Source organism: Gorillibacterium massiliense (assembly GCF_000455485.1).
Classification (GTDB): Bacteria; Bacillota; Bacilli; order Paenibacillales; family NBRC-103111; genus Gorillibacterium; species Gorillibacterium massiliense.
In genome coordinates this window covers 1-57,671 of sequence record NZ_CBQR020000071.1, presented here as the reverse complement: position 1 = coordinate 57,671, position 57,671 = coordinate 1, and the positions used below count along the sequence as shown (strand labels likewise).

Below are 57,671 nucleotides of genomic sequence, written 5' to 3'. Positions count from 1 at the left end.
ATCGCGGACACAAACTCTCCCGACCAGAGGAGAAGAAATCTGTTGAAGGATTTGCCCGCACTATTCATGGCCGTCACCCTCTCCGCCAGTGAACATTTGCATCACGAACATAAGACTGCCGCTTTCGGCGCCGAGCAGCCGTTCCACGTTGAAAACAAACGCCTGTATACGTGTTAACCGTTCCTCATCCGTCAACTCGACCATATCGCCGTCAAAAACGGCATTCGCATAAGCCACTACCATTTCCATGCACTCGTAGGGGAATGGCGTTTTAAACAACCCTTGTTCAATGCCCTCGCGGATGAGATCCGCCAGGATCGGGACAACGCCGTTCAGGATGGCCCGTTGGATTTTCTGATGCATGAGTGCGTTCTGCGGCTTATGGATGTGCTCCATAATCTCCTCTCCACTCCCGCCGCTCATATTAAGCGCCATGACAGCCCGAAGAATGCGTACATTTACAGGTACACTCTTCTCCGCCGCGATTTCCCGAGCTGCGTCTAATAAGCGGACATTATAACGCTCAATTAGAGCGTCCATAATATCCTCCTTCGACTTGAAATGATAGTAAAGCGTCCCTCTGGCAATTCCGACTTTTTCGAGAATATCGTTGGTACTCGTGCCGTCAAAGCCTTTTTGGCTAAAAAGCTCATCTGCTGCATCAAGGATCTCGTTCCGGCGTTCTTCCGCTTCTTTAACGATTCTCATATCTCCACTCCTTTTTTACCGACCGACTGTCTATCGGTAATAGTAATGTACCATTAATTGAATGTCAAGGATTATGTTCCAATTTTCACAAATTGATTGAAATCGTCTCTGACATTACTTTTGAAATTGTTGTACTATATATTTGTGTGAAACTTCGTTTCATCAAATGAAACAATATCAAGGCAATGAATGGAGGTCTTGCCCATGCCCATCAACTTTCACGATGCACGGAACCGAATGACCTACACAACGAGAACGGCAGACGAATCGTGGAGATCCTTCATGAGGGAAACCGTCGATGTACGGAATAAGCGGATTGCCGATATCGGCTGTGGTGGAGGCATTTACACAAAGGCACTGATCGAAATGGGCGCGGCTCATGTCATCGGCGTTGATTTTTCCAGTGAGATGTTAAAAGGGGCAGCCTCAACCTGCAAAGATATGCAGGACGTTTCCTTTTTGCAGGGAAACGCTTATGAGACAAAATTGCCCGCGAACATGACGGATATCGTATTGGAAAGAGGACTCATCCACCATTTGGATGACTTGGATGCTTGCTTCAAAGAAGCCTGCCGAATCTTGAAACCGGGCGGGGATTTTATCATTCAGGACCGAACACCAGAGGACTGTCTATTGCCTGGGAGCAAGCATAACATCCGGGGCCATTTTCCGGAAAAGTTCCCGCGGTTAATCGATTTTGAGATAGCCCGCAGGCATCACTCGGATCAAGTATCGCAGACGTTGGAGCGAAACGGTTTGCGGCTGTCCAAAGCATTTACCCTGTGGGAAACACGATGCATCTACACTGACTTCGATGAATTGGAAAACGAGCTGCTGAACAGATCCGGGCGCTCCATTCTTCATGAATTGACGGATACTGAGCTGCGGGAATTGATCGAATATATCAAAGAAAAACTCGATTCCGGCCAAGAACCGATCATCGAGAAAGATGCATGGACAGTATGGGCTGCCGTCAAAGCGTAACCGCTAAATACGGTAAATGCAGCAATTTTTGTCCTCTTTTCTTCCTACCAGTCTGCCATAATAAAGGGGAACATTTGTTGCTATAAATACTGCGAACAGCTGCCTCCTCCACTATAGCCGTGTTGGATGCTGCCAACGAATCGACTCGGAGGAATAGTAGATGAAGAAAGTGCCAGATGCCGTATTGAAAAAGTTATCCCTGCCTTACCAAGCCGATCCATCGGCATTATGTTACTTCAGCGGAGGCCACCCATGGTCGGACGGTGTGTTGTATGAATATGAAAAAGACGCAGTACCGCACATTTTGAAAGTGATGGAAATGCCTGCTGGTGAGGCTCAAGACAAGTTAACAGCCCTTGATGCCCGTCTCCAATTCGTCCGTTTTCTCGGTGACCGCGGAATCGCGATTGTCCATCCCGAACGGTCCGTGGAAGGGAAGCTTTTTACGGAAGAAAAAGAGGCGGACCGGTTGTATGTTTGCTACTCGTACCGCAAGCGGGAAGGCGTTCACATCTTTGAAACGCCCAGATCGGGACACGAAGCTTTATTCGCACGTTGGGGAGAAGCGATGGGCAGCATGCATGCCGCAGCCAAAGAGTATCCGGTATGGCGTCGGCTGCCGAATGATCCAGAAGGCAAAATTCTCGGATGGGAGCAGGAATGGAACGGGTTTCATGTCTGGTGTAAAGACGAAGCGGTGAAAGAAAGCTGGCGGAAGCTGAAAAACCGACTGGACAGCCTGCCTGTCGAACGAAACAGCTTTGGGTTTACTCACAATGATTTGCATATCGAGAACCTGCTCGCCCACGATGGAAACGTAACGGTTTTAGATTTCGATGTTTCCAACCCTCATTGGTTTGCCTGCGACCTGGCGACAGCCGTGAACAGCATTTTCACCTACGCCTCGGAGGGTAAATTCGAGCATCCTCCCATTGATCCCGAGCAGGTTAAACGTTTAGTTCGATCCTTTATTCGAGGCTACGAAAGCGCAAATCGCCTGGAACCCTTTTGGATGGAGCAGGTGAATACGTTTCTACAATATAGAAGAATCCTGCTCTTCATCGTCTTCTCGGAAGAGCTATCCCGCAACAATCCGGAGCATTACAAGGCTTGGCGGAAGCGCATTTTGGAAGACGCACCTTTCCCCGAGTATTTATAAGTATTGAGAAGTCGATTGAAAAAAGGGCTATCCCTAAGCCATATAATGGCTAGAGATGCCCTTTTTTGCACGCCTGCAGGCTGCTTATATTACGCCGTACTTCCTCAATAGATCTTTCAAAGTCAGGGCCCCCTCACTTCACTGCCGCTCTCCAAGCCTCCGAAAACTCTTTGAGTGTCGGGTACCGGCCCGCGCGACTTTCCTCCACCGCTTTTAGGGCAACTTGATAGAAAGGCGTGCTTATCTTCCATTTTGTGAACGTGCGATCCATCTCCCCTCCAAATAATGCAAAGGCAACAGCCCCCATTAGAAAAACGTTGGTGAGCTCGTCGATTGGCGCGCCAAGGGTGAACTCCTCCGGCGACATGAACCGGGATGATCCCCACATCCTCCCCATCGTATTGGTAACTGGGCGTTTCGCGTAAAAATCAATGTCGCATAGATAGGTACGGTTCGCGGCGAAATCATACAGGATACTGCCATCGTAAAAATCGATTGCCACATACCCCCGATTGATCACATGAAGGTGGAAAGCCAGGATGTCGTCGAAAATGCGCTCCATTGTACCGAGCGGCAGCTCCATGAATTTTGCCCGGGAAACGGGATACTGCTTTCCCATACACTCGGCATCCACCCAATCAAAAACGGCTGCGAATCCGCCTCCAACCTCCTCCGAAAACCGATATGCAATCAGATGAGGATGGGCTAAGTCCTGATAAACCGCTACAGCCCATTTAAGCCGTGCAATGGCGTCTGCCGGTTCTCCTTCATATTCCGCCGTTGGAGCGCCTGCGTATTTGACAAACAATTTTTTTCCGTCTCCTTCAGCGCCTTCAATACCTTCAATGCCTTCGACACCAAAGCAAATATTGCCGGAATCTTGATCATCAAACACCGTGAACACTTTTCCATACCGGCGCAAAAAGCCGAAGTCATAAGGGGTTTTCATTTTGAACGTGATGCCATCAATCGTTTGCGTTATCATCGCTTCCTCCAAATTGAACTTGAGGATTCATCCTTTTTCTTTCATCCCCATTATATCAACGGAATACGGCAACAGGATGCAATAGAATAAATAAGAATAAAAAGAACCGATCGGATCAGAGCAAATTGCTTCGATCCGGTCGGATCCCGTAAGTTCCTCTAGCAGAATCGTAACCTTACTTTCCGCTTTTTCCGTTGTTTTTCTTCCCGTTATTCTTCAAAACCACGTCGTAATTGTAAGGCACGCTGTTACTGGTGCCTTCTGGAGCAGCATACGTCGTCATCATGATGATGCGGTCGTATTTCGAGCTGTGGAGCAAGTCGCCAAGTTCAATGCGATCCGATTCCGACATATTGATAAGATCCGGTACGCGGATGACTTTTACCTGGTTATCGTGTCCTTTTGCTTTTTGCTTGTCATAGTTCTTCATGAGTCCGATGAATTCTACCTGATAATTCACATACTGGCCGGTAGCCTGCTCCAGGCTCGTAAAACCCGAGGTGTCGGTCATTGGATCGATCACGGTTCCATTTAACCTCAGATTGGACAAATACCACCCAGCTTCGTTATAGCCCCAGTCCGTCAAGTAGCGGAATCCAAGCAAAACCTTCTTCCCGGCATAGGCGGACAGATCGAACGTCTCCGTCTTCCAGCCGCCGGAGCTGCCCGTGAAGCCCGGCAGATTCGCCGCGATTTTCGGATAACCATTATCGGTTAAATCGCTGCGGGTATCTCCATTGGATAGCGAGGTCCAGGTCTTCCCGCCATCCGTGGACACTTGAACGACGCCGAAGTCCCACTGTTCCTCGATATTGTAGTTCGTATCGAAGCTGAGTTCGGGTGAGGTCTGACCGGTCAGATCCAATTCCTTGATCAAGAAATTGTCAGCCAAATCCCCTTGATTGCCCCAAAGCACCGTTCCGCGCTGGGGATCCGTCACCGGCGTCCAGTTGGTTCGCAGGAAGTCGAGCCCTTGGAAGATCAAATGATCAATCTTCGGATCCGGCGTGATCACTTTGAAATCAGTTCCCCAAGCGGGAGTGGTGTTGTCCGCCAAGACCGAAGTGGTAAAATCGGGAGTCAGGTCGATTGAGTTGAAATTGTAGGTGGAGGGATCGCCCTGATATCCGTTGTCCAGTACAACCGCCGTCATGTAATCGGCATATAGCTCGGCGAACGTTTTGCTGATACCGGCTTGCGCCAAAGCATCTTCAACGCCGCTGATGCCGGTGTGAGGATCATGGAACAGGGTCTTAATAAACGATTCGCCAAAATGATCGTACAAGTATAGCTCGAATAGATAAGCATTACCGTAATCAGAGAGAATTTGCAGATCCGTCTGGTCGCCCCATAGGGTAAGAGAGTTCCGAAGATGGGACATAAATGCATTCACATGGTCGATAGAGTGGCCATAACCGACCATGTACTGGGCGAAGTCGGATAAGCCTTCGTTGATGAAGCTTTCTTCGGCCGGATCGGTATCCCGGTGAAGCAAGTGCTGGAACTCGTGGGCGAATACGCCTTCGTAGAGATAAGGCTTTGCCGATTTCGGTCCGGTCCGGTTCAACCAATCGTAAGCGTCGACAGTCATGACGTTACGGTCGGCAAAATCGCTGATCGTTGGGGAGAAATAACCGGCAATGTAGCTTGGATAGTTCGGATTATAATAGCTTTGGTCCTTGATGTTGTCGATCAGAATGACGACGCGGCCGCTGTCATCCTTGTACAGGCCTTTATAGCCGTCTTCCCCTTTGCGTTCGGCAGGAGGTGCAAAATACTCGATTTCTTTAGGATAAATCCGGGTTTCGAATTCGTTCAGCAAATACTGAACCTGAGCGTCTGTGATTTGAACGAGGCCGTTTCGTGGATCCCCATTGGGAAAATTGAGATTGTTCGCCACCCACACTTCTCCGTAATTTCCTACGGCACGCAGGGTAAAATTAGTCAGTGAATACTGCCCCGTGTAATCGTTATTCGTCAACCATGGCTTGACAGTGCCGACATCCGCTTGCGTCAAACCCGCTGCGCCTAAGGAAGAGCCGGTCTTCGCCGAAACATTACTGTCAGTCAGGTCAAGCCGGCCTTCGGCTTTGACACTTTCAAGCGTGTCAGCCCTTAGCTTCGTACCGATATCCAGTACGCTGGGATTCGTGTTATAGCTTGCCTGCTTAGCCGACGCTGCAGATGTCGTAGCGGGTATTACCATGGCGCCGATCAGAATAAACGACGAAATCAGACTGAAAAGTTTGCGTTTAACCAAAAACATCTCCTCCTCTGATTGATGTGGCAAGCCCATAAAGGGCTATGTCACCTATCATAACAAGGAGGTAAATATTTGAAAGTGCCTCCACTACCAGACATTAACGTAATGTAACGACTTGAGCCTCACCACCTTTGACCCAGAAGCTGTCAAATTCCAGCATCTCAATTCGGCAAATAACTGCATTACATGCGCTGGGAAACTATCGATAGATAAAAAAGCCGCCCGGAATAACTGATCCGGGCAGCCTGATAGAAAAGACGGGTCGCTTCTCTTCTTCCTGCTGTAGACTCATGCTGACGTTTTTTGTCTATAACTATTTTAGTTTGAAATAAATGAAGCGGTCGTAGTAGTCCATATCGGAATCCGATTTTTGCAGAATGAAGTAGTTCGTTTCATTCTTGTATACGGTAATGATGATTTTCCCGCTTGCTTCGTAGGATTTGGATTCACCAGCAAGAACTTTGGAAGAAGGCAGGCTGTAGACAACATCGCTGATGTTATCGCTCAAAGAGCCGTCAAACCCATAATCTCTAACCCCGATGATGGATTTACCGGAGTCATTCGTTCTTACGCCCCAGTAAGAAGGCTCGAAACTGGCGAGATAGCCTTGACCAGTAGCACTCGAAGAGGTGCCTTTCGTTACCTTGGCATTATTGACCTTGAGGCTAACCGTCAACATCCGGTACTCAATCTCAGGATCGCTTTCCGGTTTCTTGAAGCCCAACTTAACGATATCATCTGCGGTGATAGTCTCCACTTTGTTGATCGTGAACGTGTAATCCACGTTCGTTGAATCTTCTTGTTTATAATGATAATAGTCATGATAGGTAAACGCAGTCCCCAGGCTTACGGGATCGCTCAAGGTGCCTTTGTTCTTGCTGGAAGCGCCGGTATTGGCTGTTTGAGACGGAGTGGTGCTCGGCGTCGGCTGCGGCGTATTGGACGGTTCAACCGTACTTCCCGGATCAGAATCACCGATGCTATTATCCTGAGTGCCCTTACCTGTGCTGATGATTACGGAATTGGTGGATCCATCCCACGTTACTGCGCCACCCATCGCTTCAGCCACGGACTTCGCCGGCACATAGGTATGTCCATTGTACATGATGGGATCCATCGCTCCCGTACTGTCCGCCAGCACCAGCGTTTTGCCGTCCACTTTAATCTTCACTGTCGGATCTTGAATCGCGCTGATTTTCTTCGACAGACTAGCCCCATATGCCCCGGAGGCCGCCCCAATTCCAATTGCCCCAATCAACAAACCAACTAGCAACTTCTTTGACTTCACGTTAACCCCTCCAATAACAGTAATGGCCATTTGCCAAAATTAAACAATACAATATTAGTTTATATTACAGAAAAGGATATAGCCACTCATAATTTGACAAATTTTTCACAATTCTAAGAGTTTTAATATCGAATGAAGTAGAGATACAGTTAGTAAAACCTATATGGTTACCAGCAAAAAGAGCAGGTGAGATCACCTGCTCTTTCTTTTATCCGATTCATTCCATTCCAAAATAATATCACGGACAAGCTCCGCCGCTTTTCGTTCTTCTTCCTCACATTGGGTTACTATTTCGCACATTTCTTTACGTATGGTTTCGTCATTCAATTTCACTTTATTGATACTTTCGCAACCTGCGCCCGGTGTTAAATCTACTTTATCAATATACTCGTACATCAAGCTATTGATTTTCCTTCCAAATATTTCCCATAATTCATTCAACGTTGTTTCGTATTGCGGATGGAACGCTTTTAATTGCAGCATAAATTGTCCGGCATAGAATCTTTTTTCGGCATAATCACACCACATGGGATCAATTAATGAAACATCATTATTGATTAACGGTTCGTTCTCCATCAATCGGTTTCTCCAGTCCAGAAAAAACTTCTCCGTCTTAAGCCTTTTTGCATTTCCCAAATATTCGCTTGCCTTTTTCAAACCGTTTATATAAATCTGTTTCAGATCGACAGGAATATTTGAACCAGAGCCTTCATCAATAAATATTACTTTTTGCGTTTTCCCGTACCAATCTCTGCATTTCGTTAGTACTGGCTGTGGATTATCGGAGAAATCAAAGGGAAAATAACCCCAATTCAATAAACACTCGCCATCATCTTCATATCCGACAATAGCCCCTCCAAAACAGCAATCCACAACATTTACGGCTATAACAGGCCTTTTGTTTCCTGCAATTTCATTTAGGATGCGTTCTCTCAATTCCACTTCCGGACAATAATTTTTGTCGCTTTGCCGCGTGGAATAGATTTTACACTTATACCCGAACTGATCAACAGCAAACTGAATACCATAATCTTCCGTGAGGGCTAGTCCCGCATTATATGTATCTCCGCACAGGTTTGCTAGTAAGGTGTAGGTTTGCATGGTATTCGAATTATGTCCTACATACTCCATATACGACCACATAGAGACCGGAAAATTCAACGTTATCGGACTCGGGGGCTTATTTTTCAATCGTTCCCCTGTCGGTTTTTTCTCCAAAAAATAGCTTCGTGCTTGAATGTTCATAGGCTTGCTGCTCTCCTTAAACATAAGTGTTGCTTTAGGACAAACATTAAGCGTAACAATAGCATTTCTCGCCTGTTTAGGAGTTGCTCCATGAAATTTCATAAACGCTCTGGAAAAGGCTTCTTGTGAGTCATAACCATACTTCACGGCAAGGTCCAGGATCCTTATATCAGAAGTACGGATCTCGTCAGCCGCTGCGCTCATTCTTCTGTTTCGAATATACTCAGCCAGTGGAATCTCCATACAGAATGAAAATACTCTCTGAAAATTGTAATTCGAGCAGCAAGCCAGTTTCGCTATTTCATCAAAGTCGATTGCTTCAGTTAAATGCTCTTCTATATAGTCAAGAATCTTTTCCATTCGTTTCATCCATGTCACTACTGTTCTGCTCCTTTCTACAGGGAGTCCTGCATTTTTTTGTCCATCGTACAGCTTAACTATAAATCACAGCAAAAGTGGATTTATGACTAATCTAGCCGGATATAATCAAATGTAAGTCCGATCAAAGTTCGCGAATCCTTGTGCTTTTCCCCTTAATCTTTTCGATTATTGCTAAGCTTAATCCTCTGCGATCAAATAACGCTGGAAAAAACAAAGTTCCTAACGGTGAAAACCGTATAGGAACTTTGCTTGTTTTTTCTGCATTTATTCCAATCTGCTTAGCATCTTACATATTTGCGTTTAAAGCCGAGTTGCCCTTTGTCGATGGCCTTTTGAATATTATCAGAGGCATTAATGAACTTGCTTTTGGGCTTGTCCTTATGAACTTCAACTGGCCCTACGGCCTTGGCGGTCTCAACCGCCAAATCGTGCAGCGGCACATAGGAGACGGCCACCGTGTAGATAAATTGATTCATCGCGAATTTGGCCCGTTCGGGTGCGTCGTGAATCGTGCGTTTCGCAAGTTCTAGCATCTCGGCCAGCTTGCTTGCGGCAAATTCGCTGTCCTTGCGATTGCCGAGCAGCCAGCAATAACAGCTCCAGCCCGCCGACATTTTTAGTTCCTCACCACTTGCGATCCATCGGTCGGCGACTTGCTGCGCGATATCCGTCTCCGCCAAAGTTACGGCGACCACGAAGTCGGACAGCATGTAAAAATAGGCCCCATCGATCCAACGTTCGAAATCCGCTTCGGTCATCGCTTTCGGGTCGGCAATGACTCCAGCAAAATACATAGCATCATAGTTCCCCGTAGCATATAACTGCTCAGCCAACGGTTGATCGTGCTTGTTCTTCTTGGCTATGGGCTTCATCTCACCCGTCGCCACGCCGAATAACGGTTCCCGCGCGCCATTGGAGATATAGATTTTCTTGGTGCGTTCCTTGCCGAGGGCTTCAAGCGCTTGCATAACCGTTTCGAAATCCATGGCTTTTTTCGCTCCCTTCCGTTCGGAGCCCGACTTCATGCAAATCCAGGCCGACTCGCCTTACTGCAAGTCTCAGCACCAGTTTAACGCAAATCAAATCTTTTTTGAAATTAGCATTCTGAAATGATCAACTTCATTCGTAAACTCTCCAAGAACCCATGCATACTGGTTCTTATCTTCATAATTCCGGTAGCCGCGCTCCACTATCATACCCAGGCGCTGCCAAATTTTATATATCGAGATGCGGATTAACTCATTATGCGTAAATTCTGTTTTCCCGTAGCCTTCAAGAAAAGCCTCGCAGGGATCGCCAAAATCGTGAAAATCATGATTCATTAGCGGATCTCCGTACAGAACGGCCGCATAATCAATAAGTCCCTGTAGCCTGTTCTCTTTCACCATGAGATTGCCATCCCATGTATCCGTATGGATATAGCATGGCACTTTTACTTCATTCAACCCGTCGCGCTCTGCCTCTATCAAAGCAAGGAGTTCATCATGACTTATGCCCGGTACTTCTATCTCTTTGTCTGAAGCATCCTGCAAAAGCATACGAAATAGAGTAAGAATGAAGTCGCAGTTATTGTCTCGATACGTCTCAGGCATGACCGGAATTCCAAAGGATTCCGCTTGAAGTGAACTGATCTTTCTGCAAATGAGACCGATCTGCCTTTTTAGTTCGAATATGAATTCCTTTGGAGGCTTCTCCGCCATGGTCATGAGAGGAGTCCCTTCCATGAAACTCATAAAAAAATAAGGCGCACCGCAAACGTCATCGGAAGTATCGAGATAGATCAACTTAGGAGCGGGAATATCGATTTTTTCTTCAAAAATCTTAAGCATGTTTGCTTCATTCAAAATACTATCTTTCTCGTGTCTCATCGTGATCACAGATGGATCTGGGGCAATTTTCAGAACCAACTTTAGGACATCCGCTTCCACCAGATAGACGGCATTACACATCCCGCCGCCAAGTTCTTTCGAACGAAAACTCCTAACAGACTTCCCCAACGCCCGTTCCGCCATAATCCTCAGTATTTCCTCTGTCTGCTGAAACTTTGATGACGACCGTACAACTGTTTCATTTGTGCCAGACGCCTTCATGTTATCGTTTTGCATATGACCGCCTCCTCCATATTAATACCATTTTACAATGGGATTAGGAGAAAGAATTGCTGATTCCTTGCATAAAATTACCAAATATGCTCATATCAGAGTCATCTACAGAAAGGGATTTTTGTCGTCGAATACCTCTTGCAAAATGACGATAGGATCTGAAATCAGGCCGTATTTCTCGTCCTCCGGATAGGTAACGGCAATGGTTGGGTTGGGACCGGCATATGCAAGGACACTCTCCATCGAATCCCACTTCGTACATAGAAAAAAATGGGCATATTCTCCTTGCTCCACAATTTTCAAATAGGCTCCCTTGTTTCCCTTAATTGCCGAGGTATCTTTTACACCCGTTTCCATTTCATACTTTTCAAATGCATCCTTCATTTCAATCGGAACTAACCCATGCCACGTTCTTGCTATCATTTTTCATCCACCTCTTCAATTCTACCCCTCAGATTCACTGGGCTTCATTCGGTGCTAATGGAACAGATCTACTCATATTCTTAAAGGAAATCAAATAGAAAGGAGGTATAAGCAGTTGCAAAACGTTAAAGTAAATTTACGCCCCATTGTGAGTAAAATCAACTTGCCCACTGTTTTAAAAACGACGTTCCTCCCAGGCGACACCACTGAACGGCTATTTATTGCAACCCAGCCGGGAGAAATCTTTTACATAGGAAACGGAGTAATCCGAACGTTTCTGGACATCCGCGCCAGAATCTTGAAACTGGGCACTCCCGGCGGCAGATATGATGAGCGCGGTTTGCTAGGACTTGCGTTCCACCCTGCATTTTATTATAACGGCTTATTTTATATCCATTATTCAGTAGCCGGTACAGAGGGTCCAAGCGCTCTAACCGGACCGTTTAAGCCTAACCCCTGTGATCCTGAAACACTGAACTTAACGTGGACAAATCGGGAAACCCAATATAACCATATTGATACTGTGGAGGAATGGAGTTTACAAACGAATGGCCAACCGCGAAAAAGGCGCACCCTACTCAATTTAAGAAGACCTTTTTTAAATCATAATGGCGTGAACAGCCTGAACATTTCACCGGAGACAGGAAAACTCGTTTTAACAACCGGAGATGGCGGAGCAGGCTATGATCCCTTCAATTTGAGCCAGGATGATATGGAGATTGCCGGTAAAATAATCGAAATAGACGTAAATAAATATCCATTTATCGAGAATCCGCCCGTCGTTACCCGTTTTCACGAACTCCCTGCATCCGTTCAAGGAGCATTGGCGGTTATAGCCAAAGGGATCCGCAATATATCCGGCATTTCCTTTCAAAGGATTTCTCCCAATCAATACGTCAAATATGTAGGGAATGTCGGGCAGGAACAGGTGGAGTCGATTTTCTCATTCGTCACGTACAAGCCAATACCGGTTACTCAGCTTGTTCAAGCTTCATTATCGCATTCTAGTGCGGAACACAAAGATATGATCAACTTTGGCTGGCGGGGGTGGGAGGGCGTCTTCCCTACTTCAATAAAAAAGGGCTGCTCTGCAAATCCGGCTTTGGACGAGAGAACCCTTGCTTATTACAATGAAACCGTAGCAACATCCATTCATCGAATGCCGCCATTATTAAGTTATTTTCACGACGATTCCCGCCCAGGAAAATTTGGAGGTACCGCACTGACAAGAGTCATGCCCTATATGGGGAATGAGCTCCCCGAATTGGCGGGATGCGTTGTGTTTAGCGATCTTCTTCGAAAAGGCTCAACTCCGGCTAAGGGTGTGTTAGCTTATACCAGAACGAGGTCCGATTGTAAATTGAACGATTATGATGTAATCGAGACCGATTATCCCTTCGGTTCTCAATCCGCTCTTTTCGTGAGCTTGGGAGCGAATCTCAATCAAACCAAACTCTATTTAGGGGTTTACGGCTCTATGAATGTGACCGATTTTAACCAAGGCACTGTTTTTGAAGTGGTCCCGTGAATTCGTTCTAGAATCATACCAACCAGTATAGATTTTCTTCATTCTCATCAAAAACGTTCATCCCGCATTTCGCTGCAACTCTCTGAGATGGGAGATTAACCTTTTCAATTTCCGCCATAACGGTAGAAACGCCTTCTTGCTGTTTTGCCCATTCTATAATCGTTCTGATTGCTTCTGTTGCATATCCTTTATTCTGATACTCATCAGAAATTCCGTATCCGATTTCAACCTGTCCCTTATCGTTGGCAGGCCCTTTAAAGCATATTCCGCCAATTGGTATAGAATCAGTTATCTGCACGATGTCCCATAAACGAAACCACAGTAAATCTTTTTCATGAAACTTGCCAGTTTGGATAAGCGCTTTATGATAATCGTATGCGTTAACAAAATCCTGTGCCAGTTCATTTCCATTTTCTTTTGACTGACACATGTCTTCGTATGTCAGGCACACGAGTTTTAATCTGTTCGTTTTCAAAATGTCCATATCAAATACCCCTTCCGATTTACATCTGGATGTCTTCAGTGACCTAATGGTCATACTAATCCACCCTGTCTTCCAATATTTGTACCTTCGACCATATTATCAATAAAACCATTTCCTCATAAGTCTCTGTTTGATTATAGCCAAAATTTCCTTTTCCATTTTTTTAGGTGTGACCTATTTGATTGATGATCTTCCGTTTCTGCTGCTATCCTACTTCAGGAAGTAAAATGATATCCTGTGCAATATTTTTGTACGAATCAAATGGAAAAGGAGTTAGATGTATGAAAAGAATCGTAACACTGAGCACCCGCAACCTGACAGATACCGCAAAACACGGTGGTTGCGGCGCATGCCAAACCTCTTGCCAATCCGCTTGCAAAACATCCTGCGGCGTTGCAAACCAGCATTGTGAAAATGCAATGAACAAATAGGTTGGAGTTTTCACTGCCCATTGCTTTGTCGATGGGCTTCTATTTTTTAATTACCGTTTGACCATATAGATTAAAGGAGCTTGATTCGCAAGTATGATTCATCAATATCGACTGAACGGCTACAACATCGTACTCGACACCTATAGCGGCTCGGTGCATGTTGTGGATGACCTGGCCTATGAAATCATCGAGCTCTTTGAGCAAAATTCTCAGGAAAAAATATTGGCGATGCTGCAGGAAAAATACGAGGGTGATTCGGACATTACCGCAGAGGACATTCGCGAAACGATCGTTCAAGTGGAAGAGCTTAAAAACACGGGGCAGCTTTTTACAAACGATGCGTATGAGAATCTCTCCATGGATTTGAAAAACCGGAAAACGTACATTAAAGCCCTCTGCCTCAATGTCGCGCATACCTGCAATCTATCCTGCGACTATTGCTTTGCCAGCCAGGGAAAATATAACGGTGACCGTGCTCTCATGAGTTATGAGGTTGGACAAAAAGCTATCGATTTCCTGCTGGAGCATTCGGGTCATCACCGCAACCTGGACATCGACTTTTTCGGCGGAGAACCGCTTATGGCCTGGAACGTGGTCAAACAGATTGTGGCGTATGCAAGAAGCAAGGAGAAAGAATACAAAAAAACGTTCCGCTTTACCTTCACCACAAACGGCATGCTGTTGAACGATGAGGTTACCGAGTTTTTGAATCAAGAAATGTACAACGTCGTACTGAGCTTGGACGGTAGAAAAGAAATTCATGACCGGCTGCGCACAACCCTTACCGGCAAAGGCAGCTATGATCATATCGTTCCGAAGTTCCAGGAGTTTGTCCAAAAGCGCGGCGACCGGGAATATTATGTACGGGGAACCTACACCCGCAACAACGTCGACTTCACCAACGACATTCTCCACATCGCAGACCTCGGTTTTGACAAGCTCTCGATGGAACCGGTCATCGGCGACAAAACGGAACCCTATGCACTGACCGAGCGGGAACTTCCGGACATTTTCAACCAGTACGAAATTCTCGCAAAAGAAATGATTGAGCGCGGGGAGCAAGGCAAAGGGTTTACTTTTTATCATTACATGCTAGACCTCTCGGAAGGCCCTTGCATTCAAAAACGGATCACCGGCTGTGGTTCGGGAACGGAATATCTCGCGGTTACGCCTTGGGGCGAACTTTTCCCTTGTCACCAATTCGTCGGAGATGAAGCATTCAGCATGGGGAACATCTGGGATGGGATTACAAGATCTGACTTGCAATGCCAGTTCAAAGAGAGCAACTGCTACTCTAAGCCGGAATGCAAAGATTGCTGGGCCAAACTCTACTGCAGCGGCGGCTGCCCCGCCAACAACCTGCATGCCACGGGTTCCATCAACGGAGTTGATCGCTTCAGCTGTGATATCTTCCGCAAACGGGTGGAATGCTCCATGATGGCAAAGGTTGCCGAGTCGATCCGGGCGATGGAAAACAGTTAATCAAAAGGCCCCTCGTCATAGACGAAGGGGCCTTATTTTTAAGCGAACTTCAATCTATGTTTTCCATTTCTGCAAGTCCACCGTTCTATCGCTTTTTGATGGGATGCCGGATGACCGTCTTCATCTTTTCAGGGCTGCACTTGCGGGGATCGCTTAAATAAATTTCATGATGGTACCGTTTATCGGAAATATCCGTTTCATAGCCATTCATCACGATAAAGTCATCCATCTTTCGTACCGTTTCTGGTTCATCATCAAAGAGACCGATATGCATGCATTGAACGCATAAGCCCTCCTCATAGGTCAAAAACTCAACTTTTGAATAATCTTCTTTCTTCTTTCGGGTTGCTTCCGCAATGGCCCAGTCAAAATCTTCCTTCATTACGAAATCGGGAAGCCGGATGATGGAAATCCACTGAAATTCATTTTTTCGGCCGTAATCGACACCTTGAACGTCTTCCATCCACCAGAACCCTTCCAATGGCGGAACGACATATTCATAGTAACCATCTATTTTATATGCGCCTTTATAGCTCATCTTAATGGTGTAAGCTATTCCATAGAGAAGATTCGCGGCCTTTTTATATTCGCCCTCATCATCATTAGGATCCCCTTTGCCACGAACGGCAATGAAATTCATCAGCGGGATTTCAATGATTTCCGGCTTATCTTTTGGGAGATAAAATTCTTTATACTCTTTTTTGTAGTCAAACGCCATTGCTATCACCTCAACGAAGGAATTCAATTATATGGTTAGTTAGGCCCGGTTTATGAGCTCGGCAATGCTCTCAAGCGTCGGAGGATTCAAGGCGAGCGGAAAGCGGCTGCACACTGACGCTGCCGTCGCTGCCGCGAATTTCACGATATCCTCATCAGGCATTTTCTTGAAAACACCGTAAATGGCACCGGCCTTGAAGCTGTCTCCTGCTCCCAGCGTGCTTTCCACCTTTACCTTGTAGGGCGTGATGCGACGAATGGGTTCGTTTTTTCGGCCGTACATAATTTTTCTTGAACCGAAGGTGAAGATAACAAGCCCGTCGGTGCTGTCTGTATAAGTTTTGAACACATCATCCGCATTCTGATCAGGATATGATCTCCTCAGAAACTCGCTCGACACGACATTTACCTCGCAGTACCGATGCATAACGGTTTCGGGGCGGCAGTCGATGGTAACATATTTCTTCTTAAGCTCATGGCAGATTCGGGCGGCAAGTTCGGATTGCTCCATGAAAAAGGGGTCAAGCCCCACGACATCCGCATTCGCGATATCTTCTCTAACAGGAGTATTCCACCTTTTTACGGGGGCGGAAAAATAGGAGTTAAATGCACCAAAGCTGTTTCTTGTATGCCCGGCGATGATCACCATATCCTCTACGCCATCGAACGTCGGATCATCATAAACCGGCGTCATATCCACCTGGAATCGTCCAACGAGATGCTTTTGCAACAATTCTGTCGTTTTCCTCCCCTGATAGTTGCCGTCCACCTTGACGGAACACCCCAGAGATGCCAACACGATCGAGCAGCTCCCGGTTTCGCCTCCAGGTAAAACGTGACTCTCCCTGATCTCGCGGTAATCATCCGCTTCCGGAAAATCGTCCTTCAGCAAGTACATGGTCGTGACCAGCGTCATTCCATACAGATAAACATCATGCTTCTGCATCCCTACCCCACCTCAATCGGATTTTCATTTTTCCACGAATGCTGCTCCCACATGGATCTCTTTTCAATTTATCCCAATCGAGCAACTGGTACAAGGTTTGAGTTAGGGCTCCGTATCCGGTTTTAATATTGTTCGGTTTGTTCTTACGAATCTTGATAGCGATGCAGCTTTAACATGACTAGCCGGGCGATAGGTTGTGCAATCCAAGCTTCCACGAAGAAAGAAATAGCGAAGTTACGCGGCCATTTGTAAAAAAACAAATGAATCGGCTCCATGCTGATATGACGGCTCCCAATCCAGGTGCCGATAACCGTCAAAAGAATGGACATGAGCAATACCGAAAAAACGACGTTAACCATCATATGAGCACCGAAGCTATCCCCCTTTTTCGCAACCCGGGAAGTCAACCATTCGGCAGGTTTATAGGTAATCAATACAATCGCTACAACGGCAAACCAAATAGACGGAATCACCTTCATCGTGTCACCCCAAGTATCCATGGAAAAGCCCACTTCAAAAGCGGTAATTAGCGGGGCAATCATGTTGACGGAAATGACTGAGATGACAGCCATAAATAGCGCAAATTCCTTTTTGTTACGCGGCAGCTTCATGTAAAAATCCATATTTCTCTCCTCCTGATTTTGGTATTTGGAGCAAAAAAATAAGCACGAGACTTTAAAGAAAAGTCCCGTGCTTATCCATTATACGCACCAAATATTCAAGTTTATCTACGTATTATAAGCGAAAAAAATTGAAAAAGCCAATGTCTCTATTAATCCTTATACGGATCGATCTCGTCCGCTCCCGCCATGCAAACTCCGATCGGCTTCAATACATGCAGCACCTCAATCGTTTCCGCATGGGCATCCAACACGTCTTGGAGCTTCCGGTATACAAACGGACTTTCATCGGTTCCCGCACCACGCAATTCAACGACGAAATCACGGACGGCTTGGGTCATTTGCTTCATGGAGATCTGTCCGCCGGAACGGGTACGGGTTTTCCAGTTCATCTTCCCAGCCGCTTGGGTACGGCTCATGATCCGTCCGGCTCCATGCACAGTGCTGTAGAAAGAATCGCGGTTCTCAGCCGTATTCTTACCTCGCACGATGACAGAAATATCCCCCATGCTCCCTCCGATGAAACCCAGTTGGCCCGGTGCCGATGGTGTCGCTCCTTTCCGGACGACAATAGCATCTTTCCCGTTATGCGACTCCTGCCAGGCAAAGTTGTGGTGATTATGTACTTCGAAGGTGCACTCTGCTCCGATGATCGATAATACTTGTTCGATAACATAATCCCGGCCGGCATAAGCGTAACGTCCCGCTAGCTTCATGGCACGGTAGTACATGTCGCCAAGCTCACTATGCAAATCGAGCAGCACTGGCGGCTGATCCATGCTTTCTCCCGGTGCATTGGCGAGAAAGTCGCGTCCGGCAGTCAAGTTGAGGAATCCGCTGGCCGTTTTGTGGCCGAATCCCCGGCTTCCGAAATGATTCCCGATCCATAGCTGGCCCGTCCCCGCTTCCTCGAACAAATCGACGAAGTGATTGCCGCTGCCGACTGTACCCAACTGATCCCGGGCCAATGCCTTCAGCTTGTTATGAACATCTTTTCCAACAGCGGCGTATACGGTCCAATCCGGATCATCGAATAAATCGTGATCCACTTTATCACTGTTTATGCGCCCAACGCCGAAAGAAATGTCTCGTGCAATTCGATCCATTATGGCGGACAAGCGCGGTTTAATATCTGCCGCGTAGAGATTCGTCCGAACCGCTTTATTGCCGCAAGCGATATCGTAGCCGACACCAGACGGTGATATCTGCCCGTCATATACGATGACACCACCGATTGGCTGACTATACCCTTTGTGATGATCTGCCATGAGCAGAGCTTGCACCACATTTCCATGCTCCGCGCATGTTTTGGCCTGGGACAGCGCATCCGGTTGCGGGGTTCCCCAAACCCGAACGCCTTGTATGGTTTGATAAGCCATTTTACTTGTTTCACTCCTTACATTACTTTCGTTACCCTCCGAACATCAACCCCAAACCTCCCGCAGGGTTGCCCGGAATAAAGAGTCGAGATGTCCATCCATCTTCCGATCGGTCGATTTCATAGCTGCTGCGATTTTCTCCAGTTTTTGAAGACGATCTTCTAAATAATCATTGATGGGATTCAACCTGGGCTCGTAGTCCAACTCATCGCCTGCTTTCTTCCGGGCAAGCAATTGCTGGATGATGTGCCATAGCTCTTCGTCTTTTGGAATCAGCCTATCGACTAGAACATCAAATTCCATCGGAGGCATTTCGTTGAATCTCTCGATCCACTCACAGGCCAGAACTGGCCGCAGCACGTAAAAATACTTCTTGATCTTGACCCGATCTCCCTGCAAATACATCCGGTAGTTGCCTCGAGCCATGTTGAGATAGTGATACATACACGACTTTGGTGAAAAAGTCAGCGGAGAAATTTCCCGAAGCTGCTTGGCTGCACCGTGTTTTTCGGCGTAACGAATCGGCGACTGCAACCACTCCAGCAAAGGCGGGTTGGATTTGCGGTAAAGGTTCAGCGCTTTTCTCAAATCCCAACCGCTGATATCGAGTTTTTCACTGATGGGCCGTTCGATAACATCCCGCTTATCAAAGATGGACAGATACCAGTCCGGTTGCCTGATATAAATGAAACGAACATCGTAATCACTGTCCTGCGAGGGAAATCCCCACGCCCGACTTCCCGATTCGCATGCATAAAGGATACGGATCTGCTCTTGCTGCTCCAAGAAATCCAGTTGTTCCGTTATTACTTTTTGTATAGCTTGCATCTATTTTCACCTCAACTTCCGTAAAACGAGGGCCTCGGCCAATCTCTTATTTTCTCAGCTTTAAACCTCAGCCCCCAAATCCATATCTTCAATTTGTTGCACCATCGACTCATAGCCCTTCGCTGACTGCGCGATGTAACTCAGCACCGTATCACTCCAACCATATATGTAGAACGTGTTAGGATCTTGCGGAGGAACCATGGCGCTACGGTAAGGCGCAATATCAATGATGAAGGCTTTGACGGCAGGGTTCACTTTGTCACGGTATTTTTGCAACGCCACATAAAACGGGCTCCCGCTGTTTTGTTGTTCGTCCGTGATGATGACGATTTGATCGACCTTGCGCCCCTCGGCTAACAGCTTCCGTACCGGAGCTCCGGTATCCGTGCCGCCCCGGGCTTGAATCCGGTCCGCTTGCGTCAAAATACTGTCCCGGCGGGAAGGCTTGGCATCCTCTACCGCGGTATCAAACAGCCAGAACAAGGAGTTGCCCCGCGTTTTTTTATACAAGGCAAGCGCGAAAACCGATCCGATCTGCAAGTATTCACCGTTCATCGATCCCGAGATATCAAGAAAGATGGCCGTCCGATCTTCAAGTTCAGGTAGGTTTGAAAATGTATACTCAACCGCATCCCGAAGCGCATCCTGTAACACCGGGTGCTGAACCTGGCGGAATGCTTTGGCGAAGCGGAAGGGCAAAATTTTCGCTTTTTGCAGCGCGCGCTGGTCAGTTATCCGGGAAACGACTTTCTCGAGATGATAACGATTCTCCAGTACTCCAGACCTTTCAAGAGCGTTCAAGTGACGTAAGAGCGCAAAAGTCGGCATCTGGTCGATCAAAGCTTCCCATACTGCTTTGGTCGGTTTCACTGCACCGGTTACAACCTCATGGGGCAGTCTGCCGGATTCGATCCAATGCAGTTGTTCCGCCTCGGTAGGTGCCTTTTTCATTTCTTCGAACGCCATAACTTGAGGGAGCAGCGACAGGTTTGCTTCATGACCGCGTAAATAACGAAACAGCGCTTGTTGTTTCAAATCAGTGGGCTTCGGGTGAGCCGTCGCAATGGCATCGCCCAGATTGTAGCCCCTGCCGCGACCATTGTACTTGATTGCCCAGTACTCGGACATACCGCTCAAGAACCGGTTCACTTGCCGTTTCACCGCCCGGCCGCCTTCTCCTCTTCCCATTCCTTGCAGGATCGTCAAGAAGTCAGTTAAATCCGAAGGGGTCCGTACAACCTGCAAGAAAATTTTAGCGAACAAATCCGGACGAACCATCGACAAAATCGCTAAGCCGTACAACGGCTGCAGCCTCATGTATCCTTCATTTCTTGCATAGACAAGCGCTTTGGCCATGAACTGCGGATTGCTTTGCACCATTTCGTGGTGCAACCCATCCGCTTCCGACAACAGCTCTTGCTGGTCTGCATAGAACGTATTCCCGAATGTATTGGTTACCAGCGTTTGCACGTATTGCTCTTCCGCAGAGCGAGCATATGCTGGATAGCCGTCTCTGTTCTTGATTGTCGGCCTTATAGCCGAAAATAGTTTCTTTGCGTAACTCATCGGTATTGCCTCCTTAATTGGAAGAGCGAGGAAAAAGAACTGAGAAGGCATGCGGTAGGCCGGTTATCCGCCCATACCACCCCTATACTTTTTGACGAAGTAGCCCTCTCATTCGCCTCGCTCTGAAACCTTTATGGGATTCGTTGAGGAAAAAGCCGGAAAGGTACGTGCTGCTCTACCATCTGAGCTATCCCACCTAGCGGCGGGAGTTGGACTCGAACCAACGACAAGCCGATTAAAAGTCGAAGTAACCCTTCCATGCGCCTCAACAATCCGTTTTTCTTTTCATTCGTAACGCTTATCTCTGTTTCATGCTCCTATCATCGCTCATCCTCGGTTTTCCGAACATGGCGGAAGTATGCCGACGGGAAAATTTTATCCGAAAACCGGAGATGCGGTTTTTACCCCAGCACCTCGATATGGAGTCTTGGTAAAACGGTTGGAAACGGATGATGCCACGATTGCTTCCGGTTTGACTCTAGCCGATAGTCCCATTGCTTCAATTCTTCCTACCAAATCCGCTACTAACGCCGAAGTCCGGTTTCGTTTCGCATCCGTACCTGCATCGATATCAATAAACAGCTGCAAACCTGCTTGCTGATAAACGTACGGCATGACGATGTCTTCGAGACGAGCCCGTTTTTCATGGTCAAAATACATCGCGATTTCCTGGCTGAACGTCGTTTCCAGACTGAGTTTTTCTTGAAGGGATTTGATCTCGCGGGGAATGATGACTTGACGATAGCAGAACCATGCTCCCCGGCCAGGCCGAATAATAACTATGGAAGTAATGAACTTCGTATGTCCTGTATGCACCTGAGCATCCGTTCCAATCACCAATTGGTAAGACGCGCGCGGATCGATTTCCATAAAGCTCCGAATTCGGTAAAACACTTCGTTCAGCGTCAGTTCTCGTTCCATAACGTTGCGGAATAAGGTTTCGTGAATCATGGGGAGTTGTCGTCTTTTCATAAGTGTCACCTGTGACGCAAGGTTGGCTTCTTCCTTTCATAATAGAGTTTGACAGGATACAACCCTATAAAGATTTGGAGGCGTGGACGGGGCTCGAACCCGCAAATCCGGACTTGAAAGGCCCGTGTGTTCAACCAGTTTCACCACCACGCCAAGTGTTGGTGGGTCCAGAAGGAGTCGAACCTTCGGCCGACCGCTTAAAAGACGGTTGCTCTTCCATCTGAGCTATGGACCCATATGTTGGCAGCCCGGGCAGGATTCGAACCTGCGTTGGATGAGTCAAAGTCATCTGCCTTGCCTCTTGGCTACCGGGCTTAAGTTTGGGGAGGCCAACCAGAATCGAACTGGTAGTCGCGGAGTCACAATCCGCTGCGTTAGCCATTTCGCCATGGCCTCCGAATCATGATGAGCTACCCTATTTCCGTTCAACTCCTACAAGACTGCAGGAAATCAGCTGACGCGGCTGCTGGATAGCCCGACTTTGGTAAGAAAAAAGACCCCTGTTGCCTCAGATCCTTTCCCATGGCATTTTGACCATAGAAAAAGACCGCTCGGCACCAAGCAGTCTTTACGTGAACGCATATGCAACTCTATCACGGAAGGAGTTAGCCTGAAGAATAAAACCGACTAACCGAACCGGATTTGCGTTTGTAAAGATTGCCTCTATAAGATTGGGTGAAGAAGTCATGTAAATCGTTTCTCTCTAGCTGATTTTTAATGGACTGTTCTTCGTAAACGAACTCTTTTATCATTGGAAATCGATTCATTTCATGCATGCTTCTGCACTCCTTTCTTGGAAAATTTAAAGTAGTAAACGGAGGAAAAGGGGTTGGAAAGGCTTTTGCACGCTTCATTCCCTTTGATGGGAACGGAGCGGATTGGATTCGAACCAGTTTATGCCACCGAAGTATCCCTTCCAGGCGCCTCCGTGATTTTCGTGAAATCTGCGCCTCACGGCCTCAGCTTCATAACATGATTATCGTCGAAACGATAACCCGCGAACAGGGCGAAAGTATGGCGAAGAAAAAGAATGTCTAAAAAAATACCATTTCCACCAGTTCCTACGATTGATAAAATGAAGAGGATCCGGATTCAAAACCGTTTGGAGGAACGCAAGTGGCTCGGGAAAGCTTTGATAAAGAAATTCAATTTCTTCGCATGCTGGCATTAGCTGGTGGCGCCTATAACCGGCAGCAATTCGCCGAAAGGCTCGGCATCTCCATACATACGTATGACAAAACGGTGCGAAATCTCAAAGAGATGTTCAACACCTTGCATCATAATCTCTCGAAAAAGCAGGGAACGGAGCTGTCCGAAGGCTTGCGCTACAATTATTATGAGTCCGCCGATCCACTGCTGCTCTTTCTATATCGGGCGAAATCCCTGAAAGAAACGGAAAGCACACGCCTAACCTTACTATTGACAGCGCTCCAAACTCAGGAGATGACAGCCAAAGACTTGCAGGACCTATGTGTCGAGGAAATGCCCGTAGACTATCCGCTTCCCGATGAGAAAACGGTGCGTGGAGACTTGAAGTATTTAGAAGAAGTCGGCGTTATCGTTCGCTTGGATGATAAACGGCCGTATAAATACAAAGCCGCAAATGATTTAATCAACCTTTTATCCGATGATGAGCTCTTGGATCTTTTCGATTATGTGGATGTCATGGCCAACACGCAAGTACCGTCGGTACAAGGCTATTTGTTGCGCGACACCTTAAAAAAGGCACTGCGTAAAAAAAGCGTTCATCCGGATGCAACGGAAACCCACCGGTATAAATACCATTACCATTCGCGTATTCTTGATGAAGCGCACCTGTACACCATTTTCAAAGCCATTCAGCAGCGAAAAAGGTTGAGCTTTCTTTATCTGTCTCCGAAAAAAGGCAAGAACTATGCTTCCCAAAATACAAATCCTCTTTTTGAACGGGAAACGGAAGGCCATGTTCAGTCGATCCTTCCCCTTCGGGTTGTGTATGACCATCAGTATGGGCGCTGGTATCTAACCGGACATAATGCGCGGCTTGGTGTCGTGAAGTTCCGGATGGAAGGCTTGACTCAAATGGAAGAAGGCGAGGCCGTTACAGAAGAAGAATTCGCCCAAAGACTGAGTGTTCTTGAAGATCAGCTAAAATACAGCTGGGTCATCGATACGTTGCGTGCCGTAAAAGTTGTAGCGCGTTTCTACAACCCCGACCGATCCAAAGCCAATTTCGTTCGCGAGCGGGTAGAGGCGCAAGGGCAGTGGGGAACGATTTCGGAGGAATCCGATTCGTCATTTCTCTATGAAATAACCGTTAACGGGATCTATGAAATCAAGCCTTGGCTGCGAAGCTTCGGGTCAAGCTGCGAAGTGCTGGAACCCGCTTGGTTGCGGAAGGAATTTATCGCGGAGTGGAAGGAGATTCAGAATTACTATGAACCTGTTCGAGAAAATCTTTAATTACCAAATTATCTCGCGCCTCGACGAAGCAGGCTCCTTTGCGCTCACATCCCAGGAACGGACATGGCTAAAGACGATGCTGAATCACCCGGCATCGCTGGAGGCCTTTACGCCGGAAACCCTGAGCAAGCTATATCAGCTCCTTCAAGCCGAACCGTCTACCGAAATCCGCGGTATCATTATTGAAAAAGCCAAAAGCCAAGAACGGCAGGTTTACCATCCGTTGCTCCGTTCCATTCGCAAAATGATCATGCAGAACCGGGGAATTCGGCTCACCTATAAAATCAAGCATGGCGGCGTGAAGGCCAACCAGTCCGGTTTTCCCTATATGCTGGAATATAACATGGTCAAAAGGGAGTGGTACCTGCAGTGGTACTGCACCCGTAACCGCTCCCTGATGTCCACCAAGCTGCAAAATATCGTTTCCGTCGAAGAAACCATCTTGACCGAGGATCGAATCACGGAGCTTAAAGCTTTAATGGAGCACTTGCTTCAACAGCGTCGAGAACTGGCCGTCATTCAAGTGGTTCAATCCTACAATACGGAATTATCCCGCATTCTTTATGCCTTCTCCTGTTTTGAAAAAACGGTGACTTACGATGAAGCGTCCGATATCTACAGGGTCCATGTCACCTACCCCGCCGACGAAAGTGAGTTTCTTTTATCGAAAATCCGCTTTCTTGGTTTGCGGGTGAAAATCGAAGAAGGCGAACGCCTGAAGTCGCGCATGATGGAGTCGGCAACAAAGGCGTTGGCACGGTATGAGTCGTCATCCTCCTAGCCGTAGCTGATATAGACCATTGGAGACTTCGTCCAATCGATCTTTAATCAAAAGCACCTGCGAATAAGTCGACGGAATCGCGCGATACCCGTAATAAACACCCGCAAGACCTCCGGCAATCGCGCCGATTGTGTCGGAGTCATTGCCTAAATTGGCCGCTCGCTGCACGACTTCGCTGAAATCAGATGAGCTGAGGAGAATGTGCAGAACCCACCTAAAGGTATGGATGACAAAGCCGCTTGATTCACAATCCGGCGCTTCTTCAACTAACGACTCGTATTCCGATCCCTTTATCTCGCTCAAGATCGCCCTTTTTAGTTCTTCACCATGAAGAAGGCGAAAAGCTATCCGATTATAGATCACACATGCGTCATTGCACCGCTCATCGTAGTGGGTCATCTTGGACTGTATCCTGGACACCTGTTCTATATCAGAAAGACTTCGATAGGCTAATGCCACAGGAAGGCATCTCATTAACGACCCATTTCCGGCACTTTGACCCAGATCCAGATCCGTCAGGAAAGCCGCCTCAAACCAATTCCCTGTGTAGCTTTTAAAAACGTGGCGAATCGTGTTGCCGATATCTTTCGGTTTGGAACGATACCAATCCAAAAAAACGGCGTCCGATCGGCTCCATCGGATCAGCCGGATTTTCCAGGATGCCCTCTGCTATGCAAAGCGTCATCATGGTGTCATCGGTCACTTCCCCAGGCTCCAACTTCCAGACCCCGCCGCCGATGATATCTTTTAGGTATCCATATTGGGAACGAATCTCCGGGATAGTCAAAAATTCCGTCGTTCCTCCCAATGCATCCCCAACGACAACCCCATACATTACGCCTTTGATTCTATCGAGCAAATGTTCATCATTCATGTTGTCATCCCCCCTTCCTCTTTGTTTACCTCTATTTCCAGAATCGATTTATAATAATGGTCCAAATCCGCATGACTTGGAAGCCCTGAAACCTGCCCATCCCCTATTTCGATAACCGTCCATTCTCCACTAGTGGTCTTGGCAATATCCATTGTAAAAAACTGACTCGATATTCCCTTTGCTAACTCTATAAACGAATCCAGCTCTGGAATCCCTTGTTGATAAACCGCTTCATCCCAATACCCCATACACTGAACCAGCTTATGATGAAGGAAAAATAGCCGATACTCGTTCGATAACGGCATACCGCTTTTGGGATGCTTGGATAGTTGCTCCAGTTGAATATACTCGCGAATCACAATACCGCCATTTAACTCCGTGGCTTGACGATCAATGAAGGTTTGGATAACCTTTTGAACTCTTTGCTTGTCTGAGGCATCAGGTATGTAACATGCGTCTTCCCACTCGTGTTTTCTGGACTTTACGTAATCCTTGACAATGACTGGTTTGTTTTCAAATATACGAATCTTTTCAAACAGATCGTCAAACCCGTTTGCTAGTTCTCCTATTTCAAACCAAATGCTATGTGGAGTTACCTTTTTAATTACCTCATATGAATAAGGAAAATAGTGTCCATTTCTATATTCGGAGGGAGAGTTGATCAAGACGGCGTTTTTCCGCTCTAATGCGAGATATAACTGGTCGTAATCATGCGGCTTTATCATCCATCCCCTGTAGATGAATCTTTCAGGTATTTCGAATGTTGGAACCTGCTTAACTGCTTGGGCTAGCTCCCCCACTAAAACGGACTCCAGTGAGATCAGATAGACATCCATCCCTAACTTTCGAGCATATTTGTATTCTTGCTCATATTCTTGGTCAACAGCCTTGTTATTCAAAGGATCAGAGCAAAATAAGACCTTCATCCCAGTATCCTCCATGCCATTAAAAATATCATCCATCTCGTGTTTTCACTTCGACATCATTAAATACCGAAAAACTCCCTTGCTGTCTCCGTCGTAGCCTTCGCAACCTCATCCACCGATTTTTCGACGCATCGGGCCACAGTTTGCAGGATGTGCGGCAGGAATGCAGGTTCGTTCCGTCCATCTACCGGCTTTTCCTTCAAATCTCGCGGAGTCAAAAACGGTGCATCTGTCTCGATCATAAGGCGGTTCAACGGAATCCTTCGGACTAGTTCCTTCAAATGATTGCCTCTACGTTCATCGCAAATCCAGCCGGTTATCCCAATATGGAAACCCAATTCAAGGTAAGTATTAAGCTCATGTACTGTTCCGGTAAAACAATGAACAACGGCCTTCTTGACCTCGTTTTCCTTTAGAATCGAAGCAAAATCTGAAAAAGCCTCCCGCTCATGCAGAAATAACGGCATGTTTAACTCAAGCGCCAACCCCACTTGCTCCGTAAACCATTTGCGCTGTACGTCCCGCGGCGAAAAATCACGATTATAATCCAGGCCGCATTCTCCGATCGCTACTACCTGCGGAAGTGCCGCCAGTTCTTTTATTTTCGTGATTGTCTCTTCGTTGCAGTTCTTCGCATCATGGGGATGAACTCCTGTTGTAGCATACAACTTTCCAGGGTATCGCCCGGCATAACGGGACGCTTCTATGCTGTTTCTCAGGCTCGTCCCTGTAATGATAAGGGGCGTGACGTGATTTTCAGTCGCTCGTGCGACAACTAACTCCCGATCTTGGTGAAAGGATCGATGCATCAAATTGACACCGATATCAATGATTGGATTGCTCATGGTTCGATTGCTCCCCTTCTTGTGATATCCATACCGTGCAGCATGAAGACGGCATACCGTCTGCCAACCACACTTCATTCCCTGCATAATAAAAAGTAACGCCCAATTGTTTCGCCTCTATCGTATCTACCTTGAGTATGACTAACTCACCTCTTCGGCTTCCCGCCAGCGTAGCGAAATGGGTGCCTTCCGACAAGTGAACATACTGCCGGTTCATTGGACTCAGCCCTTCCTTCAAAATCGACGGGAGAGCTTTTTTGTTCGTGCCGTGATAAAGAACAGCCGGAGGTTCGCCTGGTGAATACTGGATTTTATCATGACTGTGACCGTACCTTGCTTTTATTCGATCGTGGGCGATCTCAAACCGCTGCTTATCCGAATTTCGGACCACCTGCTCAATATCTTCTCTTTTCACCCATGACCAATTAGGTTGGTTCTGAACAGCCTCTAATAACAAGCTAACCGGGCACGAACCATCCTCAGGATCTAAAACAATGCCATATTCCTCTGGGGTATGCCGGAGCATTTTGCTCATCCATTTGCTCAAATTTTTCTCCATGGTTTGATTTAACATCACTTTTCTTCACTTCCCGTAACTTCAAACTAAATTCCATTTCCTGTATTATAACCCTTTGTAATAACTGCGGGATGGGAAGATTCATTTAAATCCAAATGTTCCTTCTCCCATATAAAAAGAGTGTCCGAATCCCTCGAAGGATTCAGACACTCTAAAAAACGCTATAACCGCGGATCGATCTCCCGCTCCTGAGCGACTTCGAACAGCAAATTAGCCGCTATTTCTTTATACGTTTCATGCTCAGGCGCTATCTCTTCAAACGGAATGGCCAACATGCGCATCCCAAGTTGATACTCGTTAAGCGAGGTGCGAAGCTTTTGCTTCACATTCTTTGATAGCGGACAAGGTAGCTATCAAAGGCAGAGGGGGCACCATCCTGCAGCCCGGTATTGATTTGTTGGAGCATGCGGAGGACTTTCCAAAGAAGGGACCGTTACTGATTATTACGGATGGTTTCTGCGATAGATTAAGTATCCGCCGCGAGCATGCTTTCCTTATTCCGAAAGGACAGCATCTGCCGTTCGTACCAAGGGGCAAGGTTTTTCGGATGGAGTAGCCAGCGTTTTAATAGTCGTCTTCATTCAGCATCATCATCTATAATTAGAATTTTGCCTTTCATCTAGTTCACCAATCCTTTCACTGCTCATAGCATAAAACACAACCGATGGATTCATGCCTTCCGGCTCTACATTCGGTTAGGAGTCGGTAAACCAAGAACCGTGAGAGCATCTCCGATTGTTTCTTTGAATTTTAGGGTAAGCCAAAGTCTTAAAGGTATCTTATCGCTATCAGCTTTAAGGATTGGGCAAGTTGCATAAAAGTTATTGAACAATGTTGCGAGCTCATATGCGTAATTACATATCATGTTCGGGGAAAGTTCGTTACATGCAATAAATAGAGTATCTTGCCAAGTTGAAATGTGCCTAAGTAATGCATATTCTGCCTTTTCAATCTGCGCTATTTCATTAGGCAGACTAGGTTTCATGTTCATTTCAACTTCTGCTTTGCTTAGGATACTTACGGCACGTGCATAGGAATACATTAAATATACTCCTGTATTTCCTGTTACTTCTGTTGCCTGTTGGATATCAAAAACGACCTCTGTTAATAAACTAAAGCGAAGAAGATAGTAGCGAATAGCTGCAGCTGCAATGATTCGGCTAGACATACCATTTTTATCGGAACGTTTGTTTTCAATAATCACCTCCATGTGGTCAAGTAGATCGGATATCTTTATCCCTATTCCTTGTCTTCCGGACATTGCATATGATGCTCGGCCATCTGATGTATCAATCCCAAGTTCTCTTGCAGCCCCAGGACTTAACGATACCACTCCATAACTGACATGACGAAGCTTTTCGGCTTGATCTTCATACCCCAAGATTTCAAGCGCTTGTTTAACCATTGCTTGCGGGTATTCTTGCCTATGATCGATTACATTAATAACAATATCCGCCTTACCAAAAGATGAGTTGGTTCCATTTGCACTCGTAGTCCAAAGACCTTCTGAAAAACGTTTATACAAAAAGTCCTTTTTAAGTAATCCAAATTTCCAAAGATGATAAGCGATATCTTTAGCGGTATAGGTTAAAATGCCATTTGATCGAACTAATACTTTATCGATACTATGTTCTGATTCATTATCATCTACCTCAGTTGAAGCCTGTTTTAATACCCAGCACCCTTCCAACTTTCCTGAAGTTTCCCTATAAAATTGCGTCGTTTCTTTCAGTAAGTTAAATGCCGATGCCCAAAATCCTTCCCTTACAATATTGCTCTCCCACACTAAGAGGTCATAATGTATACCGAACTCATTCATTTCTTCGAGATGTTCACGCACAATTCGCTCGGCAACAAGTAAGCCAACCCATGATAAGTTTTCATTCCCTTCCTCCAGTGAATGTAGAACTTTTGTTCTTTGTTCAATTAACTGAGGATTACTTTCGTACTCCTTATTAACCCTAGAGTAAATGTCCCAGCAGAAATCACCAAAACGTAAGTGGTCTTTTTTATGGGAAGTGTTCAAGAGCCCTACAACCGTATCCGCAAGCTGATTGCCCAAGTCATCAATATAATTATGCACTTCGACATTATATCCTGACCTTTTTAAGAGTCGAACGATTGCATCACCAATACATGAGTTTCTCAGATGTCCGATATGGGCTGATTTGTTCGGATTGATGGAAGTATGTTCTACAACAGCCTTTTCACCTCTATTTGAAGGCAAAGTGAATTCCTTCAGAGCCCATTGACTCCAATCGATATACATATTTATAAAACCTGGATGTGCAACTTCGATCCTACTCATCATGTTCTCGATGTTTCCATCTTGCTCCAGCTTTGTTTTAAGCATAGTCGCTATTTGAAATGGCGGCTTTCTTAAAGCTTTGGCAAGTTGCATTGCAACATTCGTTGAATAATCGCCATGTTCAATGTGTGCAGGTTGTTCGAGATAGACTTTTATGTCATCACCATGGTTGATTCCTAGATCGTCAAACAGATTTTCCACAGACTTCTTGATATTGTTAATGATCAACTGGCTTATCATCTGAATAAACCTCCCCTAAAAAAATAAAGCCTCCATCTCAATAAAGAGACGAAGGCTTTTGCGTTCGCGGTACCACTCTTGTTGTTAAACATACGTTTAACCACTCGAAAAGATAACGGTCTTTGCCGTGACTTCCTACTACAGAATTCAGAAGTCATTCTCATGGGTCCGTTTCACTGTTCATCCAGTACCGGCTTTCACCAATCCCGGCTCGCTTTGACTTGAAATAACAGATACTCTCCCAATCCTCGAATTTGGAGTATTTTGTAAACATTATATCCAACAATACAACAAAGTCAACCTTAAGATTTAAGCGCATTAGGTTTATTTCAATGCAATATAAATATCAATGTCTGCATTTTCCAAATCACTATTGAGATATTCCTCGAAATCCCCAGTAAAGCTTCTGTTCAAATCCAATTCCCAGATTTGAGCCCATGCAGCTGCAACAGCAGTAACCACGTTACCGTGTACGGGAAACTTTGCATATTTTCCTCCAGGAATGATCTTTACAGTCAGCTCCTCGTTCTCTAGTTTTGAAACCTCACAGCCGGCAGTAACACAGTATTGATCATTTGAGTAATCAGAATAAAGCCCTATTGAATGCTCGTTAGTCTTGTTTTTGATTGCAGCATGTACTCCACCTAGATATAACCTTTCCCAAAGCCCACCAATAACCTCACCCATTTTAGGATCAGCATTTCCTGTAATTGCACTAACACCTACCACTGTTTTTTGCTCTAGATTTACGATCTCATAATTCATTATAAATAACCTCCATCTATTTGATATTGGCTATTATATTTTGTCTAATGCGACAGCTGCGTGTCATATTAAAGATATTGTTTCAAAGTGTTTTGGAGCTCATCTTTCACAGCATTCCTCACATCCAGTGGTTCTAAGACTTCACAATGACTGCCGAATGTGGCAATGTAGTAAAATATCCATTCACCCTTTGGATAGTTGATATCTACAATAAAACTTCCGTCCTCTTGCTGCTTATAGCTATCAAATTCATCATATACTCTATAAGCTACTTCAATAGATAACTTTAGTCTCAGTTTCACATACTCTTCCTGAAACACATTCTCCTCAGAAAAAATTGAATTTGAAACCTTCCTTTGAAAATTCTGCTCAGATATACAGAGCTTCCTGATTCGCCTTAACTTAAAGAAACGAAAATCACACCTCGACTTACAATATCCATATAAATACCATGCACTACTTTTGAAGCAAAGTTTTAATGGCTCTACTTCTCGTGCTGTCTGCTGCCCTTTTGAACTGGCATAGGCAAAATGAATGACTCGCTTTCCTAATATAGCAGACTTAATTGTATTGAATATCTCAGTCTCGTTCTGTTCGTCAGCCCAAGAAGAAAAATCCACTTCAATCCAGTCTGTATTGGATTCGCCAAATATGCTGTTAAGTTTATGAAGTGCAGTATTTGCTTTACTGAGATTAACAGCATTCATAGCTTTTAACGAAGATAGAATGTCTTCTTTTTCTTCAACTGTTATTACAGCCTTATTCAGTACAAAATCGGGTAACAGTGAAATGCCGCCACCCTTACCCTTGCTCATATAAACAGGGATTCCCGCAGCGGATAGCGTTTCAACATCACGATAAATCGTTCTTGATGAAACCTCAAACCGCTCTGCAAGCTCTTTAGATGTTACTGTTTTTTTGTTCAGCAGTATATATACGATTTCAAATAATCGGTTAATTTGCATTTCATCACCTTGTTTCAGTATATACTCATAATATGACATCATTAAGTCATATTTTCATAAGCAAAAGTCCCCTACATGTTACCCAATGGCTCTTTGACCCCAAAAAGCGCACAGAAGCCCGATTGATAGTGCCATTCCGCCGAACGTGACCTATCCAAAACAATGACATAGAAAAAGCTCACGTTATCTCAGCGTGAACTCTTTCGGATTCGATAAATAGTTAGTTATTTATAATAGGGTTTAGGCGTTCCCGTGTGTAATATCGATGCCGATGAAGCCACTGATTTCTCAATCGCATACTGTTAAAATTACTCAATTTCAATTCAACGTATGCTCGATGTGTGTTCTTATGGTTTTGTAAGGGCTACTCTAAATCCAAGGTCATCTATTTTGAAATCAGGCCATACTTTTCCGTCTAATCGTAGAACCGCAATTGTTTTCCACTTCAGCCCAACTGCCTCCCCGGAAGACTCTGTAGTTCCCGTATCTTTCGTAATCGTACATATCCCAGCACCATTCCCAAACATTTCCTATCATATCGTAAAGTCCCCATGCATTTGGAAGCAATTTTCCGACTTGTTGAGCTGCTCCATTGGAGTTCTCTTGATACCATGCAATCTTATCAATGCTTTCATACCGATATCCCTTGGTTCCCGCTTTACACGCATACTGCCATTCAGCGTCCGAAAGTAATCGAAAGCCATTCGCTTTTTTGTTATATATAGTGTTCTCACTTTCATTTGTGATTGTGTAGCATTCAGTCCTGCCAAGTATTCTGGACAATTCGTTGCAAAAGACAAGAGAATCTAACCACGAAGCTTCCGTAATTGGCAGGTTATTCACATTCGGTTCTACTTCTGCTCCATGCATGACAACATGATACAAATGTTGTGTTACCGGATACTTCATAACGTAGAAAGGTTCGATCATTTCAGTCCATGTAATAACCTTTCTATCACTTCCTCTACCAGGGTCTGATAAAGTGTAATCAGAACTAAGCCATTTATTCTCATTCACATAATCGCGCAATTCAACGGTCCCACCTTCTATTGGTACCATTAAATTCATTATATCTTTTAGAAAACGCGCGCTCTCACTTCCGTACTTTCCGATTGTCATTTTGACCCCCTGACTACTTCAATATTTACCTACGAACCATCAATATTACGCACTTCAGATGTACCATTTGTGGGAAGTGACCTCTTTGCCGTGGAATCGGTTATAAGAAATGCTTAAAATATAACTAAATTCGCTCTTTGTCCCATTGTTCCCACTCCGTTCAATAGCTTCACCTATAAGGTTTAATATTCCATCTCTAAAAAGAAAAACCCTTCCAAAGTAGGAAGGGTCAATACCGATACATCTTGTTTTTAGTCGTTCCTTACGAGTAGTGAACAGCACTCCACTTGCGTGGAATATGCAGAATCAGAATCTATTCTATTGGAGCATTGTCTTCGGAATAATCGAGGACAATGCTTGGCCACAACTAAATGACCGTCACTTTTTGCCAATATAATAAGACTCCGTCGGACCCAAATAGCTCTCTGCTGGCTTCTTACCTGCTGGATAGATAACCAACTTTTCGAGTACGAATCCGGGACTCACGGCAAAGATCTTTACTTGATTCAGCCCACTATTGCAGATTACCTCACTGCTGTGGCACCGAATATTATCCAATACGCTAGCAGCCCATTCGAGATTGGACTCCTTTCCAACTTTTAACCCTTTAGGAATGGTATTCATCACATCAATCTTTCCATCATTGACTTGAATACCGTAGGATAATGTATTGTCCGTGGTTACCGGATTAGAAGGCTGCATGTACAATTCGACTTCATAGGCTCCGGCTTCATGAACAACGAATTGGTATTCCAAATAGGGAGCATCTTGACCGGCCGTAAAATACTGCGTCGTCGGAAACACCTTCATGCCGGATATAGTCTTGCCATATCCGTCGATCACCTGAAAACCGGCTAGCCCGCTGTCAGATTTGGCATAATAGTGCTCGGCTTCGATGGCTACATAACCATGGGTATCCACAAACGTTTTTTCCGGCAATCCGCTTTGTTCCGGCTGTTTGGCATCCACAATGATTGTACATGTTCCGCTAGGGATCTTCACCACGATACTCGCTTCGGTTTCCTGATTCATTTTACTGCGGTCAATTTGCACCTTAATCCTTTCCGATGCTTTGGTTTTGCCGTCTAACATGCCGTTATAGCTGGAACAGATTAACCATGGCACTTCGCACGTAATCTCATAGGGTGCATCGAGGTCGCTGACGCTGCTAATGGTAAAGGAGGCTTCCGTCATATCCGGCCGCTTGAAGTCCCGCATATAAAGTTTATTGACGTGCCAACTGCTGCCCTCCGAATGCTGATCCGTACCATCTACCGAGACCATTAATCTTGGCTTTCCGGCAGGCATGACTTGCATGAGAACCGGATACTTGCATTCATCCTCATTCCATTTCGTGAAGCCGATATGCTCCGACAATCCCATGCCATACCATTTTCCATTATCGATGGTGTGGTACTCCTCCACAAGCTCCCGATCCCGCTGCATGCAAGCTCTGATTTGCTCGGCCAAATGATTTGCTTCCATAAGATTAAGCTTCGCTGCATAATGATTTTTGCCAGTCAGCAGCTGCATCTTCTGTAGATTCAGGTTTCCCATCGCCGGATAATACACCAAGGAAAAGAAGCCGGGCATCGCCTCGTCATCCATTTTCGCATAGAGTTCTTTTGTTTCGTCCATGAGCTTCTCGATCTCTGCCAGCAGTCTGTCCGTCTCCTGATAATGAACCGGATGGTAGACGTCCGCATTCATAGCCTCCGGTCTGCGGTTATGAGCGATTTTGGTATACCCGTCGAGAATCCGATGGATTTTCTCCCGGTCTTTTTCATCGCATACAGCCTCGAATTGCTTGTCCACCCACAACTGGGTATATTCATGCGTTTTATTGATGGCACTTGTTCCCCATTGGTCGAAATCATAGGCTAAATCCAGAAAATAAGCCAAAGGGAATTCCTGCGTGCAAATATCGCCTACATTGACCACCCACAAGTCGCGGACGCCAAAATCATAAGCCGTGCTCATCTGCTCCCATATTTTCGGCAAATAGCTGCTATTGATCCATTCAAACGAAATCGGCCCGCCATGATAGTCAAAATGGTAGTACATCCCATAGCCGCCCTTGTGAGCACGCATTTCCTCCGTGGGCAAGGTACGCAGATTACCGAAATTGTCGTCGCAAAGCATGAGAATGACATCCTCTAAATCCTCTGAGCCGATCAAGCCAGGCGTCTGTTCATCCCCATAGAAAAAGGGCTCCACCTCTTTATAGAGCGCCAACATCCGAGGCACTTGTTCCAGGTCTGGGTTCACATGCTCCTTGATCAAACGGTTTTGCGTTCGGATAACGTCGCGAAGCAGGGTAATGTTATCGGCAAAAGTGGCTCCCTTGCCCATAATCGCCGTATCCGCCTCGCCGCGCATCCCGACGGTAATGACATTTTCAAACTTGCCGCTGCGTTTCAGACCATCCGCCCAAAACCGGGTGATACCCTCTTCATTCGTTCTAAAATTCCATGCATCGCCGTAGATCGAGTCTTTGCCTCTCAAGTACTTGTATTCTTCCCCTTGGCGCAAACAAGGTTCGTGGTGGGAAGCCCCCATCACTACGCCGTACTCATCCGCCAACTCCGAATTGGCAAGCCCCGGGCCATCGTCATGGAATCTGGCTGACCACATCGCCGGCCACAAATAATTCCCTTTCAACCGAAGCAGCAGTTCAAAGACATGATCGTAAGCCTGCGCGTTAAATCCGCCAAAATGCTTATGACACCAAGTTCCGAAAGCAGGCCACTCATCGTTGATGAAAAAACCTCTGTACCGGACCGACGGCTGTTTTGATACATATTTATAGCCGGTTTCCAAAACGAACTCATCCCGGTGCCGAGGCAGCACATCGCACCAATCTACATACGGAGATACCCCCAGAACCTCCGAAAGATGAAACAGGCCGTAGATCGTTCCTCTTTTATCGCTTCCGGCAATAACCAGCGCTTGCTTTGCTTCATTTCCCGGGAACTCTATGGTTTGAAAAAGATAGACTTCATTCTTTCCTCTAATCTCTTCCAGATCAATCAGCCCTTGTTGGGAAAGATTCTCCAAAACGGGGCTCCGACCGATCGTTCCATAGATAACCGCACTAGAGGATAATTGATCCATTTCCTCCGCTGATGTCGGACGAACACCAAAAACCAACTCGATGTCTTTCGCTACCTTCCCGGCAATTTTGCGAACCCCGCTAAATGCCGCCTTTTCCTCAAGAAAGAAAGCGCCTTCCATTATACTCTGCCGATTCATTGAAAAATGCATAATGATCTCCTTGTGATTAAGTCACGCTGGGTAGCGTGTCTGATTTGAAGGTTACAAGCGTAGTATACAAGATAGATAGTTTATTCGTCGATCTTGCACCAATGCTATAAGTATAGCACTTGTTTGATGTTTTTTCTTGCATACATCAATAGGAATAAGAAAAAAGGTTGTCAAACAAAAACAAATCGATTACCATAAACCATACTAAGCTTATTGGATTAATCGAATTAAATGCTGACAAGACAACTTGAGGCACTTCGATGGAAGGATGATCAGGTTCCGCTTTAGGAACTCTTTCGCACTTTTTAATAAAGGGGAGTAACAGGATATGTCGAAATTTTCAGCGTCTTTAAGAAAACCGTTTCTTGCCGGATCACTGGCGGCCATTTTGTTGGTGGCTCTGGCCGGCTGCTCAGGGGCAAAAGAGAATACGAACGAAAGCTCCGCCGCAAGCCAAAGCCCTGCCCCTAGCACGGCGGCTAGCCAAAGCGCATCTCCAGACCAAAAACCCGCAACAGGTGGTACCTTCACCTATGCCCGCCCTGCTTCCGTAACCTCCTTTGATTTGCACAATCAGATCACAGCAAACAATGCTTTTGCCATCGATAAGATTTTCGAACCGCTAGTCGCCTTTGACAGTGACGGCAAAATCGTCGATTGGCTGGCCAAGTCCCATGAAATCAGCGCGGATGGATTGACGTATACGTTTGTTTTGCGCGACGGCTTGAAATTCTCGAACGGAAAAGACGTTACGGCAGAGGACGCGGTTTTTTCTATTCAGCGCCATTTGAAGGTGGGCGGCCCTCTCGAAATATCGGCTAAGATCGATTCGCTAACGGCCCAAGACAATCAAACCCTTGTCATTAAGCTGAAAGAGGCTTATACGCCGTTTCTCTCGGAACTCTCGAACTTTTCCAATGGAGTCATTCCGAAAGACTTCGGCGGCGTTACTGAAGAAGAATTCTTCAAAAACCCCGTCGGCACCGGCCCCTTCGTCGTCAAAAAATGGGACCCGGCAGGCGATCTGACTTTCGTTAAAAATGCCAACTACTGGCAAGAAGGCAAGCCTTATATCGACGAACTTGTCTACAAGCTGGTCACCGATGACAACCAAGCGATTAACCAGCTGAAAGCTGGCGAAGTGGATGCCATCGAGTCGGTCGCTCTGCAAAACGCCAATGAGCTGAAGCAAGGCTCTGACACGACGGTTTTGACCAACGGCAGTTGGATTACCGAGCAGTTATTCTTCAACACGCTGGATGAGCACTTCTCCGATATCCACGTTCGCCGTGCTTTGGCACTGGCCCTTGACCGCAACGGGTTGACCAATGCAGTGACCTTCGGGTTCGGCAAAGCCGCCAATTCTCTCTTGCCGCCGGCAATCCCGTATAACACGAACGACACGATTAAAGCCCTTAACTTTGATACCAACGCTGCTAAAGAGGAGCTGGCAAAATCCAAGTTTCCGAAAGGATTTTCCACGAAATTGCTGATCGCATCCGGGAATAGCTCGAGAGCCCAAGAGGCACAGATCATTCAGGCTGCCGGAAAGGCCATCGGTATCGATATCCAAATTGAATCCGTGGAGCTGGCCACATTCCGCGACCGTTTCTTCAAATACAATTTCTCGGCGATGATCAACAGCGGCCAGGCGGATTCTCCGGATGCCAATTCCATCATAGCTTTCCAAACCGATCCGGATGGCTTCAGCAAATCGTATTGGACCCATTACACCAACGATGAAGTAACCAAGCTCCTGCACGAGGGCCAAACCACCCTTGACGGAGACAAGCGCGCGGAGGTTTATGCCAACCTTCAACAGATCCTGGCGGATGAAGTTCCTTACATCCCGCTTTATTATCCGGATATTTTGATAGGCGCCCGCTCTTCCGTTGATGGCCTGAAAGTCCTTCCCAATAATAGTATCCGTTTTGAAGATGTTCATGTGAAAGGTTGATTTACCTTGGCAGTCAACAGATTACTTAACAAACCTGTCGACTCGTCCGCGACTGCAGCGTCACCACGCAAATGGTTGTTGCGCGCCCTATTACGGGCGGCAGCCGTCATCATTTGCGTGGTGACGGCTGTCTTTTTCCTCATAAGGCTGGTACCGGGAGACCCCGTCAAAATGATCCTTGGGGAATACGCCACAGCCGAGGCGATGAGCGGCATGCGTCACAAGCTCGGGCTCGATCTTTCCCTTTGGGAGCAGTTCATCCGCTTTTTGCACAATATTTTCACTCATGGCGATACCGGCACCTCTATCATTTACGAAACGTCTTCAAGAGGGCTGATTCTCGATCGCGCCCCCATGACGCTGCTGCTTGTTGCCATGAGCTGTCTTCTAGCCATCATCGTTTCCCTTGTTCTCGCCGTTCTCGCCGCTACGCATAAAAACGGGCTGCTCGATCACATTATTCGCATTTTGCCAGCCGTAACGTTAGGCATGCCGGTTTTTTGGATCGGGCTGCTGCTGATCTTGCTGTTTGCCGTCCGGCTTCACTGGTTCCCTGTCGGAGGAGTCAAAGAAGGATTTGCAGGAAGCCTATTCAGTCTCACCCTTCCCGCCATAACCGTGGCCTTTTCGCAAATTCCATCCCTCGTTCGCTCGTTAAGAGCGCAGATGCTGGAGGTGCTGGAGTCCGATTTTGTCGTTACGCTGAGAGCCGCTGGAATCCCGAACCGTGTCATCCTGTTCAAGCATGTCCTACGCAATTCCGCTCTTCCCGCCCTCATGCTGCTTGGTGTTAATGTCGCCTATTTGATCGGCGGAACGTTGGTCGTTGAAAAAGCCTTCGGCCTCAAAGGCATCGGAAGCCTGCTTTTTTCAGCCATCTCAAATCGGGATTTTCCGGTTATCCAGGGGATCGCCCTTTATTGCGCGATTTTCGTCGTGATCATCGGCCTCTTGGTGGAGATTGCTTCCGGGTATCTGGATCCCCGAACGAAAGGAGAACCCTGATGCTCGTACGTTCGCTGAAAAAAATCGGAAATACTCCATCCCTTCTATGGGGATGTATCCTGTTCGCTCTTTTGATCGGCATTGCGCTTCTGGCGCCGGTGATCAGTCCCTATCATCCCGTCGATCAGAACATGTCCGCTCTATTGCAGCCTCCATCGGCCAAACACTGGCTGGGAACCGATCAACTGGGACGCGATTTGTTTACGCGGCTCATCTACGCCGCTAGGACCGATCTGAAGATCATGGCGCTGGCGGAAGTGATCCCTTTTTGCACGGGTGTGTTTCTCGGCATGCTCGCCGGCTATTATGGAAAATGGGTGAACACGCTCATCACGCTTCTTACCGATACATTGATTGCATTCCCCTTTTATTTGATCGTCATTATCGTAGCCTTTATAAGCGGCGCGGGAGAAAAGGGAATCTACATCACCTTTGCGCTGGTTGGCTGGATCGTCTATGCCCGGGTGGTCAAAGGGTTGAGCGCATCCTTCCGTAAGCAGGAATGGATTGCCTCCGCCAAAACCTTGGGACTCCCGAATCTAAAAATCATCCTGCGACATCTGTTGCCCAATGTGCTGCCGCAAGCGGTGGTCATCCTGATGACGGATATGGCCGTGTTGCTTGTAGCCATCGTCACCTTAGGCTATCTCGGAATCGGCATCGCGCCGCCAACTCCGGATTGGGGCACGATGATCTCCGAAGGACAGCCCTTTTTATCGACCAAGTGGTGGCTTTCGGCCATACCGGGTTTTGCGGTCGTGTACACGGGAATAGCCTTATCTCTAGTAGGTGACGGGTTAGCGGATCTATGGAGAAGGAAATGAACGCCATGAACCCCATATTGGAAGTAGAACAATTGTCCCTTGGAACCCGATCCAACAAAACGCTGGTCAGCGATGTCAGCCTCAAAGTCGCGGCAGGTGAAAGCATCGGTCTCGTAGGGGAGTCCGGATCCGGCAAGTCCCTCACCCTACGCTCCATCATCGGGCTGCTTCCCTCCGGCATTGAACAAGTCGGTGGAACGATTCGGCTTGACGGCAGAGGCGCGATGATTTTTCAGGACCCGGTAAGAGCCCTTGACCCGCTTTGTCCGGTGATCAAGCAGCTGGCCGAGGTGGTTTACTACAGGCAGAAAGTCAGCCGGAAGGCCTCGCGTACCATCGCCTTAGAGCTCATCGAGATGCTCGGTCTGCCCGATTCCTTAAAGCAAAAGGACCGCTACCCCCATCAGCTATCAGGTGGCCAATGCCAGCGAATCGTGATTGCCATGGCACTGGCGTGCAAGCCCAACCTGCTTCTTTGCGACGAGCCGACGACAGCCCTTGACGTTACCGTTCAGCGGCAAATCTTGGGTCTCATCACAAGCCTGCAAAAAGAGCTGGGTTATGCCGTCATTTTCGTTACGCACAATCTGGCCATCGCTTCTTCGATGTGCTCCAGGCTTATCGTCATGAAAGAAGGAAGGATCGTAGAGCAAGGGGATACTTTTTCTGTATTGCAAAGACCACAACATCCCTATACGCAAATGCTGATCAACTCCGTACTTCCTCTCCCGGATTTTGAAAGGAGGGCTGATCAATGAGTACAACATTACGGGCAGAAAATATTACCGTACAGTATGGACAATTTGCCGCTCTCGACCATGTCAGCTTGGAGTTCAAGCCCCATACGACCCTTGGCCTCGTAGGAGAATCCGGCTCAGGCAAATCTACCCTCGCTAGGGTAATCGCCGGATTGATTATCCCGAATGAAGGGCAGGTTAATCTGGGCTCTCAGGTATTGGGCAATCGCCGGACCCGGGAACAGCATAAAAAGATCCAAATGGTCTTTCAAAACCCGGATGCTTCTCTCAATCCGAGACATTCCGTCAAGCAAATATTAGCTGAAGCGCTGCTTTTTCATAAAATCGTGGAACGCTCCCAGGTGGAAGAGCGATGCAAGGAGCTTCTCGCCCGCGTGCGGATCGACGAAACCGCGCTGGATCGATATCCCCATGAATTCTCAGGTGGCCAACGACAGCGAATCGCAATCGCCCGGGCAATTGCTGTTGAGCCTAGCTTCCTTATCGCCGATGAACCTACGAGTGCGTTGGACGTCTCGGTACAGGCGAGTATTCTTGACCTATTGAACACGCTCAAGTCGGAGCTTGATCTTACAATGCTGTTCATCTCTCACGATCTGGCCGTGATCAACGCGATATGCGATACGGTTGCCGTGATGCGGAAGGGAAAGTTAGTCGAAGTCAGCCCCAGAGATACTTTTTTTACCCGTCCGGAATCGTCTTATGGATACGAGCTTTTGTCAGCGGTTCCGACCATGCCGCAATTTTCAAATGATAGAAGTTGAGGTTTCTCCGCTCCTCCATCCCTTTCTTTCGTTCAATTTAAATAATAGAAGGTGGACACGATGCCCAATTACAAACCTCTCACAACAGAAGAATATGAAACGCTTCATATCTTGCTCTCCAACCTTCTGTCGACAAAACAATTTCCCGTTATCATACCGAGTGAAGCGATTTTGGGAATCGAGGCTATCGCAGCAGGCATAGCCGCCCCTGGGCACACGATTTTAAATATCGTAACCGGCCCCTATGGAACCCTCTTTGGAAAATGGCTCGCCCGCGGCGGTACCGAGGTTGTGGAAATTCAAACCTCCTTCGATGATGTTGTAACCGTCGATGAAGTCGCAGCGGCGATTGAAAAATACAAACCGTGCGCCCTATCCTTCGTGCAAGCGGAAGCCGTCACGGGAGGCTCCAATCCAACAGCCGAAATTCTGAAGCTCACCCGGCAATACAACCTCATCACCGTCTCGGATTCGGTCTCGGCAATCGGTGCGGAACCGGTGCTGATGGACGAGTGGGGAATCGATTTCGTCGCCATCGGCGCGCAAAAAGCCCTCGCCGGTCCAAACGGAATAAGTGCCGTCGGGATCAGCGAACGAGGGTGGGCGTTTTTAGAAGCAAACCCGCAAGCGCCGCGCAATTCGATTCTTTCCTTGCTTGATCTGAAACTTCCTGAGCACGATCCTTTTTCCGGACGGATTCCCGCAAACATCTCTGTTCTCGAAGCTCGGGCGCTTATCGCCGCGTTAAAACTCGCTGAAGAAGAAGGCTTGCCGGCCGTCATCCAACGCCATCGACTGGCATCATCCGCTGTTGTTGCCGGCTTGAAAGCTTTGGGACTTGAACCGTGGCAGCAAAAAGAACGCAGCTATTCGCCGCTTGTCACGACAATCCGGATTCCGAAAGCAGGTGGTGATGGACTTTCCATCAAACGCCCTGTGGGCATCGTCGCTCCAGGTGACGGAGAACTGAACGGCAAGCTTTTGCGCATCAATCATTTTGGCTCGAACGCCAGCCAGGATAGCGTGGAGCAAGCCATCCTTACCCTTGCGGAATTAACGGATCAAGTTCCGGGCGGTGCTATTGCTGCTGGAAGATTAGTATGGGAGGGGGAGCGTAACGATGGAAAATAATCGTTCAAAAGACGTGACACTCCAAAATATTTACGTGGCGGGAATCCCGGGGAAACGGTTCGATATCAAGATCATCAATGGCCGTTTTGCTTCCATGGTAGAAGCTGTCTCTTTGCAGGACAGTGGGAGTGCGAGCCGGGATCTATGGATTTCTCCAGGCGTGATCGATCTTCATACCCACTTAGCCTGGACGGATTTTCATCATGATGATCAGTTAAAACGGGATAAAAGCGAGATCGAAGCTTTACAGGCCCAAGCTTTCGAGGCGACCCTTCGTACCGGAGTGACGACCGCCCGAGACGCAGGCGGGTTATTGCCTAGCCACGCCCGACATATCGGCGAGCACTACAACCAGCCCTTAAGAGTCTTTGCCAGCGGCGAACCTCTTGGAGGACAAGATGCTCATCAGAGTCTAGGACATTTGGAGCGACGGGTACAGGAAATTTCGAACAGTGAAGCAAACTGGATCAAAATCTTTGCTACTGGGGGACTTGGAGCTTCGCCGGAAAAGGTGCTCAATCCCTTATTTTCGCAGGAGGAACTTCATTCCATTGTGCGCGCGGCACATGCAACGAATAGGAAAGTAATGGTCCATGCTTGGGGCGGTCTTGCCTTGGATTGGTCAATCGAAGCCGGCGTAGATTCCGTTGAGCACGGAATCTATATGACCGAAACTCAAGCTCACAGGCTTGCCCAAGCCAATATCCCGCTTATCCCAACCGCCACTATCTATCGTATTGCGGCGGATCCAAAGGGAGCTCTCCAGTTGGAAGAGCCTTTCCTCGATCATGCCGCTCGAGCCGCCGAAGCGCATCCCAAAGCTATCCGATACGCCAAAAACGCTGGCGTACAAATCGCCTTCGGCACGGATTTTGCCACGCCCGTGCTGCATGGTCGCAATCTCGAAGAACTCGACACGCTCATCGATTGCGGACTAACCCGCGAAGAGGCTTGGCGAGCTGCAACGGAGCTAGGTGCTGATATATTAGGACTCAGCGGCAAGCTTGGACGGATCGAAGAAGGATTTACTGCAGACGCCATCCTTTTCAATGCCGATCCTTATCAGGCGAAGAATGCGGAGGAGTTGCGGAATAGCATTGTGTCTGTGGTGGTGGGGGAGATTTAGAATTGCTGAAAACCTTCATCCGCAAGATGGACGAGTCCGATTAGTATTACGGGTTAAAGAGTCTTTAGATTTTCCCGCAAACAAAAAAAGACGGAGGGGCACCCACCCTTTCCGTCTTTTTCGTGTTTCTTCTTAATTGATAGGTGAACGAATCACGTTAGCTGAGCACTTTGCATTATTATTCCTGCAGATTTGAGCAAGTCATACTCATGCATCCTTCTTCCAACCACCTGTATGCCAAGAGGCAATCCCTTTGCTGTTTGTCCTATCGGAATAACAACAACCGGATTTCCAGTAAGGGAAAAGGGAGTCGTATACCCCATGTTTGCTACGGAATAGGATACCTTTGTTTCATCAACAAGAAAATCCTCATATATGGCCTGATGCCCAAGGGTTCTAACTGGACGTATATGCCGAAATGCCGGTGTCGCGGTAACAGGAGCCAACAAAACATCATATTCTGCCAGGATATGATCCATTTGAGCCATATATCCTTCTCTCTCCTCTTCCAATTCCAGATAGGTTTTTAGTTTTCTCGACATTTTCGAGCCCATCATTATTCTTGCGATCGTTGGAAGGGAGACTGCCATATTGCCGTACAATAGCTTCAAAAAGCATTCCCTTGATTTTTGAAAGGGGAATACATTCGGATCAACTTCACTAGCCTGAGCGTTTATAGATAAGCCGTTAATATAATCTGCGAAGCAGCCGGCATATTCCTGAGAAATCGGCAAATCTCCGCAGTTTTTCGTATAGGCAATTTTCAGTTGATCAGAACATCGTGTTTCCGGAAAGATCTTGGAATCATCTGCAATAACGGTAACCAGCAGGCGTAAATCATCCAAATGAGCCGCCTGTATGCCGATACGAAGAATATTGGACATGGTGGTTCCATGAGGCTTTCCGCCGACTATGTTATCTAAGGGAATCACCTTGTCGGTACCAATCATGCCATAAATCCCACAAAAGTGTGCAGGTACACGGATCGAACCCATAAAATCGTTTCCGATATCGGCGTCGCAAATTCCTAGTTTGACGGCAGCTGCCCCGCCACCGCTGCTTCCCCCGCATGTATATTCAGGATAGTCGGGATGATTTGTTCTTCCGTATAAGCCATTAAACGTTTGCATATCCATTGCGCCTGCAGGCATATTGGTCTTCCCTAAAATGACGGCACCCTCCGCTCTTAATTTGGCGACTGCCTCACAATCCCTCGATGGAATATAGCTCTCAAACTCTTTCATTCCGGCAGTTGCCTTTAATCCCTTCACCTCCAGATTATCTTTAACCGTAATCACGGCACCGCAGAGTTTTCCTGCATGTTTTCCCGCTTTGATTTTGGCATCCAGCTCGTCAGCCTGCTCCAGTACCTTTTTTTCATCACAATAAATAACAGCATTGCAGGATTTGTGTTTCTCCAATAGAGCGAGTCTTTCTTTAACGATCTCTAACACGGTAATTTTTCCGGTTTTTACATTCTCCATTTGCTTTCTCATATTTGATTCCATACCGTCACCCCTTGATTCCATTTTTACGAATCGGAAGGGATAGCGCTGTTCAATTCTTGCTTTTTTTTACTGGCACGCAAAAACAGATGTATAGCTCTCCGTCCGGCATCCTTTCATAAAATTCCACGAAAGGGCGGTTATCCGGCGAATAATGGTGCGACGCCATGTAAAATCCATATAGATAATCCATGTGCCTGAAAAAATGATCCGCAAAATCGTTTATGCCGCGGTTCATTTTGCAGCAAATATAAGCTCCCGATGTTTGAAAAATTCGATAGGCAAGGCGTTCATCATATACGTAGGATTCTACCGTGGCACAGGCATAGTATCTGCATGACGATAGACTTTGCACCTCCGGAGTATCCATCGTAACGCCGCATATTTTCGTATGGGGTGTCACCTTCTGATTTTCCTTCAGCCATTTGAAAATTTGCTCGTATGCCCTCGTAATCTCCGGATTATCCCAGGTTTCGGATATCCCGGTTATCCCTATGCAAACCGTCGATAGATCCGAAAGCGCAGCTTCATAAAAGCGTTTTTCCATTTCCGCATCAAACCGTATGTCCTGCAAAGGCAGTTCTGCAAAAGGAACTGGAAACTTTCGCTCTTTTGTTTTTTTATACTGAGTTGGTGTGCATCCGAATTGCTTTTTAAAACTCCTTGCAAATGAACTCGGCGTGGCGAACCCATAATCCAATGTCATTTCCGTAATTTCACAATCTTCGTAAAGAAGCCGGCTGGCACAGTTGTTCAATCTACGCTCTTGAATATACGGATGCAAATTCTTTCCCGTTACGGCATGGAAAATACGGTGAAAATGATAGGGGGAAAATCCCGCGATTTTGGATAGGGTTTGCAAGGATAAATCGGAATCCATATGATGCTCAGCATATTCCAACGCTTGTTCGATCTGCTTTTGATAGGATGGATCGCTCATCTTCACAGAAAACCTCCTCTATAAAATCAGCGAGTGTGCGTCGGTTCATTTTCACCAAGGTTCGACACTATCCATTTTCTCCGGGGATGCTTCCATATCCTTTTGACAAAAAAGAGAAAAGCCATGCAGATACCTGCATGGCTCTTTCACCCAATGGAATGCAGCAGATGATAGCGGTCAGCCCGCGCTGTCAGACGAGTCTACAACGTCTCCGTACTGAGCGTAAATCCTTCGATCACGGCATCCTCGTCGACTTCAATTAAGATGCATCGTTTTCCTTGATAATTGACTTGTTTCACATACTTCAAATCCTGCGGGCTGACGGAAATCGTGGCTACCTTTGTATCGATTTTAATCGATTTTGAAGTAAATTTCGGCATCACGCTGCTTGCCTTCAGTTCATAGTTTTTATCGTCGACGATCGTTTGAAACGCCCGTTCCACTTTTTCCGCCGTCACGTTCTCTACGCCGCTTACGGTCAGCACGCGTTCCACATCTTTATAATCCAGCTTCGGAGGTTCTTCCTCTTCCTCGTTAGTTTCAATCACCCGGTTGATCTCCTCGTACACATGGGCAAGAGTAGCCGCGTCGAGCTGTTCGCCTACCACTTCCTTCACGATGTCTTCGAAGATGGCTCTTTCTTCCTGTGACGTCACGGATCTTTCGGCATTCAACACCTGCTCAATGAAGGGCAAGTTCAGCTCATTTGCTTTCCCCGTGCAATACAGAATGCGGTTCACATCGGAATAGTTGTCCGTCACGCTGGGGTAAAAGAACCCTTGCTCCGGAGAACTCAACTTGATAATCGGATCTACCATGACATTGTACTTGAATTCACGCTCCACATAATCAAACAAGAGCGTTTTTCGTTGCTGCTCCGTGGAATTCACGCTGCATAGGATAAAAGGATGTGAAAACAGTTCATCCTTCCCGCTCTCTTCGGCTTCTTCATTCCTGTCCTTGGTCGGCCGGAAGTATTGACCGCGAACGAACGTGACCACCGTATCCCGTTCATACTTGGCATCCGCCAGCATTTTCTCCACGATCAGCAGCATCAGGTCCTGCCATTCGTTCGCATCGCCTGTCGCCAAACCTTGGTGAAGCAGCACCCGCGTCGGCTCCTCCGCTTCCTCCTGAAACCTCAACTCGAACAGCTTCTGATCCAATTCGCCGGTCAGCAGTTTTTTGAAGTTCCCCATATACAGCTCTTGCTTCTCTCTGTCCAACAGGGCAAACGGCTGGCGTTCACAATGATAGATCTCGTTGCTTTCCTTCGTAATATACACGTTGAGAATGTCGTAAATCGTCAGCAAATCGTGATCCAGTTTAAATTGCTTGCGTATATGCGCGACTTCTTTCTTTATCATGGTTTGTCAGACAGCTCCTAAGAAGTTATTGGCTTTATAAGTATAAACGATATAAAAACCCTTCGCTATATGAGCGGAACAGTAGATTAGCCCAGATCAAGAGAGAATCCGGCATCAAGCGACATAAATTACGATGGCTACCGAATCCAGAGAAGTATCCGTAAGTGCCGAAACGTTTCAAACTAAATTTGATTTCGTATACCCAAATCTTCGGAAATTAAAGAAGCCTCACAGAATTTTGTGAGGTTTAGGATTCAAAATTTATTTACTTTCAATATGTAGAAAATGCTTATACTACACAATGTTTCGCATTTGAATCAAGCCACTCTATAATAAAATCGAATCTTTCTTTCGTCAATCCATGACCGCCTTGATATCTCTTGTGGTGCAGGTTGTGTAAGGCTTTAAGTTCTGAATAGGTTGGGCTGGCTTTTTCAACGATATATGAAGCATCTCTTGAATATTTATCATCTTCCGCAGAAACAATAAGCAATCGTCTTGGTGCAATACAAGATACCAAATTAAATATATCGTATTTGCTGTGGAAGTTCGGAATTACACTCGCCATTTCAATCCCAACATTGTTTATCATGCGATTTTCATAAGTACAAGCACTACCGCTTGCACAACTAAAGGCTATTCGTTCATCTAACGCAGAAAGAAATAAAACAGTATTACCACCATATGAATGTCCAAGTGTGCCAATACTTTTATTGTCAACATAAGTAAGATTAGAAAGCAAAGTTACCCCATTGATAGCATCATCTAGCACTTTTTTCATCAAATAATCGCCTTTTATTATACGATAGCACATTTCATTATAATGCTCCCAAAAGTCACCGCCATCTAAGAGAGGTTCTATTCCATGTGCATTTTTACGTCTTTCCTCAAAGCATATTGAGTCAGGAGCTAACACAACAAATCCCTTTTTCGCCAATTCAGGTCCAAAAGCTTGCAAAGGATTCCCAGCTAAACCGCAAACTTCGCTCTTTCCTAAATGATGCTCCCTGTTGTGCTGGTGATTGATGAGAATAGCTGGATTTTTATCAAGTATTTCCGGAAGCAAAAGAAAAGCAATGACTTTGTCTCCGTAAGAATCATACTCAATTAATTGTCTTGTATATCCATCTTCCTTTGTGGAGTCCAGTAGTCTATATTCAATATGAGGTATGGTATTAGGAGATATAATTCCAATTGCTTGTGCTATCTCATTTCTTAAATTTGCTATGTTACTCACCTCGCTTAATATCAATACTCTTCACATATTATATCATTTAATACAATAATTTCAGGAAAATACCATTGCAGGTTACGTTCTAAGCGGTGTGCGCCATCTAATGATATTAAAAGCTTCGATACCCGTATTGTAAAAAAACGACCTCGACTAATCCCTTAATCCTTATACGAATCAAACTCGTCCGGCTCCCGCCATTCATACTCCAATGGGCATCATTTCTCCAAACCACCACACTTCTATCTTTTTACAACCAGAAAAATAAGAGGATATATCCTCTCGCCAAATGATTTCCCCTGCCGTCTAGGGAATTGGTTCTATTAAACGGGTTGTTTTTGAAAAATTATGCTAGTTTTTCTTTGTAACAAAAGTGGCAGGAGTTAGGAGAATCAATGAATATTTGGTTGCATATACAGTGGTTTAACCATATGCTATGGTAATTTTGAAAGCGCAATCATAGAAGAAGGGTTTGCAAGATGATTTAGTATATTTCACATGAAAGGGGACAGTAGTAATGAAATGCTGGCTCAAAAAGGTATGTGCGATTATGCTAGCTTTTACCCTGCTGATAGGATTGTCGACAGTGCCTGCTCATGCGGACACCGCGCTCTTCACGATTGAAGCCGAAAACGCTCAGCTCAGCTCCGATCTTCAAGTTGCGACTCAAATTTACGGGACACCCAAACCCGGCTACACTGGAAACGGATTTGTTTGGATGCAGAATTCCGGTACCATAACCTTCACGGTGACTGTCCCGGCAACCGGTATGTACTCGATCTCCACCCGTTACATGCAGGAGCTGAGTCCCGACGGAAGACTTCAGTATTTAACCGTTAACGGCGTTACGAAGGGATCCTTTATGCTACCCTACACGACCACATGGGCCAATTTCGATTTTGGCATTCAAAAGCTGAATGCGGGAAGCAACACGATCCAATTAAAAGCCGGTTGGGGATTCGCCTATTTTGACTCCTTCACCGTAGATTACGCTAAACTTGATCCTTTGAATGTACAACCGAGCCTTACGGATCCTCATGCGACAGCGGAAACTCAACTATTGATGAACTATTTGACTGGGGTTTACGGCAACCATATTATCTCCGGCCAGCAGGAGATATACGGGGGCGGAAATAACGGCAATTCTGAGTTGGAGTTTGATTGGATCCATAATTTGACCGGAAAATACCCGGCGATCCGCGGCTTCGATTTTATGAACTATAATCCATTATATGGGTGGGAGGACGGCACGACCAATCGGGTGATCGATTGGGTGAATAACCGGGGCGGAATCGCAACAGCCAGCTGGCATATCACGGTGCCGAAAAATTTCACCTCCTATCAGCTCGGACAATCTATAGTTTGGACAGACGCCACCTACAAGCCGACGGAAACAGATTTCAATACGGCCAATGCGGTGGTTCCCGGTACGAAAGAATATCAATACTTGCAGCTTGCCATTAAAGACCTGGCGGAACAGCTGCTCATTTTGCAAAACAATGGAGTACCGGTTATTTTCCGTCCCTTTCATGAGGCGGAGGGCAACGGCGGGGTGAACGGGGAAGGCGCTTGGTTCTGGTGGGCCAAGGCAGGTGCAACCGTATATAAACAGCTGTGGAATCTGCTCTATACCGAACTGACGGGGACGTACGGCTTGCACAACTTGATCTGGACTTATAACAGCTATACGTATAGCACTTCTCCCGTATGGTATCCCGGTGACAATCAGGTAGATATTGTCGGTTACGATAAATACAATACGATCTATAACCGCTATGACGGTTTGTCCGGCGTACCCAACGAGGATGCCATTACTTCAACTTTCTATCGGCTTGTTGATATGACCAGCGGTAAGAAAATGGTGGCCATGACGGAGAACGACACCATTCCAAGCGTCCAAAATCTAACGGAGGAAAAATCGGGATGGCTCTACTTCTTGCCTTGGTACGGCGAATTCCTCATGAGCTCCGCCAATAATTATCCGGCCACCTTGACGATGCTTTATCAAAGCAGCTATGTCATCACATTGGATGAACTGCCCAATTTGAAGGTTCCAAGCACAAGCTCATCCATTACACCTAAAACCGTTCAATTCGACAAATATGCTCCGAATCAAAGCGATAAGGCTATAACGGTGAATTTTAACGGCAATACACTCAACGGCATTAAGAACGGCTCTACCTCCCTCGTAGCCGGCACGGACTACACCGTATCGGGCACAACCGTTACGATTAAAAAAAGCTACCTTGCCGCACAGGCAGTCGGCACGACGAATCTGACCTTCGACTTCAGCGCAGGCACCGATCCCGTGCTGGTGGTTACGGTCGTCGACACGACGCCCTCGGCCAACTCAACCATTTCGCCGACAAGCGCGACCTTTGACAAGAAGACGGCGAACCAAGCCGACATCGCGGTTACGATGACCTTGAACGGCAATACACTCAGCGGCATTAAAAACGGTTCTGCCTCCCTCGTATCGGGCACAGACTACACTGTATCGGGTACGACTGTCACGATTAAGAAAAGCTATCTTGCCGCACAGGCAGTCGGCACGACGAACCTGACATTCGACTTCAGCGCAGGCAACGATCCCGTGCTGGCGATATCGGTCGTTGACACGACGTCCACGGTGAACAACTCGACCATTTCGCCGACAAGCGCGACCTTCGACAAGAAGACGGCAAACCAAGCCGACATCACGGTAGCATTGACACTGAACGGCAACACGCTATCGAGCATCAAGAACGGCAGTGCCACCCTCGTAGCCGGCACAGACTACACCGTATCGGGCACGACTGTCACGATTAACAAAAGCTATCTCGCCGCGCAAGCGGTCGGTACAACGAATTTGACATTCGACTTCAGCGCAGGCACCGATCCCGTGTTGGCGGTATCAGTAGTCGACACGACTTCAACAACGATAGGCGGGCTGAAAATCCAAATGTTCAACGCGAACACCTCAGCTTCCAGCAACACAATCGCTCCGAGAATTAAAATCGTAAATACCGGCACGACGGCGATTAATCTTGCTAACGTCAAGCTCCGCTACTACTACACGGTTGACGCTAACAAGACGCAAGCGTTCTGGTGCGACTGGTCGAATGTTGGCAGCTCCAACGTCACCGGCACGTTCGTGACGATGGCCACTCCAAAAACAGGCGCCGACACGTATTTTGAAATCGGCTTTTCCAGCTCAGCCGGCTCGCTGGCGCCAAGCGCCGAAGCTGAGATCCAGATCCGCATCGCCCGTACGGACTGGAGCAACTACACACAAACCGGCGACTACTCGTTCAGCCCAACCGGCTCCAGCTACGCAGATTGGACGAAAATGACCGGTTACGTGAACGGCAGTCTGCAATGGGGTGTGGAGCCGTAAGGGTGGGTTCAATTTGTCAAAATGGAGCTCGCCGATTTTCGGACGAGCTCCTTCTCTGTGAACGGGTTCATTTTTATCTCGCATATGCTAGCGGACGATCGTCATGATTTATTTGGGGGTTGGGATACCCGATGGAGGATCGCAATTAATCCTTATACGAGTATATCACCTTATGATTCCATTTGTGGGAACACAGATTGCTCTGAGGGTTATCGCAGATGAAGCTAGTTCTCCATTGTGGCATCCTAGCTATTTGCATGTTTTTGTATAAACACATACGTACTCTCATTTGACAACTCATCAGAGAAACCATAATTTAGTCTGTTAAACCATTTGATATCCTCCACAGAGCCGATTTGGCACTCGGCCATGAAGCGAACCATTTCGCCTCTGGCTATCTTGACCTGAGTCCCTTTTTCTATCACCTTATCGCCGATTTTCTGCCCAAACACACAAGTAACAAACCGAACATCCCCGCTCAGGTAAGGAGAGATACATTTGCTGTATTCCTTGGAGGCCAAATTCAGTATGCAGTTGCTCTCCGAAAAAAGCTGATCCGCCAGTTTTCTGTTCCAAAACCCATAGAGGGAGCTGAAGCCAGGCCCGTCCAGCTTTGCCTGCATTTCCAGCCTATAAGGAACAACTCCGTCAAAAGGCCGCAGCATCCCATAAAACCCGGATAGGATCCGCAAATGCTTCTGAAGATACTCCAACTCCTCCGCTTGAAACACGCCGGGTGCCATGTGCTGGTATTGAATGCCCTCGTAGGAAAAGAGAGCTGGAGTCAAATCCCGGGTTAAATCCATATTCTCAATCCGCTCAACATTCAGCGTAGCGATGGCATCATTGCAATTCCAAATTGATTTTGCTTCTTCATAGCTCCACTTTTTTAATAAAGACAGAAGAATTTTCGATTCGCTTAAAAATTGCGGCATCTGTCCGCAAGCAAAGAAATCCGTGTCCGTCTTCATCTTCTTGGCAGGCGAAATAATGATTCTCATGATACTTCCTTTTTACCTCGACGGGAAAATAAAAATGCAACTCTATCCTATCACACTTTACCAGATTTCTATGTACCAATTCGTTGCATTGCAGGCAGGTTACAGTTCAAAGAAGGTTATCCCGTATCATCATTCGATCATAAGTGGGATATCCTTTTATTTGATTGTGCGTTAATAAATCAAGTCAGACTTTTTCAACAACCGCTCTAGAATGACTGCGGCCTTTTCGCTAGTTGGCCTTGATCTTTTTTCAACTGACATACAGTAAACGTGTCTTTCGTGTTTGTTATGAATTTGTCTAATTTGCTCCCAAACAAATCGGCTGGAAATTCCATAAAACTGTCGTATATTAGATTTTCCTCTTTCAGCCTACGCTCGATATCTTTGTCTATTCTAAAAGAAGAGTGATCCAAATCAGGAAGAACCCTTCCGCTTTTCGAACCGGCACACTCGTTACTCAATTCAGTCCATGAACCTTTTTCGCTTCTCGGAGACAACCTCTGAGCAAGCTCCTTTTCAGAAGTTTTCTTTTTGACTCCATTAATCCATCCAAAATTGGTGAGCTTGTTGTTGATGTTGGCGCAAATGCTTTTTTGACGCCGGGAACCATCTCCCTGATCTCTTTAACCAGCTGCTCCTTCCAGGGGGAAATCGGCGTTTTGACACGACCAGGTCGTTTTCCTCATGTTGGGCATGGTGGAAACATGAGCGATATATTGAATAAAACAAAGCAAAGGCTGCGAGAACCTATCCCGCAGCCTTTAGTCTTAGCCGATTATTTGAGCAGCGAAAGCCACATCCATTCCTACAACGCTTCGTATTCCAAAAACGGATCCAAAACCCGCACCACGCCCGCTTCCGCGTCGCTCATCCCCACATACAGTTCGGCGGTGCCGGCGCTCTGGCGGATCAGCCCGCCGCTGAACAGGACATCCGCCAGATCCGGCCGCTTGGCCGGACCCGTGGGCAGGTCAGCCCGCTCGGCGATGATCTTCATCGGCGTTCTTTCCCGCGTCGCGGGATCGAAAGCGAAGGTCATCGGATAATAGTGCCGGTCTCCGGTGTTGTCGAAGCAGGCGACATGGCCAAGGACGCCGATCAGCCCGTTTTTCAACACATGGGCTTCATTGGCGCCTCCCCATTCCTCTTCCGGGAACATGTTCTCAAACAACGGAGCGGCAGCGATTGCTTCAGCCGTAACCACCCCTAGGGAAGAAGCGCGGGTAAAACCGATCTTTCCTCGGCCGCCCTTCTCGCCTTGCGGGCGGCTCAAGACGCCGACATCCCCGTCCGGCAGTTGGACAATGCGGACATCCTTCATGTGATCGGGACCCTCCAGGAAGGGAGCCAGTTCGGCAAGGAAGGGGCCGCGCCGGAAGGCGGTCACCCAGGAGGCGATCCTCTCCGGATCGTCCTTGTCCAGAATCAGGGAGACGCCACCCAGAATCAAATCCCCGCCGACGCGGGTATAAAACGGATCCTGCAGCGGCAGCGGCGCATAGCGCGTATCCGGCTCCCATTCTTCGCTGCTTAGGCGGAAGATCAGCACCTCGGAAAACTCCGTCTCCCGACCTTCGACCCGACCGGCCAGCATCCATTCACCCTTGTCTTGAAAGGGTGCGGTGATGTTATAGACATCCCGCCCGTTCACTTGGGCAAAAGTCAGCTTGCGGGCGGTAGGCGCACCCGTAGCGGCGCGGCGGCTGCGGTACTCTTCCAGCATTTCTTGACAGGTTTGATCTTGCACGGATGTATTTAGCATGAAGCTCCTCCATTATCTATCGCATAATCGATGATGATGCCGTTGCAGTACCGTTTTCCTTCCCGGGCCGTCAGTTCCCCGTCTGCGGGCAAGGTGACGGCCAGCACTGCCCCATGGGCTGGAATGACCAGCCGATCATCCGTGAGCGGCAGCAACCGGTGAGTCACGGCGTCGTAGCAGCGCATGCCGGATTGCGACAAAGGGGCGGCGACTGCTCGATCTTCCCCGTAAGGGTTGTAAAACAAATGCGTCGGATAAGCCGGCGCGCGGAAAAAATCGGTACGGAGACAATCGAGCCGGAGAATGCCTTCCACCTCGGTCTGTTCGATGATGCCCCCGAAAAAGCCGACGTGGGACGAGCCGTAAAGGCCGAGATCAATGGAGCCCCAGCTGTAGCGGATCGCATCCCCGGTAGCATAGGGGCTCTGTTCATCCCACCATTTGCGTAAGCCCTCGTAGGCGATCACATCGTCGGGATCTGGATGGTAAAACGCGCAGGATTGCTGCTTCGCGGGCAGCGCCCCGGGATAAAACAGCCGCGCCGCGTTGGCCGCGTTCAGCATCCATTTGCCGATATCGGCGGCAAAGCGGCTGTCGTAGCGGACCAGCGGCACGAGCGGCGCCGCCAGGGCGAAGGTATTGGCGGCGAAGGCGTACCCGCTGCGGACTGGGTCATGCTCCGCCCAGCCTTCTTCCGGCGGCACGACATCCCATCGCTGCCCCCAGTCGGTCAGACTGCCGCACAAGCCGTGGCAATCGTAATCGCCCCAGCGTTCGGAGATAACGCCCCAGCCGGGACGGCAAGCGCTGTTCCCTTCAAATACGTCGTTGACCAGCTTTTCCACGTCATGCGTGTCACCCAGCTCGGCATTCATCCGCGCGGCGATGTAAGCCCCGAAGGGAAGCAGTACTTCATAGAAGGGATTTTCCGCATAGTCCTTGAGAAATTCCAGGCTGGAACGGGCCGCGGCAAGGCTGCGCTCATCGCCCCAGCGCACATAGGCCATATATTGCAGCCAAGCCATACCAGCCGCGGCGTCTGGTTCCTTCCACCGGCCGTTGTCCACAGAGCGGCCAAGTTCGAAATCGTAAGCCAAATGATCAAAATCCGGCACTCCGTTTTCCGCCGCCAGCGACTCGCAGGCCTTCCGCCATTTGTCCGCCGTCTCCCGCATGATAGCCTGCAGCCCCTCTTCCTGTGGGTAGCAGGCAGCGAGGGCGGAGAGCAAGATATGCGGATAAAGCTCGTACCAATAGGTGCTTCCCGCCTTGAGGAAGGAGCGGTTGAGAAACAGCCGCTCCCCGTTTTCAACCGTAAAATAGCCTT

48 protein-coding genes, 5 tRNA genes, 1 pseudogene and 1 other annotated feature (1 of these 55 running past the window's edge) are annotated in these 57,671 nt (G+C 47.1%); of the genes and pseudogenes, 15 read left to right on the top strand and 39 right to left on the bottom strand.

Annotated elements, in window-relative coordinates:
- Positions 1 to 68: the 5' end (the start) of an MFS transporter gene (locus TJ79_RS08065; RefSeq protein WP_040949775.1), read on the bottom strand. The gene continues 1,243 nt to the left of window position 1, outside the view; the window shows 68 of its 1,311 coding nt (coding positions 1-68); the start codon lies at positions 66 to 68; its stop codon lies off the left edge, out of view.
- Entirely contained in the window at positions 61 to 708 is a 648-nt protein-coding gene (locus TJ79_RS08060) for a TetR/AcrR family transcriptional regulator (RefSeq protein WP_040949774.1), read from the bottom strand. The genes TJ79_RS08065 and TJ79_RS08060 overlap by 8 nt, the downstream gene beginning before the upstream one ends.
- 204 nt (positions 709 to 912) lie before the next feature.
- Here TJ79_RS08060 and TJ79_RS08055 point away from each other — a divergent pair, with 204 nt between their 5' ends.
- Both TJ79_RS08055 and TJ79_RS08050 read left to right on the top strand, forming a co-directional pair.
- On the top strand, positions 913 to 1,692 hold the full coding sequence (locus TJ79_RS08055; protein WP_040949773.1) for a class I SAM-dependent methyltransferase: 780 nt from the start codon (positions 913 to 915) through the stop codon (positions 1,690 to 1,692).
- 160 nt (positions 1,693 to 1,852) lie between these two features.
- Entirely contained in the window at positions 1,853 to 2,851 is a 999-nt protein-coding gene (locus TJ79_RS08050) for a phosphotransferase enzyme family protein (protein ID WP_040949772.1), read from the top strand.
- Between the two features lie 133 nt (positions 2,852 to 2,984).
- On the opposite strand, the gene TJ79_RS08045 is transcribed toward TJ79_RS08050, so the two are convergent.
- From TJ79_RS08045 to TJ79_RS08015, 7 genes are all read right to left on the bottom strand, one after another.
- The gene (locus TJ79_RS08045) at positions 2,985 to 3,836 is read right to left on the bottom strand and encodes a serine/threonine-protein kinase (RefSeq protein WP_040949771.1); all 852 of its coding nucleotides are present in this window, start codon (positions 3,834 to 3,836) and stop codon (positions 2,985 to 2,987) included.
- A 175-nt stretch (positions 3,837 to 4,011) separates the two neighbouring features.
- Positions 4,012 to 6,096, bottom strand: coding sequence for a M6 family metallopeptidase (locus tag TJ79_RS08040; RefSeq protein ID WP_052339392.1), 2,085 nt, complete (start codon positions 6,094 to 6,096; stop codon positions 4,012 to 4,014).
- A gap of 316 nt (positions 6,097 to 6,412) precedes the next feature.
- Positions 6,413 to 7,387 carry a copper amine oxidase N-terminal domain-containing protein gene (locus TJ79_RS25805; protein WP_052339391.1) on the bottom strand — a complete coding sequence of 325 codons (975 nt, stop codon included), beginning with the start codon at positions 7,385 to 7,387 and terminating at the stop codon, positions 6,413 to 6,415.
- Between the two features lie 192 nt (positions 7,388 to 7,579).
- Positions 7,580 to 8,992: a helix-turn-helix domain-containing protein gene (locus TJ79_RS25800; RefSeq protein ID WP_162162934.1), complete on the bottom strand. Its 1,413-nt coding sequence runs from the start codon at positions 8,990 to 8,992 to the stop codon at positions 7,580 to 7,582.
- A gap of 299 nt (positions 8,993 to 9,291) precedes the next feature.
- The gene (locus tag TJ79_RS08025) at positions 9,292 to 9,999 is read right to left on the bottom strand and encodes a DNA alkylation repair protein (RefSeq protein WP_040949802.1); all 708 of its coding nucleotides are present in this window, start codon (positions 9,997 to 9,999) and stop codon (positions 9,292 to 9,294) included.
- A gap of 93 nt (positions 10,000 to 10,092) precedes the next feature.
- Positions 10,093 to 11,118, bottom strand: a complete 1,026-nt coding sequence (locus TJ79_RS08020) for a phosphotransferase family protein (RefSeq protein WP_040949770.1) — start codon at positions 11,116 to 11,118, stop codon at positions 10,093 to 10,095.
- A 102-nt stretch (positions 11,119 to 11,220) separates the two neighbouring features.
- Entirely contained in the window at positions 11,221 to 11,538 is a 318-nt protein-coding gene (locus tag TJ79_RS08015) for a hypothetical protein (RefSeq protein WP_040949769.1), read from the bottom strand.
- A gap of 115 nt (positions 11,539 to 11,653) precedes the next feature.
- Between TJ79_RS08015 and TJ79_RS08010 the strand changes: the two genes are divergently transcribed.
- Positions 11,654 to 13,066 carry a PQQ-dependent sugar dehydrogenase gene (locus TJ79_RS08010; protein ID WP_040949768.1) on the top strand — a complete coding sequence of 471 codons (1,413 nt, stop codon included), beginning with the start codon at positions 11,654 to 11,656 and terminating at the stop codon, positions 13,064 to 13,066.
- Between the two features lie 13 nt (positions 13,067 to 13,079).
- Here TJ79_RS08010 and TJ79_RS08005 read toward each other — a convergent pair whose 3' ends face one another.
- On the bottom strand, positions 13,080 to 13,550 hold the full coding sequence (locus TJ79_RS08005) for a GNAT family N-acetyltransferase (protein ID WP_052339389.1): 471 nt from the start codon (positions 13,548 to 13,550) through the stop codon (positions 13,080 to 13,082).
- A gap of 281 nt (positions 13,551 to 13,831) precedes the next feature.
- Between TJ79_RS08005 and scfA the strand changes: the two genes are divergently transcribed.
- Together scfA and scfB are read left to right on the top strand one after the other, a co-directional pair.
- Positions 13,832 to 13,981: a six-cysteine ranthipeptide SCIFF gene (gene scfA / locus TJ79_RS26585; RefSeq protein WP_081756779.1), complete on the top strand. Its 150-nt coding sequence runs from the start codon at positions 13,832 to 13,834 to the stop codon at positions 13,979 to 13,981.
- A 93-nt stretch (positions 13,982 to 14,074) separates the two neighbouring features.
- Positions 14,075 to 15,463 (top strand): thioether cross-link-forming SCIFF peptide maturase, encoded by a 1,389-nt coding sequence (scfB, locus tag TJ79_RS08000; protein WP_040949767.1) that lies wholly within the window; start codon positions 14,075 to 14,077, stop codon positions 15,461 to 15,463.
- 85 nt (positions 15,464 to 15,548) lie between these two features.
- Here the strand turns inward: scfB and TJ79_RS07995 are convergent, their stop codons facing one another.
- From TJ79_RS07995 to TJ79_RS07945, 12 genes are all read right to left on the bottom strand, one after another.
- Complete coding sequence (locus TJ79_RS07995; protein WP_420319379.1) at positions 15,549 to 16,190, bottom strand: GyrI-like domain-containing protein; 642 nt, start codon at positions 16,188 to 16,190, stop codon at positions 15,549 to 15,551.
- 30 nt (positions 16,191 to 16,220) lie between these two features.
- Positions 16,221 to 17,126: a carbohydrate kinase family protein gene (locus tag TJ79_RS07990; RefSeq protein ID WP_040949765.1), complete on the bottom strand. Its 906-nt coding sequence runs from the start codon at positions 17,124 to 17,126 to the stop codon at positions 16,221 to 16,223.
- Between the two features lie 143 nt (positions 17,127 to 17,269).
- Positions 17,270 to 17,749 (bottom strand): hypothetical protein, encoded by a 480-nt coding sequence (locus TJ79_RS07985; RefSeq protein WP_040949764.1) that lies wholly within the window; start codon positions 17,747 to 17,749, stop codon positions 17,270 to 17,272.
- 149 nt (positions 17,750 to 17,898) lie between these two features.
- Positions 17,899 to 19,125: an RtcB family protein gene (locus TJ79_RS07980; RefSeq protein ID WP_040949763.1), complete on the bottom strand. Its 1,227-nt coding sequence runs from the start codon at positions 19,123 to 19,125 to the stop codon at positions 17,899 to 17,901.
- Between the two features lie 45 nt (positions 19,126 to 19,170).
- Complete coding sequence (locus TJ79_RS07975; RefSeq protein ID WP_040949762.1) at positions 19,171 to 19,953, bottom strand: nucleotidyltransferase domain-containing protein; 783 nt, start codon at positions 19,951 to 19,953, stop codon at positions 19,171 to 19,173.
- 60 nt (positions 19,954 to 20,013) lie between these two features.
- Positions 20,014 to 21,519, bottom strand: a complete 1,506-nt coding sequence (locus TJ79_RS07970; protein ID WP_040949761.1) for a TROVE domain-containing protein — start codon at positions 21,517 to 21,519, stop codon at positions 20,014 to 20,016.
- Positions 21,520 to 21,719: 200 nt separating this feature from the next.
- A tRNA-OTHER gene (locus tag TJ79_RS27120) sits at positions 21,720 to 21,784 on the bottom strand.
- A 110-nt stretch (positions 21,785 to 21,894) separates the two neighbouring features.
- Entirely contained in the window at positions 21,895 to 22,491 is a 597-nt protein-coding gene (locus TJ79_RS07965) for a ribonuclease H-like YkuK family protein (RefSeq protein WP_040949760.1), read from the bottom strand.
- 75 nt (positions 22,492 to 22,566) lie between these two features.
- Positions 22,567 to 22,644 (bottom strand) — tRNA-Glu (locus TJ79_RS07960).
- Between the two features lie 6 nt (positions 22,645 to 22,650).
- A tRNA-Lys gene (locus tag TJ79_RS07955) sits at positions 22,651 to 22,726 on the bottom strand.
- A gap of 6 nt (positions 22,727 to 22,732) precedes the next feature.
- Positions 22,733 to 22,806, bottom strand: a tRNA-Gln gene (locus tag TJ79_RS07950).
- Positions 22,807 to 22,812: 6 nt separating this feature from the next.
- Positions 22,813 to 22,887 (bottom strand) — tRNA-His (locus tag TJ79_RS07945).
- Between the two features lie 720 nt (positions 22,888 to 23,607).
- Between TJ79_RS07945 and TJ79_RS07935 the strand changes: the two genes are divergently transcribed.
- Both TJ79_RS07935 and TJ79_RS07930 read left to right on the top strand, forming a co-directional pair.
- Positions 23,608 to 24,933 (top strand): WYL domain-containing protein, encoded by a 1,326-nt coding sequence (locus TJ79_RS07935; protein WP_040949758.1) that lies wholly within the window; start codon positions 23,608 to 23,610, stop codon positions 24,931 to 24,933.
- On the top strand, positions 24,908 to 25,714 hold the full coding sequence (locus TJ79_RS07930) for a WYL domain-containing protein (protein WP_040949757.1): 807 nt from the start codon (positions 24,908 to 24,910) through the stop codon (positions 25,712 to 25,714). The genes TJ79_RS07935 and TJ79_RS07930 overlap by 26 nt, the downstream gene beginning before the upstream one ends.
- On the opposite strand, the pseudogene TJ79_RS07925 reads toward TJ79_RS07930, so the two are convergent.
- The 10 genes and pseudogenes from TJ79_RS07925 to TJ79_RS07880 form a co-directional block, all read right to left on the bottom strand.
- Positions 25,703 to 26,549, bottom strand: a pseudogene (locus TJ79_RS07925) (ADP-ribosylglycohydrolase family protein). The gene TJ79_RS07930 and the pseudogene TJ79_RS07925 overlap by 12 nt on opposite strands.
- Before the next feature lie 35 nt (positions 26,550 to 26,584).
- Positions 26,585 to 27,550 carry an ATP-grasp domain-containing protein gene (locus TJ79_RS07920; RefSeq protein WP_238322886.1) on the bottom strand — a complete coding sequence of 322 codons (966 nt, stop codon included), beginning with the start codon at positions 27,548 to 27,550 and terminating at the stop codon, positions 26,585 to 26,587.
- 23 nt (positions 27,551 to 27,573) lie between these two features.
- Positions 27,574 to 28,359 (bottom strand): TatD family hydrolase, encoded by a 786-nt coding sequence (locus TJ79_RS07915; protein ID WP_040949755.1) that lies wholly within the window; start codon positions 28,357 to 28,359, stop codon positions 27,574 to 27,576.
- A complete protein-coding gene (locus TJ79_RS07910) occupies positions 28,340 to 28,933 on the bottom strand; it encodes an RNA 2'-phosphotransferase (protein ID WP_040949754.1) in 594 nt (197 codons plus the stop codon). Before TJ79_RS07910 ends, TJ79_RS07915 begins: the two co-directional genes overlap by 20 nt.
- Positions 28,934 to 29,097: 164 nt before the next feature.
- Positions 29,098 to 29,262, bottom strand: a complete 165-nt coding sequence (locus TJ79_RS27115) for a hypothetical protein (protein WP_155987806.1) — start codon at positions 29,260 to 29,262, stop codon at positions 29,098 to 29,100.
- 359 nt (positions 29,263 to 29,621) lie between these two features.
- Positions 29,622 to 31,484: an arginine--tRNA ligase gene (locus TJ79_RS07900; protein ID WP_040949752.1), complete on the bottom strand. Its 1,863-nt coding sequence runs from the start codon at positions 31,482 to 31,484 to the stop codon at positions 29,622 to 29,624.
- Between the two features lie 41 nt (positions 31,485 to 31,525).
- Positions 31,526 to 31,742, bottom strand: a binding site (T-box leader).
- A gap of 66 nt (positions 31,743 to 31,808) precedes the next feature.
- Positions 31,809 to 32,249: a GyrI-like domain-containing protein gene (locus TJ79_RS07895; RefSeq protein ID WP_040949751.1), complete on the bottom strand. Its 441-nt coding sequence runs from the start codon at positions 32,247 to 32,249 to the stop codon at positions 31,809 to 31,811.
- 68 nt (positions 32,250 to 32,317) lie between these two features.
- Positions 32,318 to 33,214: a helix-turn-helix transcriptional regulator gene (locus tag TJ79_RS07890; RefSeq protein WP_040949800.1), complete on the bottom strand. Its 897-nt coding sequence runs from the start codon at positions 33,212 to 33,214 to the stop codon at positions 32,318 to 32,320.
- A gap of 396 nt (positions 33,215 to 33,610) precedes the next feature.
- Positions 33,611 to 34,333, bottom strand: coding sequence for a formylglycine-generating enzyme family protein (locus TJ79_RS07885; RefSeq protein ID WP_337588932.1), 723 nt, complete (start codon positions 34,331 to 34,333; stop codon positions 33,611 to 33,613).
- A gap of 378 nt (positions 34,334 to 34,711) precedes the next feature.
- The gene (locus tag TJ79_RS07880) at positions 34,712 to 37,585 is read right to left on the bottom strand and encodes a glycosyl hydrolase 115 family protein (protein WP_040949799.1); all 2,874 of its coding nucleotides are present in this window, start codon (positions 37,583 to 37,585) and stop codon (positions 34,712 to 34,714) included.
- Positions 37,586 to 37,925: 340 nt separating this feature from the next.
- Here TJ79_RS07880 and TJ79_RS07875 point away from each other — a divergent pair, with 340 nt between their 5' ends.
- From TJ79_RS07875 to TJ79_RS07845, 7 genes are read left to right on the top strand one after another with little or no spacing between them, the layout of a single operon-like run.
- Positions 37,926 to 39,554 carry an ABC transporter substrate-binding protein gene (locus TJ79_RS07875; RefSeq protein ID WP_040949750.1) on the top strand — a complete coding sequence of 543 codons (1,629 nt, stop codon included), beginning with the start codon at positions 37,926 to 37,928 and terminating at the stop codon, positions 39,552 to 39,554.
- A gap of 6 nt (positions 39,555 to 39,560) precedes the next feature.
- A complete protein-coding gene (locus TJ79_RS07870) occupies positions 39,561 to 40,559 on the top strand; it encodes an ABC transporter permease (RefSeq protein WP_238322884.1) in 999 nt (332 codons plus the stop codon).
- Entirely contained in the window at positions 40,559 to 41,383 is an 825-nt protein-coding gene (locus tag TJ79_RS07865) for an ABC transporter permease (protein ID WP_155987805.1), read from the top strand. The genes TJ79_RS07870 and TJ79_RS07865 overlap by 1 nt, the downstream gene beginning before the upstream one ends.
- Positions 41,368 to 42,141 (top strand): ABC transporter ATP-binding protein, encoded by a 774-nt coding sequence (locus tag TJ79_RS07860; RefSeq protein ID WP_052339387.1) that lies wholly within the window; start codon positions 41,368 to 41,370, stop codon positions 42,139 to 42,141. Before TJ79_RS07865 ends, TJ79_RS07860 begins: the two co-directional genes overlap by 16 nt.
- Positions 42,138 to 42,905: an ABC transporter ATP-binding protein gene (locus TJ79_RS07855; protein WP_040949748.1), complete on the top strand. Its 768-nt coding sequence runs from the start codon at positions 42,138 to 42,140 to the stop codon at positions 42,903 to 42,905. Before TJ79_RS07860 ends, TJ79_RS07855 begins: the two co-directional genes overlap by 4 nt.
- A 60-nt stretch (positions 42,906 to 42,965) precedes the next feature.
- Complete coding sequence (locus tag TJ79_RS07850; protein WP_040949747.1) at positions 42,966 to 44,036, top strand: aminotransferase class V-fold PLP-dependent enzyme; 1,071 nt, start codon at positions 42,966 to 42,968, stop codon at positions 44,034 to 44,036.
- On the top strand, positions 44,026 to 45,162 hold the full coding sequence (locus tag TJ79_RS07845; protein WP_040949746.1) for an amidohydrolase family protein: 1,137 nt from the start codon (positions 44,026 to 44,028) through the stop codon (positions 45,160 to 45,162). Before TJ79_RS07850 ends, TJ79_RS07845 begins: the two co-directional genes overlap by 11 nt.
- Positions 45,163 to 45,314: 152 nt before the next feature.
- Here the strand turns inward: TJ79_RS07845 and TJ79_RS07840 are convergent, their stop codons facing one another.
- The 4 genes from TJ79_RS07840 to TJ79_RS07825 form a co-directional block, all read right to left on the bottom strand.
- The gene (locus TJ79_RS07840) at positions 45,315 to 46,670 is read right to left on the bottom strand and encodes an amidase (protein WP_040949745.1); all 1,356 of its coding nucleotides are present in this window, start codon (positions 46,668 to 46,670) and stop codon (positions 45,315 to 45,317) included.
- Positions 46,671 to 46,719: 49 nt separating this feature from the next.
- Positions 46,720 to 47,607 carry an AraC family transcriptional regulator gene (locus TJ79_RS07835; RefSeq protein ID WP_155987807.1) on the bottom strand — a complete coding sequence of 296 codons (888 nt, stop codon included), beginning with the start codon at positions 47,605 to 47,607 and terminating at the stop codon, positions 46,720 to 46,722.
- A gap of 200 nt (positions 47,608 to 47,807) precedes the next feature.
- On the bottom strand, positions 47,808 to 48,974 hold the full coding sequence (locus TJ79_RS07830; RefSeq protein ID WP_040949743.1) for a DUF4317 domain-containing protein: 1,167 nt from the start codon (positions 48,972 to 48,974) through the stop codon (positions 47,808 to 47,810).
- Between the two features lie 289 nt (positions 48,975 to 49,263).
- Entirely contained in the window at positions 49,264 to 50,211 is a 948-nt protein-coding gene (locus tag TJ79_RS07825; RefSeq protein WP_162162933.1) for an alpha/beta hydrolase family protein, read from the bottom strand.
- Between the two features lie 511 nt (positions 50,212 to 50,722).
- Between TJ79_RS07825 and TJ79_RS07820 the strand changes: the two genes are divergently transcribed.
- Complete coding sequence (locus tag TJ79_RS07820; protein ID WP_081756777.1) at positions 50,723 to 53,581, top strand: X2-like carbohydrate binding domain-containing protein; 2,859 nt, start codon at positions 50,723 to 50,725, stop codon at positions 53,579 to 53,581.
- A gap of 245 nt (positions 53,582 to 53,826) precedes the next feature.
- Here the strand turns inward: TJ79_RS07820 and yaaA are convergent, their stop codons facing one another.
- The 3 genes from yaaA to TJ79_RS27540 form a co-directional block, all read right to left on the bottom strand.
- The gene (gene yaaA / locus TJ79_RS07815) at positions 53,827 to 54,582 is read right to left on the bottom strand and encodes a peroxide stress protein YaaA (RefSeq protein WP_040949741.1); all 756 of its coding nucleotides are present in this window, start codon (positions 54,580 to 54,582) and stop codon (positions 53,827 to 53,829) included.
- Between the two features lie 805 nt (positions 54,583 to 55,387).
- On the bottom strand, positions 55,388 to 56,344 hold the full coding sequence (locus tag TJ79_RS07805; RefSeq protein WP_040949740.1) for a DUF1861 family protein: 957 nt from the start codon (positions 56,342 to 56,344) through the stop codon (positions 55,388 to 55,390).
- A partial coding sequence (locus TJ79_RS27540; RefSeq protein WP_040949739.1) for a hypothetical protein occupies positions 56,338 to 57,671 on the bottom strand: 1,334 nt, incomplete at its 5' end. The genes TJ79_RS07805 and TJ79_RS27540, both read right to left, overlap by 7 nt.

Excerpts from the sequence above, each read along its gene's own strand:
- TJ79_RS08060 (WP_040949774.1), bottom strand. The coding sequence starts at position 708 with ATGAGAATCGTTAAAGAAGCGGAAGAACGCCGGAACGAGATCCTTGAT.
- TJ79_RS08055 (WP_040949773.1), top strand. The coding sequence starts at position 913 with ATGCCCATCAACTTTCACGATGCACGGAACCGAATGACCTACACAACG.
- TJ79_RS08050 (WP_040949772.1), top strand. The coding sequence starts at position 1,853 with ATGAAGAAAGTGCCAGATGCCGTATTGAAAAAGTTATCCCTGCCTTAC.
- TJ79_RS08045 (WP_040949771.1), bottom strand. The coding sequence starts at position 3,836 with ATGATAACGCAAACGATTGATGGCATCACGTTCAAAATGAAAACCCCT.
- TJ79_RS25800 (WP_162162934.1), bottom strand. The coding sequence starts at position 8,992 with ATGGAAAAGATTCTTGACTATATAGAAGAGCATTTAACTGAAGCAATC.
- TJ79_RS08025 (WP_040949802.1), bottom strand. The coding sequence starts at position 9,999 with ATGGATTTCGAAACGGTTATGCAAGCGCTTGAAGCCCTCGGCAAGGAA.
- TJ79_RS08020 (WP_040949770.1), bottom strand. The coding sequence starts at position 11,118 with ATGCAAAACGATAACATGAAGGCGTCTGGCACAAATGAAACAGTTGTA.
- TJ79_RS08015 (WP_040949769.1), bottom strand. The coding sequence starts at position 11,538 with ATGATAGCAAGAACGTGGCATGGGTTAGTTCCGATTGAAATGAAGGAT.
- TJ79_RS08005 (WP_052339389.1), bottom strand. The coding sequence starts at position 13,550 with ATGGACATTTTGAAAACGAACAGATTAAAACTCGTGTGCCTGACATAC.
- scfA (WP_081756779.1), top strand. The coding sequence starts at position 13,832 with ATGAAAAGAATCGTAACACTGAGCACCCGCAACCTGACAGATACCGCA.
- scfB (WP_040949767.1), top strand. The coding sequence starts at position 14,075 with ATGATTCATCAATATCGACTGAACGGCTACAACATCGTACTCGACACC.
- TJ79_RS07990 (WP_040949765.1), bottom strand. The coding sequence starts at position 17,126 with ATGCAGAAGCATGATGTTTATCTGTATGGAATGACGCTGGTCACGACC.
- TJ79_RS07985 (WP_040949764.1), bottom strand. The coding sequence starts at position 17,749 with ATGGATTTTTACATGAAGCTGCCGCGTAACAAAAAGGAATTTGCGCTA.
- TJ79_RS07980 (WP_040949763.1), bottom strand. The coding sequence starts at position 19,125 with ATGGCTTATCAAACCATACAAGGCGTTCGGGTTTGGGGAACCCCGCAA.
- TJ79_RS07975 (WP_040949762.1), bottom strand. The coding sequence starts at position 19,953 with ATGCAAGCTATACAAAAAGTAATAACGGAACAACTGGATTTCTTGGAG.
- TJ79_RS07970 (WP_040949761.1), bottom strand. The coding sequence starts at position 21,519 with ATGAGTTACGCAAAGAAACTATTTTCGGCTATAAGGCCGACAATCAAG.
- TJ79_RS07965 (WP_040949760.1), bottom strand. The coding sequence starts at position 22,491 with ATGAAAAGACGACAACTCCCCATGATTCACGAAACCTTATTCCGCAAC.
- TJ79_RS07930 (WP_040949757.1), top strand. The coding sequence starts at position 24,908 with ATGAACCTGTTCGAGAAAATCTTTAATTACCAAATTATCTCGCGCCTC.
- TJ79_RS07920 (WP_238322886.1), bottom strand. The coding sequence starts at position 27,550 with ATGGATGATATTTTTAATGGCATGGAGGATACTGGGATGAAGGTCTTA.
- TJ79_RS07915 (WP_040949755.1), bottom strand. The coding sequence starts at position 28,359 with ATGAGCAATCCAATCATTGATATCGGTGTCAATTTGATGCATCGATCC.
- TJ79_RS07910 (WP_040949754.1), bottom strand. The coding sequence starts at position 28,933 with ATGTTAAATCAAACCATGGAGAAAAATTTGAGCAAATGGATGAGCAAA.
- TJ79_RS07900 (WP_040949752.1), bottom strand. The coding sequence starts at position 31,484 with ATGATAAGCCAGTTGATCATTAACAATATCAAGAAGTCTGTGGAAAAT.
- TJ79_RS07895 (WP_040949751.1), bottom strand. The coding sequence starts at position 32,249 with ATGAATTATGAGATCGTAAATCTAGAGCAAAAAACAGTGGTAGGTGTT.
- TJ79_RS07890 (WP_040949800.1), bottom strand. The coding sequence starts at position 33,214 with ATGCAAATTAACCGATTATTTGAAATCGTATATATACTGCTGAACAAA.
- TJ79_RS07885 (WP_337588932.1), bottom strand. The coding sequence starts at position 34,333 with ATGACAATCGGAAAGTACGGAAGTGAGAGCGCGCGTTTTCTAAAAGAT.
- TJ79_RS07880 (WP_040949799.1), bottom strand. The coding sequence starts at position 37,585 with ATGAATCGGCAGAGTATAATGGAAGGCGCTTTCTTTCTTGAGGAAAAG.
- TJ79_RS07875 (WP_040949750.1), top strand. The coding sequence starts at position 37,926 with ATGTCGAAATTTTCAGCGTCTTTAAGAAAACCGTTTCTTGCCGGATCA.
- TJ79_RS07865 (WP_155987805.1), top strand. The coding sequence starts at position 40,559 with ATGCTCGTACGTTCGCTGAAAAAAATCGGAAATACTCCATCCCTTCTA.
- TJ79_RS07860 (WP_052339387.1), top strand. The coding sequence starts at position 41,368 with ATGGAGAAGGAAATGAACGCCATGAACCCCATATTGGAAGTAGAACAA.
- TJ79_RS07855 (WP_040949748.1), top strand. The coding sequence starts at position 42,138 with ATGAGTACAACATTACGGGCAGAAAATATTACCGTACAGTATGGACAA.
- TJ79_RS07850 (WP_040949747.1), top strand. The coding sequence starts at position 42,966 with ATGCCCAATTACAAACCTCTCACAACAGAAGAATATGAAACGCTTCAT.
- TJ79_RS07845 (WP_040949746.1), top strand. The coding sequence starts at position 44,026 with ATGGAAAATAATCGTTCAAAAGACGTGACACTCCAAAATATTTACGTG.
- TJ79_RS07840 (WP_040949745.1), bottom strand. The coding sequence starts at position 46,670 with ATGGAATCAAATATGAGAAAGCAAATGGAGAATGTAAAAACCGGAAAA.
- TJ79_RS07835 (WP_155987807.1), bottom strand. The coding sequence starts at position 47,607 with ATGAGCGATCCATCCTATCAAAAGCAGATCGAACAAGCGTTGGAATAT.
- TJ79_RS07830 (WP_040949743.1), bottom strand. The coding sequence starts at position 48,974 with ATGATAAAGAAAGAAGTCGCGCATATACGCAAGCAATTTAAACTGGAT.
- TJ79_RS07820 (WP_081756777.1), top strand. The coding sequence starts at position 50,723 with ATGAAATGCTGGCTCAAAAAGGTATGTGCGATTATGCTAGCTTTTACC.
- yaaA (WP_040949741.1), bottom strand. The coding sequence starts at position 54,582 with ATGAGAATCATTATTTCGCCTGCCAAGAAGATGAAGACGGACACGGAT.
- TJ79_RS07805 (WP_040949740.1), bottom strand. The coding sequence starts at position 56,344 with ATGCTAAATACATCCGTGCAAGATCAAACCTGTCAAGAAATGCTGGAA.